This is a genomic window from Vibrio sp. R11-SG3-ISO3-SZ (genome assembly GCF_059834345.1).
Map to the genome: position 1 here is coordinate 1 of NZ_JCBDGX010000170.1, position 41,647 is coordinate 41,647.

Here is a 41,647-nt window from a genome sequence, read left to right on the forward strand (position 1 = left end):
TGAAGCGCATTTTGGCCTATTCAACCGTGATGGCACTGGGAACCTTGACCATGCTGGTTGGTATCGGCACGGAAGCGGCGCTGGTGGCGGCGGTGGTGTTCTTACTTGGCCACGCCCTCTACAAAGGTGCACTCTTCATGGCGGCAGGCACCATAGATCATGAAACGGGCACCAAAGATGTGCGCGAGTTAGGTGGGCTACGTAAAGCGATGCCGTACACTGCGGCGTTCATGTCTCTCGCTGCACTGGCTTTAGCAGGCGTTCCGCCTCTTTTTGGGTTCATCGGTAAAGAGATGATGCTCGAAGGCGTGTTATCCAGCCCTTGGGCAGCGTTGCTTGCGCTTATGGCGCTGTTGACCTCCATCTTTATTGTCGCTTGTGCAGGGCTATTGGTGATCAAACCCTTCTGGGGTGAGAAGAAAGCCACGCCAAAGGAGGCGCACGAAGCGCCGCTTGGAATGCGTCTTGGCTTTACGGTGCTTTCGGTGTTAGGTCTGGTTCTTGGCTTGATTCCTTCATTGGCTTCGCCGCTTGTTGTATCTGCATCGACGGCGATTCTCGGTAATCCTGCGAGTAAGGTGGATCTCGCGCTGTGGCATGGTCTCAATCTTCCGCTGATGCTGAGTATTACGGCTATGGTGGTCGGTTACCTCCTATTTAAGCAGTGGGATAAACTCGGCAAACGTGCAATTAAAGCCAAACCATTACTGAACTACGGACCGGAAGCGGGTTACTTTGTCTTTATGGACAACATGGTGAAATTCGCCAAATGGAGTACCGCCAAACTGCAAAATGGTTATATGTCGAACTACATTTTGACCATTTTCCTCACGACGATCGGTTTGGTGGCGTACGCCATGGTTACCCGCGTTGGTTTCCACTGGGATTTGGATTTCTCTGACGTGACGCTCAAAGAGATCGGCCTATCGATTCTGATCATTGCGGTGATTACGTTTGCTTGTTTGACCAAAGTACGTTTGAGCTCGGTGGCGGCCCTTGGCGCACTCGGTTTTGCCATGGCGCTGATTTACGTCTTCTTTAGCGCGCCTGATTTGGCCATCACTCAGGTGCTGATTGAAACTCTGACGGTCATCATGTTGGTGTTGGTTTTGTTCAAACTGCCTAAGTTCCAAACGCTCTCAAGCGCGGATGTGCGTTGGCGTGACACCATCGTCGCCCTGTTGTTTGGTGCAATGATGGCGACGCTATTGATGACAGTAGTGCATTTCTCGATGCCAGGCGGTATTAGCGGGTACTTGATTGAAAACAGTGTACCAATCGCGAAAGGGCGCAATATCGTCAACGTGATTTTGGTCGACTACCGTGCACTGGATACGCTAGGTGAGATTTTCGTCTTGTCGTTGGCGGCGATTGGTGTGACTGCGATGCTGCGTTCGAAGAGGGACTAATGATGAACAAAACCAGTACTTCTATGATTTTGCAGGTCATCGCACGCTTTCTGCTGCCGATGTTGCTGCTGTTTTCTGTGTTTTTATTGGTGCGTGGCCATGATGAACCGGGCGGCGGTTTTATCGCGGGCCTGGTGGCGTCAGCGGCCTTTGCATTGCACTTGTTCGCGTTTGATGCCAAAGAGACACGCAAGTTGATTGGCATCGACAGCACTTACCTGATGGGTGGAGGATTGATTATCTCGACGCTCAGCGGTTTTGTCGGTGTGATTAAATCTGGCAGCACGTTTTTGACCGCGCAGTGGTGGTACGTCAATGTGCCGGGATTGGGTGAGCTCAAATTGAGCACGCCGCTGATGTTTGATGTGGGCGTCTACTTTGTTGTGATCGGCATGGTGACGACACTGCTTTTCTCACTGGCACAGTTGGAGGATTAAATGACCACATTATTTGCTTTGGTGATCGGTGCGCTCTACGCCGCTGCTCTGTACATGATGTTGCGCCGCAGTGTGGTGAAGTTGGTCATTGGCCTCATCATTCTGTCGAATGCGACCAACTTGCTGATCTTTACCGGTGGCGGTCTGGTTCGTGGTGCGCCACCACTGATTGCTGAGGGTATGACGGCTCCGGTGGGGGCGATTGCTGACCCTCTGCCCCAAGCCCTTATTCTGACTGCTATCGTCATCAGCTTTGGCGTATTAGCCTTTGCCGTGGTGCTGATTAAGCGCGCTTACAGCGTGATCGGTCAAGATGACATGAACGAAATGAAGAGTACAGATTCACAATTATGATACTTCTATTGCCCGTACTGATCCCTATGTTTGCCGCGGCGTTGTCGATGACGCTGTGGAAACATCAAACGCTGCAACGCTGGATCAGTGTGTTCTCTAATTTTGCGTTGCTGATTGCCGCGGTCACCTTGTTCTACACCGTTTATAACGATGGGATCCAAGTGGTCACCTTGGGAGACTGGCAGCCACCTTATGGTATTTCAATGGTGGCGGATCTGTTGGCGGTGATTATGGTCACCGTGTCAGCGGTCGTGGCGTTTTGTATCTCCATTTATGCCTTGGCCACCATGAGTGAGGAGCACGAAAAGTTCGGCTTCTACCCGCTACTGCATCTGATGTTGGCAGGTGTCATTGGCTCTTTCCTAACCGGTGATATTTTCAACCTCTACGTTTGGTTTGAAATCATGCTGGTGGCATCGTTTGGCTTGCTGATTTTAGGTGGCGAACGCAGTCAAATGGAGGGCGCGCTCAAGTATGTGACGCTTAACTTGCTCTCTTCTGCATTGTTCCTCAGTGCGATTGGTTTGCTTTACGCCTACGCAGGTACGCTGAATATGGCGGATCTGGGGCAAAAATTGGCGACCACCGACAGCCCACAAGTGGTGACGGTGATTTCACTGCTTTTCTTGGTGGCATTTGGCATCAAAGCGGCGGCATTTCCGATGTTTTTCTGGCTGCCAGCCTCCTACCATACACCGCCTGTCGCTATTTCAGCGGTGTTTGCTGGCTTGTTGACGAAAGTGGGCGTTTACGCACTGTATCGCGTGTTTAGCCTAATCTTTGTCGGTGATATCGCCTTTACTCACGGCACTTTGTTGATGTGGATGGGTATTTTCACCATGGTGACGGGCGTGCTGGGTGCGGCGGCGCAGTTTGAAGTACGTCGTATCTTGTCTTTTCATATCGTGAGTCAGATTGGCTACATGATTTTAGGTTTGGCGCTCTTTACGCCATTGGCGATTTTGGGCGGGGTATTTTATCTCTTCCACCACATCGTGGTGAAAACTAACCTGTTCCTTATCGGTGGTGTGATGCATCGTATGCACGGCAGTTACGATCTGGGTCGGTTAGGTGGTTTGTATAAATCCGCGCCGTTCCTTGCGATTTTGTTTGCTATCCCAGCCATGTCTCTGGCGGGTATTCCACCGTTGTCAGGCTTCTTCGCTAAGTTTGTCGTGATCAAGGCAGGTATTGATGCGCAAGCATGGATAGGGGTGATTGCTTCGCTCGCCGTGGGGCTACTGACGCTCTATTCGATGGTGAAAATTTGGGCGGAAGCGTTCTGGAAGAAGCTGCCAGAGGATGCAGAAGTGTTGCCAGCGATGTCAGATTCAGAGCGATTCTTCCTTTACCTACCGATCATCTTGATGGCAATCATCACCGTTACGATTGGTATTAACGCAGAATGGTTTGTCAATCTCGCAAGCATGACCGCGGATCAGCTACTGGATCCTGCGCAATACATCGATGCTGTGTTAGGAGGTCAATAAGATGAAAGCCTTTGGTTGGAATATGTTATTGGCGTTGGCGTGGGTGATCTTATCGGGCACCTACACCATCTCAAATCTCTTTGGGGGCATGTTGCTGAGCTATGTGGTGTTGGCTTACGTGCTTCGCGATCAGCCAGCGTTCAAACGTTATTTCGGTAAGTTTCCTAAGTTTGTTAAGTTCGCGCTGTTCTTCATCTGGGATTTGGTTAAATCGAACGCTCGCGTGGCATACGATGTACTGACGCCGACGCATTTGATGAAGCCTGCGGTGATTGCCGTCCCACTCGACATTAAAAGCGATGCCGGCATCACGCTATTTTCGAACTTAATTACCGTTACACCAGGTTCACTAGCACTGGATGTGTCCACCGACAAAAAAGTCCTGTTTGTCCACCTGATGTATTTTGAAGATGAACAACAGCATGTGGCAGAGCTGAAAAAGCTTGAAGCCATGGTGCTGGAAATTATGGAGTAAGGCGACGATGGATACTGTATATACCCTCTGTTTTGCCATGCTAATTCTTGCGCTGCTGATCTCTTCGGTTCGTTTGCTGAAAGGACCGTCGCTACCCGACCGAGTGGTTGCGCTTGAGCTAATGGCCTCACTTACCGTCGGTTTGGTCGTGCTATATGGACTGGCATACCAAGAGCCAGCGTTCATTGATGTGGCTATTGTACTGGCGTTGACGTCGTTTCTGGCGGCTGTCGGGTTCTCGAGCTTTTTGGAGAAAAGAGGAATTCAAGATGATGACTGAGTTTTTTGTTGCGCTATTTGCACTGCTGGGCTCTTTCTTGATGCTCCTTGCCAGCATTGGCTTAAACCGCATGCCTGACTTGCTGACCCGTATGCATGCGACCACTAAAGCAGGTGCGTTAGGTGTGGGTCTACTGGTGATCGCCTTTGCGATTGTTTTTTGGAGCGATGCCGCCATCGTCGTTCGCGCAGCGGCGGTTGTCGTGTTCATCATGGTGACGGCACCGATTGCGGCGCATGTGGTGGCGCGGACCAGTTACTTCGTCGGTGTCCCTGTTTGGGAAGGCACGGTAAAAGATGCCATCAAAGAGCAGTACGATATGGATACGCACCAACTGTCTAGTCAAAACTGTACCGAGGCGACACCCAGCGCTGCAGAGATGCCCGCTGCGGTCGAAACGCCGGGAGTTAAAGACGAATCATCGTCATCGTGATTTTTTCGACGTCGAGTTGTAAAGAAAACCGCCCCCATTGCTCGCAGTGGGGGCGGTTGTTTTATTAGAGAGCCTTATCGATTTAATCCTTAAAGAGTCACTTATCGCAGTGTTACTTAGGAATAGTGGTAAATATCGTCCACTCTTTGACCACTTCTCGGCTCATGCCGACCACGGTGGCGGACACCTTGCGATCTAAGGCTTCAGTAGTCGCGTCACCCGCGCTTTCTTCGGCTGCGCTGTCTCCAAAACCAACAATGGCGATCCGCTCAGGCTCCACACCATAGTAGAGTAACTCTTGCTCAACGGCATTTGCTCGTAGCTTTGACAGCTCTAGATTGCGTTCCGCGCTGCCAGTTTTACTGGCGTAGCCTTGCAGTTGTATAGACGTCTCTGGGTATTGGGCAAGAAACTCTGCCATCGCTTCAATTTGGGTTGAATATTGCCAATCGACTTCGGCCGAATTGTTTGCAAATAAGATAAACAGCTGCGACTCTTCGCGTTTCGCGAGGGCTTGGCCGCAGCCATCGTTGTCAATAAGGGCTCCCAACGGTGTACCGGGGCAGAAGTCACGTGCGTTCACTACGCCATCACTGTCGTCATCGGTGAGATCAAACGGTTGTTCTGCTGTGGGAGTGTCAATATAGTCATACTGATCGTCTTCGGCTTGTGCGGTAAAGGCAAGCGCTACACTGAGCAGAGAAAACGGGAATAGCATCAATTTGTTCATCTTAATACTCCATCTTCTCTTGCCATTCTTTTGGCGTATCCACTAATAGTGCGTCGAGCAAGTTGCCGGTTGCATTCATCACTCGATACTTGGCGTACTGCTCAGCGTAGTGGGCGTCGAGGTAATCTTTACGCGCCTCAAACAGTTCGTTTTCGGTGTTGAGTAAGTCAAGTAGGGTACGTTGGCCGATACGATACTGTTTCTCGTAGGCAATCACTGTTTCTGAGGCAGAATCGACATGGTCGGAGAGGAACTGCTTTTGTTGCAAGGTCAAATCAAGCGCACTCCAAGAGAGGCGTAAACCTTCCTCTACTTGACGATACGCGTTGTCGCGTAAATCTTTGGCCTTGTTAAGTTGATAAGCCGCTCGTTCTGAGAGATCGCTGTCGCTGCCACCATTATAGAGGTTGTAGCGCATGCGAAGCATGGCAAGGGTTTCGTCACTACGCCCTTCATCGCCGCCAGCGTCATCTCGCCAAGTTTGACTCGCTTCAATAGAGAACGTGGGGTAGAAGTTACCTTTAGACTGCTTGTATTGAAAACGTGCAGCATCAACATCCGCGTGTGAGGTTTGAATCACAGGGTGAGAGGCAATCGCCTGATCAAGTGCCTCCTCGAGAGTAAGAGGAATACGTGATTCGTCAGCACGCGGGTAGATGAGCCCAAGCGGTGCTTGACCTACCACTCGCTGAAACTGAGTATGGGTATCAAAGAGGTTATTTTGCGCTGCCAGCAAGTTACCATGCGCTTTGGCGATACGCGCTTCAACCTGCGTAACATCAGCGGTTGAACCAACGCCAGAGTCGGCGCGACGTTTGATGTCTTTGTAGATGTCTTTATGGACCTTGAGGTTGCTCTCTGAAAGCTGCAATACCTCGTAGGCTTTAACGGCATCTAGGTAAATCTCGGTGACTTGAAGTGCAAGGTCTGAAGCCTGCGACAAAAGTTGTAGCCTCAAAGACTCCGCATCCGCCGCGGTGCGGTCGATATCGTTTAATGTTGCGTTACCGTCCCACAGCAACTGCGTTAAGCTTACGGTCGCTTCCTTTCGGGTGAGGTCGCTACTCCCTCCACCTACGCTTTCAGCATCGTTAATTCCTTCATAACCGATACCCGCATCTAAATCGATACTCGGCAAGTACGCACCGACGGCAGCATCGCTAGATTTCACGGCACTGCGGAACTCATTGTAGCTCGATTTTAGATCCGGATTAGTGGCAATGGTATAAGCCACCGCTTGTTCTAACGTTTGTGACTGTGCTGCGAGGCTCAACATCAGTGTGCTCGCGGCGACGCATGATAACTTCCAGTTCAAGGTGATCTCCCTATACATCTCGTTACAGATAAGACGCTGTCACATAAGGTGTTTGTATTTCGTTATAGTTGTTACTAGCTTAGCCTTTCTAATGACAAAGTGAGAGGGGCAAATTCAAAAAATGACCGAATGTAGTACTCATTTACAGGTGTTGTCTCATTTTTGAGATGTTGGAGGTGGTTTTTACTCATTGAGTTTGGGGTAGGACGCAATTTTATACCGAGTTTTTGTCGTTCATTTTCTTATTACTTGCGTAGATGCCGCTACACGCAATGGCTCTTATGACCTCCCGGTTTTTTTGATTCAGCTTATTAACTGAAATCATTTCGATTGACGTGGTCTATTAACACTTTTGTTTTGATAGATTAATTAATAATTTGATTCGATATTGCGAAAATGAGTTGCCAATTTCCGGCAAATTATGATACTTTCGCGCGCAATCTCGGAGAGCAGTCGTAATGACGCTCTGGGGGACACGCGTGAGGTCATTCGGGCTGAGTGAACAACACGTAGGGTAGGTATCGATAAGTCCTTTTATCGATAGACGGGATACTGTTGTCGTATAGCGACATATGAATGGGAAACCCAACATTGAATCCACTAAATAAACACACATTGATCAGCTTAGTTCTTCCTGAGTGCCCTGTTTTACAAGACAGTTGCATCACTGAACCTTGATTTTCTACTAAACGTCGAATCCATCCCATGTGATGGTCTGTTTATGCTTGGTTGCGATTTGCTATCGACACCGAGCCGTTTGCTGTTCCTTTTCCTCTCCCATTTTATCTCGGAAAAGGCCGAAAATTGTTTCAATGGAACTTATCATGAGCACAGCTTTTGAAGTCGATACCAACGCTATCGCAACCCCTTTTTCAACTCAGATTCCTGTTGTGGATGGTCTGTATGATCTCACGCCTGATCAAATTTTGCTTGATCAGCAACAGCACGAATCTGAAGTTCGCTCTTACCCTCGACGTCTACCGATTGCGATTAAACAAGCGTACGGTGCTTTAGTTGAAGATACTCGCGGTCAGTTATTCCTCGACTGTCTGGCCGGTGCGGGCACATTGGCTTTGGGTTACAACCACCCAGAGATCAACCAAGCACTGAAAGATCAGCTCGACAGCGGATTGCCATATCAAACATTGGACATCGCCACCCAAGCGAAGACCCACTTTATCAAGACGGTGAAGGAATTCTTGCCTGAGCAATTAGGCGACAATTGTGTGATTCAATTTTGCGGCCCTTCAGGTGCGGACGCTGTAGAAGCTGCGATCAAATTGGCGAAGCAGACCACCGGTCGTAACACCATGTTTGCTTTCCGTGGTGCGTACCACGGTATGACAAACGGCACTATGGGCATGATGGGCAACCTAGGTACTAAAGCGCGTCGTACTGGCCTGATGTCTGATGTGCACTTTATGCCATTCCCTTACAGCCTGCGCTGCCCATTTGGGTTGGGTGGCGATGAAGGCGCCAAAGCCAGCATTCGTTACATTGAGCGTCTCTTGAATGATGACGAAGCGGGCATCATGAAGCCGGCAGCGATTATTGTTGAGCCGGTTCAAGGTGAAGGCGGTGTCATCCCTGCACCTGCATTCTGGCTGCAAGGCCTGCGTCGTATCTGTGATGAGCACGGCATCCTGCTGATTTTTGATGAAATTCAATGTGGTGTAGCGAAAACAGGTTACAACTTTGCGTTTGAAGAGGCGGGTATTGTGCCAGACGTGCTCTGCCTATCGAAAGCGATTGGTGGCGGTATGCCGATGTCGCTGTTAGTGATCAACAAGCAGCACGACACTTGGAAACCGGGCGAGCACACGGGCACCTTCCGTGGCAACCAGTTGGCAATGGTCTCTGGTGCCAAAGCACTTGAAATCATTCAGCGTGACAACTTAGTGGAGCACGCTAACATCGCCGGTCAATACCTGCGCCTTGGTTTAGAAAATATCCAAAAGCGTGTCAACTGTGTAGCAGAAGTTCGTGGTAAAGGCTTGATGCTAGGCGTTGAAATCAAGAAAACCAACGACGAGAAGAACAAGTTTGGCGAGCCAGCCTCCGATGGTGCGATGACGTTGCGCATTCAACGCGCGGCACTGGAACGTGGTTTGATGGTTGAAAAAGGCGGCCGTGACGGTTCGGTTATCCGTTTCCTACCACCGCTGATTATTTCGTTTGAACAAATTGATTTTGCGCTACGCACACTTGAAGCGGCGATGATTGCTGCTGGCGCGGATTACGTTGAAGCACCTGCGGACAACCAAAAGTGGAACAAGCATTTTATTCACACCGGTGAGCAGGGTGCGGATGAGTTCGCGGCGGTGATGTCTCACACTACGCGTGTGATGAAAGCGATGTTTGAGCAAGTGGAAAAACCATACTCAGGTATGGACCCTAAATTGCTTGAAGCGCAAATCAATGCGGTCAACCTTGATGCCTCTGAAACCAGTTTGAAAGAGGTGATTGCCAGCACGACCGACTTGGTGGCGAAAAATGCCATTTTTACTCAGCACCCAAGCTGTATTGCTCACCTGCATACACCCCCTTTGATGCCATCTGTGGCGGCAGAGGCGATGATTGGTGCACTCAACCAGTCAATGGATTCATGGGACCAAGCGTCTTCTGCAACTTACGTTGAGCAAAAAGTGATTAACTGGCTGTGCGACAAATACGACATGAGCCAAGACGCCGACGGCATCATGACCAGCGGCGGCACGCAGAGCAACCAAATGGGTCTTATGCTGGCGCGTGATTGGATCGCCAACAAACTTTCTGGCCACTCTATCCAAAAATTGGGCTTGCCTGATTACGCCGACAAATTGCGAATCGTCTGTTCGGCTAATGCGCACTTCACCGTGCAAAAATCTGCCTCTTGGATGGGCTTAGGTGAGAAAGCAGTGTTACCCGTTCCAGCAAATATCGACGGCACCATGAAAGCAGAGCTGCTTGAGCAAGTGGTTGCGGATGCAAAAGCGCAAGGCTTGATTCCATTTGCGATTGTCGGTACGGCAGGGACCACGGATCATGGCGCGATCGATGATCTTGAGCGTATCGCCGAGGTTGCCGAGCAGCACGAACTCTGGATGCATGTCGATGGTGCATACGGCGGCGCACTGATTCTCAGTGGCTCAAAAGGTCGCCTCAAAGGTGTTGAGCGCGCAAGCTCCATCAGCGTGGACTTCCACAAGCTGTTTTTCCAAACCATTAGCTGCGGCGCTTTGCTAGTGAACGACAAAGCAAACTTTGCGTTCTTGCTTCACCACGCGGACTATTTGAACCGTGAGCACGATGAGTTGCCAAACTTGGTCGACAAGTCTATCGCGACCACCAAGCGTTTCGATGCACTGAAAGTCTTCATGACAATGCAAAGTGTAGGACCAAAGGCGCTCGGTGAGATGTACGATCACCTGTTAGAGCAAACTCAGCAAGTGGCGGATATGGTTGTGGCGGCACCTGGTTTTGAACTGTTAGCCAGACCTGCACTATCGACGGTGCTATTCCGCAGCACGCTGGGTGACGAAGCGAACTTGGATAAACTCAACCAGAAAGTGCGTATTGAAGCGCTGGTACGCGGTATCGCGGTATTGGGCGAAACCGTCATTGCGGGTAAATCAGCACTCAAGTTTACGATTTTGAACCCAACGCTTTCATTGAAAGATTTTGAGAAACTATTAAACGACATCAACCAGCTTGCGGTTGAACTAGTAAAATAAGGTAACAAAGACCATGGCAATTCTACAGATTGGTGCCGGCGGTGTTGGCTGGGTAGTCGCGCACAAAGCGGCTCAGAACAACGACGTCCTCGGTGATATCACTATCGCATCACGTACTTTAGGTAAGTGCGAGAAGATCATCGAATCGATTCAGAAGAAAAATAATCTGAAAGATTCAACTAAGAAACTAGAAGCGCGCGCAGTGAATGCGGACGACGTGGAGGCACTGGTTGCCTTAATCAAAGAGGTTCAGCCTGATCTTGTGATCAACGCGGGTCCTCCTTGGGTCAACATGGCGATCATGGAAGCGTGTTACCAAGCAAAAGTGTCATACCTAGATACCTCGGTAGCGGTTGATTTGTGCTCAGAAGGTCAGCAAGTGCCTGAAGCGTACGATTGGCAGTGGGGTTACCGTGAGAAGTTTGAAGAAGCAGGCATCACAGGCATTCTTGGCGCTGGTTTCGATCCAGGCGTGGTATCGGTATTTGCCGCGTATGCGGTGAAACACTTGTTCGATGAAATCGACACGATTGACGTGATGGATGTCAACGCGGGTGATCATGGTAAGAAGTTTGCGACTAACTTTGATCCAGAAACCAACATGCTTGAAATCCAAGGCGATTCTTTCTACTGGGAAGACGGTGAGTGGAAGCAAGTACCTTGTCACTCTCGTATGCTTGAGTTTGATTTCCCTAATTGTGGTGCTCACAAGGTGTACTCTATGGCGCACGATGAAGTGCGCTCAATGAAAGAGTTCATCCCTGCAAAACGCATCGAATTCTGGATGGGCTTTGGTGATCGTTACCTTAACTACTTCAACGTGATGCGTGATATTGGCCTACTGAGCCCAGATCCGCTGACGTTGCATGACGGCACTGTGGTTCAGCCACTGCACGTATTGAAAGCGTTACTTCCTGACCCGACCTCATTGGCGCCAGGCTACACAGGTTTAACCTGTATCGGTACTTGGGTGCAAGGTAAGAAAGATGGCGCAGAGCGTAGCGTGTTCATCTACAACAATGCGGACCACGAAGTCGCCTATCAAGATGTGGAGCATCAAGCGATCTCTTACACGACAGGTGTGCCAGCTATTACGGCTGCGCTTCAGTTCTTCCGTGGTAAATGGGCGGATAAAGGCGTGTTCAACATGGAACAGCTCGACCCAGATCCGTTCCTAGAGACCATGCCTGAGATTGGTCTAGATTGGCATGTTCAGGAACTCGAGCCTGGCCAACCCGTGATTCATAAACTCAAATAATCGAGTATCGGGTGTGAGTTCACACCCAGCGATGCTCATCAAAGCAGCCATTGGTCGTGTTCAATGGCTGTTTTTGTCATTTAGGGTTCTGTGGCGGTACAGCACAGTAGAACTCTTAAGCAGGAACTCGTGATGCACAACGAATTGAAAACTCCGTACTTTATGATCAACGAAGACAAGTTGATTGAAAACCTAGAGAAAGCCAAGCAGCTCAAAGAGATTTCGGGTGTTAAGCTGGTGTTGGCGCTGAAATGTTTTTCAACCTGGGGTGTGTTTGACATCATCAAGCCCTATCTTGATGGCACCACCAGCTCTGGCCCATTTGAAGTGAAACTCGGCTACGAAACGTTTGGCGGCGAGACGCACGCCTACAGCGTGGGTTACAGTGAAGAGGATGTGCGTGAAGTCGCGGACATCTGCGACAAGATGATTTTCAACTCGCAATCACAACTTGCTGCGTACCGTCATATCGTTGAGGGCAAGGCGTCGATTGGTTTGCGTCTCAACCCAGGTGTCAGCTACGCAGGTCAAGATCTGGCTAACCCAGCGCGTCAGTTCTCTCGTTTGGGCGTGCAAGCGGACCACGTTAATGCAGAGGTGTTTGATGGCATCGATGGCGTGATGTTCCACATGAACTGTGAAAACAAGGACGTCGATGCGTTTATTGGCTTGCTCGATTCTATCTCTCATCAGTTTGGTGACTACCTAGATAAACTCGACTGGGTGAGCATGGGCGGTGGCGTCTTCTTCACTTGGCCAGGTTATGATATTGAAAAGCTGGGTCTAGCACTCAAAGCCTTTGCCGACAAGCATGGCGTGCAAATGTATCTTGAGCCGGGGGAAGCCATCATCACTAAGACCACAGATTTAGTGGTTACCGTCGTGGATATCGTTGAGAACGGCAAAAAAACAGCGATTGTTGATTCGGCGACCGAAGCGCACCGCTTAGATACGCTTATTTACAACGAGCCTGCCTCGATTCTAGAAGCGTCTGATGGTGGTGAGCATGAATATGTGATCGGATCATGTTCGTGTCTTGCTGGGGATCAATTCTGTGTTGCAAACTTTGACCAGCCGCTTGAGATTGGTCAGCGCCTTCATATTCTTGACAGCGCGGGCTACACCATGGTGAAACTGAACTGGTTCAACGGCCTGCGCATGCCATCTGTGTACTGCGAGCGCTCGTCTGGTGAGGTACAGAAGCTGAACGAGTTTGATTACTCGGATTTCAAACGTTCTCTCTCGCAATGGAGTGTCCGTTAAACATCAATATAATGTGATAAATAGACGGTTCTACAAGCCATTTCTCCAAAACCCTGTCTTCGGATAGGGTTTTTTATTGTCGTCAGAATTGTCTGAAAATTCGACGCTTTAGCTGCATCTGGTATCAGGTTCGCTACAATTAACCATGATCTAGGTTAAATTCTTGACTATTAGGCGTTAACTGTGTGTACTGAGTGTGCACATTATTAAATATACCTATAAAAAATTTGTTGCTGGGTTGTTTTTGATTCGGTTGTCAGGTGAGTTAAAGGCTAGGAGAGCAGATGCGCCCTATTATGTATATTGAAGTTGGCGGCGTCCTTTGGCAGATCATGCCAGATGGTAGCTGGCAACAAATCCCTTTCGACGCCAGCAAAGAGCCAGATGTGCTGGTGATTACTCAAGATGTCGAGGGTGACAATCTTGTCCTGACGCCAGAGCAAGAAGAGGCCATTGAAGCGCAGCTAGACCAAGTGGTAGAAGAGCTGACTCAATACACGCTTAACAACCGAAGCGGAGAGGCGTACTCAGGCGCGAATTCGCAAGAGAGTCAAAGCGCTTCTTTGATTAACTTTGTTCAAGCAACCCTTCAAGAAACCATCGCTAAAGCGGGCTTTGACACCCGTCCTAACGACCCTTTCGCCAACGATGATGCCCAGCCTGAGCAAGAAGTGCTCGATCTCCTTAATCAAAACGCCCAACTGAGCGTGGATATCCTCGATGGCGGAGACGGCTACGAAAACCGATTTGAATCGCCAGGTGTGGTGATCCAAGGAACGGCGCCGAATATTCGTGACGGTCGCACCGTCAACATCACCATTACCGATATCAATGGTAAGAGTGTATCAACCACTGCAGTGACGAATGATGAAATTTACTCGGTAAGCGGAGTGGATTTGACCTCTCTCGCCGAGGGACCCCTGTTGGTTAACGCCGTGGTCGCAGACAACTTTGGCAATAGCGTCAGCGCCCAAGACAACACCATCAAAGATACCCTTGCCACCATTGATGTCGACTTTGATGGCGAGGGTGACGAATACTACAACCAGTTCGAAGTGAGTAACGGCGCCTTAGTCGGGCGTGTCGAGTTCGTCCAAGATGGTCAGCCCATCACAGTGCGAATCATTGACAGTGTGGGAACAACGTTAACACTGAGCTCTGTCGTTTCCGGCGGAACTTGGGCGATGGATAACCTCGACCTCAGCGCACTCGCCGAGGGCACCTTAACCGTTATCGCACAAACCATCGATGTGGCGGGTAACCCTGCAATCGCGCAAGATACCATCACTAAAGATACGTTGGCGTCAATTACGGCGGATGTCGAAGATGGTGGTGACAACGTCATCAATATTAATGAAAAAGAGAGCGTGACGTTCTCCGGCGCCGTGGCCAATGTCGAAAATGGTCAGCCTGTTCATGTCGTGATCACCGATGGCAGTACAACCCTTGAATTTGACACTGTGGTGGTGAACGGTCAGTGGCAGGTCGAGGATGTCGATATTGGTGATTTTGTCGACGGCACTTTAGAGGTCACGGCCAGTACGCAAGATATTGCAGGAAACCCTGCTACCACGACCGATACGAGTACCATTGTCGATACCACTGTCCCTACCATTGATATCGACACCCTGTCGGGCTTTAGCATTTTAGATTTTCGCCAAGGCAATTTGACTACGATGCAAGGCACAACCACGGGGGTTGACGATGGATTGTTGGTCACCATTACCGTTTCAGACGGTACGCAGACGTTAACCTTTCAGGGCGCTGTAACGGGCGATACATGGAGCGTTGAAGATATCGATATCTCGTCGCTTGACCTCAGCCAAACGTGGACCATTGATGCGTCTGTTTATAACGCCATTGGCAACCAAGCTGTCGACGATATGCCGACGATCGTGCTGCCTGACTCGCTCTCATTTTCTGAAACCGTGGTGGGCATATTTGGCAGCGAAGCAAAAGATGCCAGTATTAATGTTGATTTCGCCGATTTTCGTTTTTATTCCGATCAAAGCTTTCTGACCGATAGTGTCACCTCTCAAAACAGCAGTATCACGGTGACAGTCGCTGGCGATGGGCAAAGTCTTGAAGGGCTGAATAACACTGATGAAGTGGTGTTCAGAGCACAAATCGTCGGCGATGAAGTTCGTGTCACCTTTTACAAAGCGATAGATCAAGGCGAAGGGTTAGATTCACTGCAAACGGCTCTGTTGCTTGAAGGGATACAAACCGACGCCGATGGGACAACCGAAACCGTGATTGCCCATTTACCCATTACGATCAAGGACTCCGATCCGCTAGTGTTTGGCGAAAGCTACACCATGACAGAAGGGACAACGTCATCAGGTAACTTGCTCAACAATGATATTGATTTGGATACGCAACTTCTGATCCGAGAAGTAGAAGTCGGTGCTGAAACTAAAGCCATCACCGGCAATCAGCCAGTCAGTTTTACCACCAGTGATGGCGTATTGACGGTATTTGCCAATGGTCACTGGACGTTCACCGCATCGCGAAACTTAGATCACAACGCAGAGCACTTGGTTTCTATTAACTACAAGGCGGGGGATGAAAGCAATGACTTTGGCACCGCAACCGCCACGATCACCATCAACGATGGCGGCGCGGGTGATATTCAAAACGGTGTGGCAAGTAGCACAGAATCCAACCTAAGCGATGTTTCTGCTCCTCTTAACGCAACGTTTGAGGTATTAGCCGGCTCGGATAATCCCGATCCGTCCTCCCTTGTGTTTGCCAATGGCACGCTCGCTTTGCTCGACGCTTTGGGTTTGCAGTCAACCTTAGATTTAGCCGATATCACCTATACCTTAAGTGGCGATGGTACCCTCATTACTGCCAGTTCGGCTGGCGAAACCATTTTTACTTTAACACTGAGCGCAGTCGCCAATGGCGATGATGTGACGGCAACGGTCACCCTTAATCAGTCGCAGCCCATCAGTCACACCTTAAAAAGTGATGCTGTCACTATTCCTCTTTTGATTGCCGGTAGCGATTTAGATGGCACACCATTGTCATCCGGTGCATTTGAGTGGGTGATTCACGACGGTGCGGATCCTGAGTTGGCCAATGCCACCAGCGTGACGCTCAGTGAAAGCGATCTTGGCTCAGCACCGTTAAGTGCAAATGGTAGTTTTTCTCTCACGATCGGCAGTGATTACCTCGATAGTCTGTTTTTTGATTTGGCCGACCAACCAATGTTAAGCAGTGGCGGGCGCGATATTGTCTTTGTCTTGAATGACGACGGCTCGCTCTCTGGCTATACAGAAGATCTGCACACTCGTCTGTTGCCCGATGAACTGGTGTTTACCGTCACCTTTGCTCAGCCTGACAATGACGCGGATGCAACCGTTCCCTATACCGTCACACTCTATCAAGCACTCGACCAACTGGATGGTGATAGCACGTTGCCGATCGTGGTCACCGCCAAAGATAACGATGGCGATGAGTCGAAATTGACCTTGGATATTACCGTCAGCGATGGTGGCGTGCCGAGCATTGGTTCTGGGAACGTCGATTTGTCTGAAACGCCAAGAGCAACAGGCGTGACAGCGAAAGCGACCGCCGACGTTTCGTTTGATGTCAGTGCAGCGTTTGACCCATTGGTTTATTTGGGCTTGGGCGTTGAAACGGGTGATGCCGTGTTGGACTCGAATGGCGATCCCATCACCCAAAACGGTCAAGCGATCACATGGCGAGACAATGGCGATGGGAGTTACGATGCCATTCTCTCCAATGGTCAAACCGTTTTAAGCGTTTTTCTGCCTAGCGATTTTGTACTGGCGGCAGGCGACACGACAACGATTGATGTACGTCTTGAGCTGTATCAGCAAATTGATCACAACCTTGCAGGCAATGATTTAAGCTTAACCATCCCCGTACCGGTCTACACAGTGGATTCAGATGGGACGGAAAATACCGTTGAATCGAGCATCACCATTTTTGATGGCGCGGATCCTCAAATTGAAGTGACTGGGTCGATGGATGTCGATGAAGAGGGGTTGACCTCAGGTCAGCAAGACAGCGGTATTGAAACGTCGACGCCTTCGATCAACTTGATTGAAGGTTCGGATGATATCGTTTCCTTGAGTTTAGATCGCACCGCCTTTGATGCACAAGGTTATACCAGTGGCGGCGTCGCACTGATATTGGCTGAGGTCGACATCAATGGTTGGTACTATGCGATGGCTGATGGCGACGAAGCGTTTCGTATCCGTTTCAACCTAGATGGCAGCGTTGAATTTGAATTGTACCGCCCATTGGATCACGAATCGGGGTTAGGTGAGAACAACCTCGAACTCAACTTTTCTTTGACGGCGACCGATGCGGATGGCGATATTTCAACTGCCGTAGACTACACCGTCAATGTCAAAGACGATGTGCCGATCTCGGTAGATTCGACGCTCAATTTGGTCGAAGGGGACAGTCAATCAGGCAACATGATCACCGCATTTGGCCGTGTTGGCGCCGATGGTGGTCAGTTGGTCAGCATCGGTTATGATGTCGATGGCAATGGTAGCTATGATCAGTATGTTTTTAGTGATGCCAATCCGTCATATACCATCAATCTCTATAACGACAACACCCCATCAGTCAGCTACGGCACGCTAACGGTCAATCGAGACGGCAGTTACACCTTGGTGACCAACGATAGCGTAGATGCAGACCCAGTATTGAATGACTTCCTGCAAATGGTAGTGCGGGACTTTGATGGCGATGAAGCCACCAGTGAGATTAGCTTTGTACTGGGGGACAACGAAGGCTTTATTCGTGTTGCTGATACGCAAACGACCGAAGACAATCTCGCTACGCTGGCGATTGAAGTCTCAACAGGGGATGTCGACCAAGAAGAGCAGGTGACGCAAATCGCCATCAGCGAAAGTTCGCTTCAAGGTGGTTCACTCTATCTCAATGGTGTGCTTCTTGTTGCCGTTGACGGATTGATTACCCTCTCTGGCAGCCAACTCGATAGCTCGAATCCTAGTTTAGTGGTACCCAATGGTACGTTGACGTATCTTCCTGCGGAAAATCAGTCAGATACTACACAGTCGATTTCTCTTGATGCCTCTGCGGTGATCAGCACGGATACGGGTCCTCGAGATCTAACGGAAACGCTAGAGGTCTCGGTGTTACCGATTGCTGATACCCCTGAATGGGGCCAGTCCCAGTTTACTTACAGTACCGTTGAAGATGCCGACGAGGCGCTGTCACTGGATATCACGGCCAACCTTGTCGACCTTGACGGCTCTGAATCGCTTAAATATGAGATCTCAAATATCCCCGACGGGATCACCGTTACCCTTAATGGCTCGCCCATCAGTGAAGGTAAACAGTACACTCAACCTCAACTCGATCAGATGAAAATCGAAGCGGACCCGAATGTCGCGGGGAGTTTCACGTTCGATATCAAGGCGATTGCGATTGAAGCGGGGAATAGCTTTGCTAGCAGCGATGATAAAACCGCTGAAACCACCTCACAGGTGGTGGTCAACGTGAGACCGGATGCCGATACGCCGACCCTTGAAGTCAAAGACATCAAAGGACTGGAAGATGAGGGGATCAATCTTCAAGATTACATCTTCGCTGACCTCACCGATACCGACGGCTCAGAAAGCTTGCGCATCAACATTCAAGTACAAGACGGCTGGACTATTGAAGGCGGCAGCTATATCGGTAACAACCAGTACACGGTGTTTGCGGCGGATCTTGCGGCTGGTTTAGTGACGTTGGTGCCTAAAGAAGACATCAGTTCCTACACGGAATCACTCTTTATCAATGTGACCGCTGTGGCGACAGAATCTACCCAAGATGGCTTGATTCCAGAGAACTCTGAAGCGTCAAGCAACACTGAAACGATTCAAATTTACCTCAAAGGCGTGGTGGATGAGCCGACGGTCATCGATGGCGGCCAAGGGCATTGGCAGTATGATGCTGAGAACAAGGTGATCAGCAATCAAGCGGACATGTTGGAAGATGCGCTAATCGCACTCGATTTTGTTGTCCAAACCAGTGACGATGATGTCTCAGAAGCGATCAATATTCTACTCACCGATATTCCAGAAGGTACCCAGTTAGTTGATGCTTCTGGAAACCCTGTTGCGTTAACCATCGCGTATATCGATGACACCACAGGTCCTGTATATCAGGTCAGTAATGACGACTTAGCGTCGCTCTATCTCAAACCAGTTAAAGATTTCAGTGGCCAGCTCACCTTGTCGGTGATCGCGGTGTCGACCGAGCCTGACGGTGATGCCGGCGAGTTCCCAATGACCGTCGAGATTGAGGTGTTGCCTCAGGTGGATCAAGCCGATGGCCAAGTGATTTCGACCCAAGGGGTCGAAGACCGATTGATTTCACTATCGCTTCAGCCGTCCATCAATGCCGATCAGGATGGCAGTGAGACCTTAACCGGTTACGTTATTACGTCACTAGATAACGACCTTACCCTCTACTTTGATGGGGCGCACATTGAGATTGGAAGCGGCCTCGATTTGAGTACCTTATTGGATGGCGACACGCCCACCCTCGACAGTTTATTAGCCAGTGGCCGTTTGAGCGTGCTGGCCAGCGAAGACTTAAGTGGCGTGTTCAGTGTGGGCATTCAATACCAAGTGACAGATACCTCTAGCGAAGGCGCGACCGATGTTCGCTGGCTTGACGGTTCGCTGAGTGTCAATGTGAGTGCAAAAGTCGAGCTGGATACGCGTCTTGAAAGCTCCGGCAAATTGTACAGCAGTGATGATGGCTCCGCGGTGGATATATCGGATGCGGTCATTTTCATTGACGAAGATCTCGATGGCTCAGAATACCTCGATTACATTTTGCTCGTCGTTCCGGATGGGTACACCTTGATTGTGACGCATCCTAATGGTGCTAGCCAAGACGGTGATGGTAATTGGCTGATTCCAGCAGCGGGTTTGACCAGTGACAGCTTCCAGGAGAGCGTGACACAAATTCTAAATGGTGCGACTATCTCCAGCGCACAAAACACCCCAGTGTTGGATATCGTGGTTCGCGCGCGCGTGCTTGACGGCAGCGATGACCGCTTTATCGATACCAGTTTTGAACTGCAGATCACCGGTCATGATGGCAGCGGAACATGCGATCCAGTCGGAACGCCCGGTGATATTCAGTCAGGCGATATTACGCAACCGGAAGGCGACAACATCGACCTCTCGGGGCTACTCAATAGTGATGTTGCTAGCGATCCAGACAACGTCATCTCGTTCTTTGTGCCGGCCGATTCACTGCCCGAAGGTGTTGAGATTCAGGGCAGTGGTGTCACTGTAGAGTATGATCGTTTGGGGAACGTGATTGGCTATTCCATTACTGCTTCGGCGCTGGACAGTTTGGTCTTGACTGGTATTGATGAAGATTATGCGGGTATCCTAACCTTTACCGTTCAAACCATAGAAACCTCAGCCTGTAATGGCACCTCGGTGACCACAGACCAAACCATTAGTATCAAGATTACGCCCGTGGTCGATGACATTGCGGTCACAGCGGATACTTACACGATTCAAGAGGATGCGGTCAGTGACCTCAATCTATCGCTCATTCTTGGCGATAGTATAGAAGACAGCCAGATGATCACTGGCGAGGGTACTGAAGCAACGGGTAAAGAGACGGTCAATAGCTTGACCGTGACTCTGACTGCCGGTGCGACGCTGTCTGGCCCTGAGGATGTGTTGCAAGACAACGGCGATGGAACGTGGACTATTTTGCAGCCTGCTCGATTAAATAAAGTCGAGTTGGTGCCGCCAGCGCATTACAGTGGAGACGTCGTGATGACCTTCACTGCCAATATCACCGATGAAGCGAGTGACATCGCTGAAACTGACACACAAGATAAATCCACCACAGTCACCGTCAATGTTGAACCTGTCGCTGATGAAGCGAATCTTGTGACAGAGAACGTGACTGGCGACGAAGACAGCTATATTTCTCTCGGCTCCATGAGTGCGGCGCTGATCGATCAAGACGGATCAGAAAGCCTCTCTTTGAGTTTAAAAGGTGTCCCTGATGGTGCTGTTGTGGTTTACAAAGTGGGAGACAGTTACGAGCTTGCACCAAACAATGGTCCTGATGGCGGCACTTTTGACGGCAGCAACACCTATGAGTGGCAGTTAGACAGTGCTCGCTTGAGCGATGTGTACATTCTTCCGCCACGTGACTTCAGTGGTGATATGCCTCTCTCCTTGGAAGCGATCACCCAAGAACTTGAAAACAGTGATGTCAATTTCACCAGCTCTGAATTCATTGTCGGTGTATTGCCGGTAGGTGACCGTGTAGAGTTGGTCGACCTGGCTGATAGCTTGACGAGTGAGGAAAACACCGGTGTGGAGATTACACTCAATGCCTCGAGTTTTGAGACCAACAGTGACGAGTACCTACTACTCAGTTTTATTGTTGAACCGACTTCTGACGCTAGTGCGTTTACGGGCTTAGATCGGATAAAAGTGGGATTGCAAACCTCGGTGTTTTTGTCGACAGGCGATGGCCGAGCGATCGCGACTGTACAGGTTAAAGCGAGCGAAATTAACAACGTCACTTTCTTCCCGGGTGATGCTTTTGGAGAGTTCGACGTGACGATTTCTGTGTCGAGCTATGATCAAGCGATCGTGTTGGGTGAGCTTGCCGATGATCTGGGCGAGGCGACCGAAGAGAGTTTAACATTAACCATTACGCCGGAGCCTGATGCGCCCACTCTGACTGTGGATTATGACACCATTGTCGCCGATGCCGATGGCACCATACCATTGGGGCTGAGTCTTGAACTTATCAATCCAGCCGACAATGAAACGGGCAGCGTGATCATCTCTGGCTTACCGAGTGGCCTAGTGTTAAGCGCGGGTACTAGTCAAAACGGTAAGTACACCGTTGCGATGGAGGACATCGCTGATTTATCGATTGTTGGCGGCTACGATGGAGCCAGCGATTTTCAGTTGTCGATTGAGCCGGTGGCCAGCATAGGTTCCGATTCAGCAAGCGGTGTCGCGCAAGTTATTGACATCAGTTTGCAAGACCCTAGCGTTGTCTCAACCACGTTGACGGGTACTGATGGCGTTAATGACCGATTTGTGATTGGTCAAAGTAGCGGCACCGATACGATTACGGATTTTGAATACAGCGCCGATAGCGATGCCATCGACTTAAGTGCGATTTTAACTGGCGTGAGCGACGGCGATAGTGCGGCGCAAAAACTCGATATTCGAGATGACGGCGGGGATGTCTTGATTGAGGTGACACCAGATGGCAGCACAGTTCAGCAATCCGTGCGTATTGCGGGTGTGAGCCTTAATGACTTCGCGCCGAGTGTGAGCGGGGAAGCCGAGATTCTGCAAAAAATGATTGATGATCAAAACCTCATCGTGCAGTAAAAGATGGGAAAGAAGGCTATGGAACAAAACGGGGCGTTAGACCCTTGGTATGCAGCCCTTGAGTGGTGGGTAAACCACTTTGATAAACGTTGCCACAAGGATTTGTTGCTGACGGGGTTGCCGTTGTCTGAACAGGGTAGGTTGGATCATCAGCTCTTTTTCCGTGCGTTGGAACGGGCACAGCTATACGCGACGCCGTTGCCACTGTCAGAGATCACTCCACAATCCTTACCCCTCTTATTGGTGGACAAACACAGCAATCAACCTCATATCGTCACCAAGCACGATGAGCAAGGCTATCAGCTGTGGTCGGAAGATCGCGAGAAGACCATGAGCGCCGAAGAGATCAAGCGGTGCTCAGAGCCCAAGCTGTGGCGCATTGACGTTCAAGCACACTATGACGAGAGAATCGAAAGCTCGCAGCCTCGTTCCCAAGGGCATTGGCTATGGAACGTGGTCAAAGAGGTGAAGCCCTGGTATCGAGATCTGCTCGTAGCGTCTTTACTTATCAATGTGCTGGCTCTGGTTGTCCCGCTGTTCACGATGAACGTGTATGATCGAGTGGTGCCCAATCAAGCCTTTAGTACCTTGTGGGTGCTGGTGGTTGGGGTCTGTGTCGTGATTGTTTTCGACTGGTTGCTGCGCGAGGCGCGAAGCTCAGTGACGGATGTCGCTGGGCGTTATCTGGATAATAAGCTGTCTGCCATCTTGCTTGGTAAAGTATTGGGGATGAAGCTAGAAAACCGTCCGCAATCGATCGGGGCGTTTTCTCGCCAACTTCAGGATTTTGATAGTGTCCGTGATTTCTTCACATCCATTTCTCTGGTGACCTTGATTGATCTGCCTTTTACCCTGCTGTTTTTGCTTCTTATCGGCTGGCTAGGTGGCGCGATGATGTTGATTCCTGTCACTGTGATGCTGGTGCTGATCGGATTGTCGGTCGCGATGAAAGGCAAGATAGAACAAACCCAACAGGAGACGGCAGCGCTGTCGAGCCAGCGTCAAGCCCAACTGTTTGATTGCCTAAGTTCGTTGCCTGAAATCAAACAAAATAATGCACAAGGGACGATACAAAAACGCTGGGAGCAGACGGTCGCGTCCTTGTCCGACTGGCAAAATCGTTCTCGTCATTATTCCAACTTAGTGGCGCACTCAATTCAATCGAGTCAGCAAATCGTCACCATTTGCCTTATCGTGTTTGGTGTCTATCAGATTTCTGAGGGCTTGCTCAGTATGGGCGGGTTGATTGCAATTGTGATGCTCAGCGGCCGAGCGGCGGGCAGCATCAATCAACTCTCTCTTCTCATGCTGCGTTATCAGCAAACTAAGACCGCTATCGAAGGGCTTAACGCTATCATCGATTTGCCTCAAGAAGATCAAGAAAGCAGTAAATTGTCCCAAGGCCAGTTCCAAGGTGGCGTGCGTTTAGACAAGGTGAGTTACCAATACCCTCAAACTCCCACACCTTGTTTAGAGAGCGTAAGTATTGCTATTCCCGCCGGTGAGCGTGTTGGGATTATTGGCGCTGCGGGCGCGGGAAAGTCTACGTTACTTGCCATTATCGCCAAGCAGGCCAATCCAACCCAAGGACGCGTCTTTTACGATGAGATTGATAGCCAACTTTGGCCGAGTGCCTCCATTCGTCATCACACCGGCTGGGTGGGACAAAACCCACAACTGCTCTATGGCACAGTGATAGACAATATCACCTTGGGCGCGAACGAGGTCGATCAGAAAAAGTTAGCGCAGGCGATACAGCTTTCGGGACTGGGTGCCTATCTCGATCGTATGAGTAACGGGTTGGAGACCCAAGTGGGTGAAGGCGGACGTTTTTTATCCGGCGGTCAACGTCAAGCGGTGGCGTTGGCGCGTGCGTTTTATCGCAACTCAAGTTTATTGATTCTAGATGAACCGACCGCTTCCTTAGATAGCGATGCAGAGGCGCGTTTATTCCATAGTTTGCAGTCGTTGCCGCGTGACAAAACGATGTTCATTAGCTCGCACAAACACTCCTTCCTCTCCTTGTGCGACCGTATTTTGGTGGTTCATCAGGGGCAGATCGTTGCAGATGGTTCACCCGCAGAGATCTTGCATGCGCGTAAAGAGACCAACAAAAAGCGTGTTCGCTCTGTCTCAGTGGTCAAAGGAGGCAAGCATGAGTAGCACCGCGTGGAACAACGCGCATCTAGCCTATCGCTCACGTCGCTTGATTTGGTTAAGTGGTGCGCTCATTGTTGCCATCATCGTGTGGGCAACGTGGGCCAAACTGGAAGAGGTGGTGGTGGGCGAAGGAAAAGTGGTACCGAGCCTTTCTGTCCAAACGATACAAAGCCTGGAAGGGGGCTTGGTAAAACAAGTGCTCGTCACTCAAGGTGAGCGCGTTGAGCTTGGTCAGCCCATAGCGATTTTAGACGACACGCGTTTTAAAGCGAGCTTTCAAGAGTCGGCTCAACAAGCGCAATCTTTGCTGGCACAAAAGCAGCGTCTGGAAGCCGAATTGATCAGTGTTCAAGTACAAAGCTCGCAAGTTGACTGGCGTGAGCAGGTCAACGTGGTCACCGCGCCCTTTGTGTTAGAAGAGGGCAGCCATAATGCACTATTTAATGAGCGTGCGAATTACTTAGAGCGCATTGGCCAGCTCAATGCAGAGCTTGAAGAGTCGACGTTGCGCATTGAGCAGCAAGCGCAGGCCTACAACGATACCTTGAATGCCATCAAAACATTGCAAAGCAGTCTGGCCATTGTCACTCAAGAGCGCGACATGTTACGTGACGTCGTTGCTAGTGGCGCGGTCGCGGAAGTCGAACTGCTCAAGCTCAATCGTGATTTCGTCAAGCTACAAGGTGACATCGCCAGTTCACAAGTGATGGCGCAAAAGCAAAAAGCCGCTTACGCCGAAGCGATTGCCGATAGGCGAAGCACGGCGCTCGATTTTCGCGCTAAAGCGCAAGGACAACTGAATGAAGTCGCCACTAAACTGGCTCAACTGCAAGAGAGTCAACAGGCGATAGCGGATCAACTTAATCGCACGCAGCTTGTCTCGCCAGTTGATGGACGAGTCAAAGAAGTCTTTGTTCGCACTATTGGTGGTGTGGTGAGACCCGGCGAGCCGATCATGGAGTTGATACCTGAAAATAGCACCTTGATAGTTGAAGCGAGGATCTCACCGCAAGACATTGCTTTTGTGCGCAGCGGCCTTGCTGCGACCGTGAAATTCAGTGCCTACGATTTTGTCATTTATGGTGGATTAGCAGGCAAAGTCACCTATGTCAGTGCTGACGCCCTGCAAACGGAAGAGGGCAATGCCTACTACCGTGCTCACATCACGTTGGATGACAACGAAAAGGTGTCGCAATTTACCATTATTCCGGGCATGCAGGTGGCCGTGGATATCTTGACGGGGGAGAAAACCGTCCTGAGTTATTGGCTAAAACCTATTTTGAGAGCAAAAGAGAATGCTCTTCGAGAACGATAATAAACATAAGGATAGATAATGCGTTCCAAATCGTTACTGTTAGGCGTGTTGCTGTCAAGTTCAGCGCACGCCATTTCTCTGGAAGAGTCGGTGGCGTTTGCCATCGATTACAGCCCAGAGTTGTTGGCTCAGTATTCCCGCTATCAGTCTGTAGTGCGTGATGGTGATGCCGCAAGTGGATTTCAGCTTCCACAGGCCAACCTTTATGCTGCGGCCGGTTATGAGGAGACGCGCTACAACAGTGGCTCATACATTGACCCAGATGATAGAGGCTTAACGCGCACCGAAATTGGCCTAAAAATCTCTCAATTGCTGTTTGATGGTTTTAGCACCAGTTCAAATGTGGCTCGTTTGGGGTATGAGGCAGAAGCAGAGCGCCTAACGTTAATCTCAAGGGCAGAAAACGTGTCACTCGACATTGTGCGTATTTACTTGGAACTGCTGAAAGCGCAAACCCTACTTGAGCTTGCAGAGCGCAATGTCCGAGAGCACCAAGAGATCTACCAAAATGTATTGGACAAAACGCAAAAAGGGTTGAGCAGCAATTCCGATTTAGCGCAGATTTCAGCGCGTGTCGCCACGTCTCAATCCTCTCTTATCGCTTCGCAAAACAATCTCGTCGATCTTCAGACTCAGTATTTGCGCCTAGTGGGCAAAATGCCTACGGACTTGGTCGATCCTGTGTTTGATGACGCGCTGCTGCCGAGCAGTGCGGAGGTGGCGAAAACGCAGGCCATCGACAATCACCCCGAAATTAAGGCGGCGGTATTGGATTTGGATGCCGCTCGTAAAGAGGTCCGCCGAGAAAAAGGCGGTTATTACCCAGAGATCAAGCTTGAGTTACATGCCAACAAGAATGATAACGTCAGCAACGCTGAAGGGCCAGATGAAGATGCGCGCATCATGCTGACGATGGATTACGATATTTTCAATGGCTTTGCCACCGATGCGAGTGTTGAGTCTTCCGCTTGGCGCGTAGAAGAGGCTCGCGCTATTCGCTTGCGCACTGAACGTGAAGTCGAAGAGGGCACGCAACTGGCTTGGAACGCCTACGACATGTTAGAGAAACAGATGATGTTACTGCAACAAAACGTGGATGCAGTGAAAATCGCAGAGCTTGGTTATATCCAGCAGTTTAACGTGGGTCGCCGTAGTTTGTTGGATGTGTTGGATGCCAAAGTGGAAGTGTTCTTGGCGAGAAAAAATTATGTTTCAGCTAAATACGATCATACCTTAGCCGCATACCGACTGTTTAATGCGATGGGTATTCTCACTTATGCGCTTCGAGTCGAACATCCAGAAGAGTGGCAAGGGGAGGAGAAACAATGATGAAGTGGTTACCCCTTTCGCTTGTGCTGCTGACCGCTTGTGCGCAAGAGCCAAATATTGAGACGACGCGTCACCAAATTGATGATCTGACCGATGACGATCGCGATGGCGTGATCAATCAGCGTGATTTGTGTGCATTGACGCCGGAAAATGTGGCTGTCGACAGACAAGGTTGTACGCAGTGGCAAATTGAAGAAAAAGCCAACGTGATCAGTTTCTTCTTCGACATGGACAAGCACCAAGAAACACCGGAGCATCAGGCGCCTCTTGAGCAGCTTACGCAACTGCTCGATGCGCACCCCGACGCATCGGTAATATTGCTCGGTGATACCAGTCCTGAAGCGAGCTTGGCGTACAACCAGGCTCTGGCTAAGCGTCGCACCTACACCATACGTTTGATGCTTGAGCGACAAGGCATCGACCCCAACCGTATTTCAGAGCAGGAGTTCACCCAAGTGACGGCATTGACTCAGTATCTGCATGCGCGTAAACGTCGTGCCATTGCCGTCGTCATGACCGACGTCATGAGCGTAAAGCCAACGTGGACGATTTTCAGCTCCGAGCAACAATTAACACCAAAAAGCAATGCAGAGGTGAAAAATGAACAGTAAACTTTTGCCACTGATGTCGACTGCGTTGTTTATTATGCCTTGGAGTATGGTCTCTAACGCATCGGCGCAAGACTCGATCACCGCAGTGGCGGTGGACAGTCATATGGTCTCTCTCATCGGTGCATTAACGGATGGCAAGTTTGAGCAGTTGGACATTCTTAGCCGAGAAAATATTCCTGCCGCTATGCTTAGCCGAGAAGTTAGGGTCGGTGTGAGCGCTCGTCGTTGGACGGACTTAGAAGTGGCCAAATTTGAAAAGCTCACCGGGTATCGTCCGACCGAGCTTTACTTTACCGCTGATGTGGTGGCCGTATTAGCCAACGAAGAGAACCCAAACCAAGAGGTGACATTGCAACAGCTCCGTGACGTTTTTGGTTGTAACGACGATGTCCTGCCTACGCGCTGGTCAACGTGGGGCAAAGAAGCAGAAACGCCGCTGATGCTGCCTTTTGCGGTGGATGAAGGTTTAAAACTCCATCATACCTTCCACGAGTGGGTCACGTGCAAGGAAGGCACCTATGCGGCGACGCAGTTTGTCGCGGATGAAGAGGGGCTGGAAGAGGCGCTGGATGATAACGAGCAAGCGCTAGCGTATGTGACCTATTCCAAACGTTGGCAAGAGGCGAATATCTTGTCGGTCGTCGATGACCGAGGTGATCGTTACGATGTGAATAAAGAAACCATCTTGTCGGGCCGTTATCCGCTGTCGAGTGTTTATTACTTGTATCTCGATTTGCCACCGCATCGAAATTACTTTTCACCGTCAGAAAAGCAGTTTATCGAGTTGGCACTGAGCCAAGAGCATCAATCGGTGCTCAATCGCTATGGTTTTATCAGTTTACCTGAACAGGCGATTTGGCGAAATTATGTCAAGCTAGGCTTAGAGCTACCTATCGTTGAGGGTGGTTATAAGTAACCATTTCACTGACACTAACTCATGCGATCTAAAAAGCCCCAAACGGGGCTTTTCTATTAATTGAGGCGGTGACAGTCCAATTAGGACTCGACCATGACGCGCGTATCTTCACTCAGCGATTCGAGTTCGTTGGCCACATCGTCAATGCTGATCTCCTGTGGCAATCGAATTGCCATGTTGGCGGTGAACAAACTCGAGCTCACTCCGCCACCGCCCGCAATAAAGACGCGTTGGCAATCCATGTCGAGAATATTAATACCTTGACCATCCAGTACGTGAGTGATCTCATTAACGATGCCGTTGCGATCGTTAGCGTCTAAACGGATTTGATAAATCGCATCCGAGGCATGAGCCGCAGTGTCTGAGTCGACAATTTGTACCAACAACTCATCATAAGATTGGAATGCGGCTTTGACGGTGTCTACGTTCTCCACCGGGACATCGACTTTGATCACGGCTGCGACTTGATCCTCAATAAAGTTCACTTTGCTAATCAGCCATTTACCGCCGTTCTCATGGGTAATGGCCGCAAGGTTTTTGATTGTGGTTGGCGTCGCTTTACCAACAAAATTGACAATAAATGTATGAGTCATAAGTGCCTCCTGCGTTCTTGGACGAAAACATATCGTCTCATTTCAGTGTAGGATCGCGGTAAAGTTGAGGTTTGACTTAGGTCAATTTTTCAAGCTAATACATTGTTGAAATTGAGAATATTGGTACTTCTGACACAAAAAAGCGACGCATGGCGTCGCTCGATGAAGAAGTGTGAACACGAGATGTTGGGTTTAAAACGTCACTTTAAGCTCAAAGCCGTAAAAGACGGGGTCATAGGTTGCGCCTGAATTGAGGGCAAACGTCGCGGCCTCTTGGTTACCAAACCACGGATTGCTCACGTACTGCCACTCTGCGCTGCCGCCCCAGGCGTCAGTCACCCAGCCATGAATATGGCCAACGGGGTTCAAGAAAAACAGTGTTACGTCACCCATGCCTTGGGACCCGAATACTTCACCGCCATCGGAGACGATACTTTGTTCTGCTTCAAACATCATCTCACCAACCACGGCGCCAAAGAATGGGGTGATGAACAGATCTTGCCAAGAGGGCACTTCCGCAAACGCTTCCACCCCGTACTCCCAGAAAAACGCTGACATCGTAGCGGAATAGAGGAAGGACTCAAACTCATTGAATCCAGCGTGACGCGCCGCAGTGTAGTAGACACCCCCAAAATAGGGGTGCATGACGTAATTGAGAAAATGCTCGTCACGATCCCAAACTGGACCATCAGAGACGTTGTCTTTCCACTTCTTACCCAAATTACTCAGGTCACGACTCTCTTCATCCCACTTAGTGATGGACTCAGGCAGTAGAGTCATCAGACCGACAGTGGCGACGCTGAGGCCTAAAATGGTGTAGGTTTGGCCCATCAAGTAATCCCAGTTTTTCTCACTTTGCACCGTAAGATAGCGTGGGCGAGGAGGCTCAGAGAGCTCAAGCTCATTTGCGCTCAGACTTAAGGTAAAAGGATCACCGCTTTGGTATTGGTATGAGTGCGCGTAGAAGGTATGGGGCTTTGCAGGGATATAACTCAACTCTATCGGCTGAATATCATGTTGGCTTCCTGCTGCGGCATAAGACGACGCCGTTAATAATAGTGCACCCACGCTTTTTCTAAACACATGAACTCCAAAGGGTTGTTATATTGATCGCGCTCACAATTATCCCTTATAGAGGGGAGAATGCAAACCAGTAAATGTCATAAATAAGAAACTAGGTGATATTAGTAATGTCTGTCACTATAGAGCGATAACAAAAAGATAAGTTTCACGCGCTGACGCTACCAAATAAAGGAATTCATATGTTAAAAATTGCCATGTTAAGTACTGGGGAAGAAGTGCTCCACGGAGACATCGTCGACACCAATGCCGCTTGGCTGTCTGAGCAGTTCTTTACACACGGATTTTCACTAGCTAAACGTTCTACCGTTGGTGATGAAGAAAGTGCCCTAGTGGAAGAGCTGTTGATGTTGAGCTTTAACTATGACGTGGTGGTGGTTAATGGCGGCCTCGGACCAACCAGCGATGATTTAAGCGCGCACGCAGCTTCGTTGGCTGCAGATGTGGAGCTTGTGCTGTATCCCGAGTGGCTTGATAAGTTGACGGCCTTTTTTGCTGCCCGCAACATGGCAATGCCCGAAAGTAACCGCAAGCAAGCGATGTTACCTAAAGGCAGTGTCTTACTCGACAATCCTATCGGCACGGCGTGTGGGTTTAAGGTCGTGATCAATGACTGCGTGTTTTATTTTACACCGGGTGTGCCGAGTGAATTTAAGCGCATGGTCAAAGAGCAAATCTTGCCTGATTTAAAACAGCAGCACCCTCAAGTGCAGGGGTACGAATGCAGTCGACTCTATACGTTTGGCACGTCCGAATCGGCGTTGTCTGACACGCTCGATAAAGTGTCATTACCTGAGGGGTACACTCTGGGCTATCGGTCTTACCTGCCTTTTATTGAGGTCAAACTCTTTGGCCCGAAAGGAGAGCTAGAGACACGGGTTAAGCTACTGCAACTGATCTTTAATCTCATTGAACCTAGTGTGGTGTCGGTAGATGAAACCATGCAAAAGCATGTCGCGTTTTTAATCGAAGAGCGTAAATCATCGATTGCGACCGCCGAGCAATCGACGTTTGGCGCGCTATCTCAGTGGTTGCACGCTGAGCCCGAGGCAGCGCAATACTGTGGTCATGGCTGGGTGATTGGTCATGCGGTCTCGGTGGGCGAGCAAAAAGAGGATTCATTAGCGGCGGCGTTCGCCTTGGCGGGGGCGACTCGCGAGAAATGCGCGACGGATGTCGCTATTGTGACGGGCAAGGTCATAGAGGGGGTGTTCTCCCTCGCACTATCGACTCCAGAAGGTGAATGGGGGCAGACGATGAAGTTCAATCGCCAATATGGCCGTCAGGATCAAATTACGATCATTACGACCACGGCTGCAGATATGCTCAGACGCTATTTGTCAGCGAAGCCCCTGTTTGCGAAATACAGCTCGTTATCTCGTGAAAAAGAGCTGTTCGTGCCACGAAATGCGCTCGAGAGTTAGTCAATAACAGTGAGTCTGTCAAATGACTCACTGTGTCACTTCTCCTTATCTTTATGAAAAGTAAGTTTATTTTTTACTCCCTCAGAATTAAACCTTTTAGAAGAAATCGTTCTAATGGTTAAACGGATGATTTTCAATAGAAGCGCTGTTTGTCTTACTTTTGCAACGTGCATTTAACAAAATTGATCGTAAACTGGAAATTCGGCAGGGTGTTGCAAAGGAGAGTGACATGTTTAATCAATCGAAGATCCTTATCTGGTATCAAGTGGCGAGCCAGAAAGTATTTCTTGGTGAAGCGCTCAGTGATGAGCATCACGATGTGATTTCTATGTGGCTCAACGCCCCAGAAGAGCTCACACCTAGAGAGAGTTTGGGCTATCGACTTTCACTGTTTGATGATGACGGAAGACAGATTGGTGACAAACCCGTCTCCATGATGACCGCCGATGAGTTTTTGTCCGGTATTCGTCTTCAGATGTAACCTCAATCTCGATAGCTCTCTGGGTTGCTCTGGTCTTTTCAGTGATTCAGTTTCGGCTGTTGAAGATTGGATATGAAGTGTCAAAATTGATAACAGCAGTAAAGAGTAAGGCCAGCATGACGCTGGCCTTAATGTTGTTGGGAATAGGATGGTGCTTGATGTCAATCGGTATGCGCTCACCAATCGCTGTTAAGCGCGTTTTTCCTTAAGGCGATAATTGACGTCAGCCACTTCCACATCCGACTTTGCTCTGCATATACAAGGCAAAATTTCATCACCCTGTGTATAAGCCATCGCAAAACCAACGTATTCCACCTCGCCTGAGACCAAGGTACAGCGGCACGCTCCACAGTGTCCATCTCGACAGTTATATTCAGGTTCCAGTCCGGCCTGTTCCATCGTCTCCAATATCGTGTTGGACGAATTGGATTGGATGGTGGTAATCGCGTTGATTTTGATACTGGGCATTACAGTTCGAAGTCCTTGAAGTCATCAGCACGTACGTCGCTGTCAATCTGACCGACAAGGTACGATGAGATCTCCGCTTCTTGCGGTGCGACTTGGACATTATCTGATGATAACCAAGCGTTGATCCAAGGGATCGGGTTCGATGTCGCATTTGGATAAGCGGCGCTCAGTCCGACAGCTTGCATACGAATGTTAGTAATGTACTCAACGTATTGGCAGAGGATGTCTTTGTTCAAGCCGATCATAGAACCGTCTTTAAACAGGTACTCAGCCCACTCTTTCTCTTGTTCCGCCGCGGCTTTAAACAGGTCGAAGCACTCTTGCTTACACTCTTCTGCGATCTGCATAAATGAGAAGTCATCTTGACCATTGCGAAGCAAGTTGATCATATGTTGGGTGCCAGTCAAATGGAGCGCTTCATCACGAGCAATCAACTTAATGATTTTCGCGTTACCTTCCATCAGTTCACGTTCTGCAAATGCAAAAGAACAAGCAAAGCTCACGTAGAAGCGAATGGCTTCCAATGCGTTTACAGACATCAAGCAGAGGTAAAGTTGCTTCTTCAAATTGTGTAGAGAAACCGTGACTTCTTCGCCTTTGATCTGATAAGTGCCTTCACCAAAACGGTGATAGTCGTTGGTCATCTGAATCAAATCATCGTAGTAGCGTGAGATGTCGTCCGCACGCTTCAAGATGTGCTCGTTTTCAACGATGTCATCAAACACGAGGCCTGGATCATTCACAATGTTACGAATGATGTGCGTGTAAGAGCGTGAGTGAATCGTTTCAGAGAACGACCAAGTCTCGATCCACGTTTCGACTTCTGGCAAAGAGACCAAAGGCAACAGCGCGACGTTAGGGCTGCGACCTTGGATCGAGTCAAGTAGCGTTTGGTATTTCAGGTTGGAGATGAAAATGTGTTTTTCATGTTCTGGCAGTTTGTTGTAGTCGATGCGGTCACTCGACACGTCGACTTCTTCTGGACGCCAAAAGAAAGAAAGCTGTTTTTCGATCAGTTTTTCAAATATCTCAAATTTCTGTTGGTCGTAGCGAGCGACGTTGACAGATTGGCCCAAGAACATAGGCTCTTTGAGTTGATCATTTTTAGTTCGGTTAAAAGTACTGTAAGCCATGATGCCTCAATTCCTTTTATGCCCCGAGACTCGGGGCATTAATTTGGTTAAACGTTGCAAATCCTAGTAAGCGTTAGATCTTACAACCGCCGCCTGCACAATCGTCGTCTTGCGGCTGAACGGCGTCTTTTTGGTCGTCGCTCGCGCCATCACGCGTGTTGTGGTAGTACAGGGTTTTAACGCCGTATTTGTACGCAGTCAGAAGGTCTTGCAGCAGTTTCTTCATTGGCACTTTGCCACTTTCAAAACGGCTTGGGTCATAGTTAGTGTTCGCGGAAATCGCTTGGTCAACGAATTTCTGCATGATGCCCACTAGGTGCAAGTAACCGTCGTTTGAACCAATATTCCAAAGCAGTTCGTAGTTGTTCTTAAGCGCAGTAAAGTCAGGCACCACTTGTTTCAAGATGCCGTCTTTTGAGGCTTTAACAGAGACATAACCACGCGGTGGCTCAATACCGTTGGTGGCGTTAGAGATCTGAGATGAGGTCTCAGAAGGCATCAACGCGGTTAATGTTGAGTTGCGCAGACCGTGTGTCATGATCTCTTCACGTAGGCCATCCCAGTCGTAGTGCAGAGGTTCATCACACACTAAGTCCACGTCTTTCTTGTACGTATCGATAGGCATGAGGCCTTTCGCGTAGTTGGTCTCGTGGAACGATGGGCATTTGCCTTGTTCTTTCGCCAGTGCAACGGACGCCTTAAGTAGATAGTACTGCATCGCTTCAAAAGTGCGGTGCGTCAGTCCGTTGGCGCTGCCATCCGAGTATTTCACGCCATTTTTCGCGAGGTAGTAAGCGTAGTTAATGACGCCCACACCGAGTGTACGGCGGTTCATGGTGGACTTATACGCCGCTGGTAATGGGTAGTCTTGGTAATCAAGCAGTGCATCAAGTGCACGTACGACCAAGTCAGACAACTCTTCGAAGTCATCCAGTGACTGGATAGCACCCAAGTTGAAAGCAGAAAGCGTGCAGAGCGCGATTTCGCCAGAATCATCTTCAACATTGCTCAGTGGCTTGGTCGGCAAGGCGATTTCAAGACACAGATTCGATTGGCGAACCGGCGCAACGCTGGCGTCAAAAGGACTGTGCGTATTACAGTGGTCGACGTTCTGAATGTAAATACGTCCTGTGGATGCGCGCTCTTGCATCAAGATAGAGAACATATCGATGGCTTTCACCGTTTCCTTCTTAATCGATGGATCGTTTTCGTACTTAACGTACAAACGTTCGAACTCATCCTGATCTTCGAAGAATGCATCGTACAACCCAGGGACATCAGAAGGAGAAAATAGGGTGATGTTGCCACCTTGAACCAAGCGTTGGTACATCAAGCGGTTAAGCTGAACGCCATAGTCCATGTGACGAACACGGTTCTCTTCGACACCGCGGTTGTTCTTTAGCACCATCAATGTCTGAGATTCGCGGTGCCAAATAGGGTAGAAGACGGTTGCTGCGCCGCCACGAACGCCACCCTGAGAACAGCATTTGACGGCGGTTTGGAAGTATTTGTAGAACGGGATACAGCCAGTGTGGAACGCTTCACCGCCGCGGATCTCTGAACCCAGAGCACGGATTCGACCTGCATTGATACCAATACCGGCGCGTTGTGATACGTAACGCACGATGGAGCTTGCGGTCGCGTTGATCGAATCAAGGCTGTCGCCACACTCAATCAGTACGCATGAACTAAATTGACGCGTTGGGGTACGTACACCCGACATGATTGGCGTAGGCAGAGAAATCTTAAATGTCGACGTCGCATCGTAGAATCGCTTGATGTAGTCAAGGCGCGTCTCTTTCGGGTAGTTTGCGAACAAACACGCTGCCACAAGGATGTACAAGAATTGAGCGCTCTCGTAAATTTCCCCTGTCACACGGTTTTGAACGAAATACTTACCTTCCAGCTGTTTCACAGCGGCATAAGAGAAGTCGAGATCGCGGCGGTGGTCGATGTAAGCATCAAGCTCATCTAGCTCAGACTTAGTGTAGTCCTCTAGGATGTGCTGGTCGTATTTACCCATATCGACAAGACGCGCAACGTGGCTGTACAGCGTTGGTGGCTCATATTGACCGTACGCTTTCTTACGCAGATGGAAGACGGCTAAGCGAGCGGCGAGGTATTGATAATCTGGCGTCTCTTCTGAGATAAGATCAGCGGCTGACTTGATGATGGTCTCATGGATATCAGAAGTGGTGATGCCATCGTAGAACTGGATGTGAGCGCGAAGTTCTACCTGCGACACAGAGACATTATCAAGGCCTTCTGCTGCCCAGGTAATCACTCTGTGGATCTTGTCCAGATCAATGTTTTCTTTGCTGCCATTACGTTTAGTAACGGTGAGTTGTTGGTTCATTCTGCTTCATTTCCCTAACAAAACTGATTAAAGCCGTGTTTATATGTAATTCTTGTAAAATTGATTCCAGCTTTGTGATCAAAATCATTCTATACATTGTAGTACAAACACAATATATAGGGGTGCATCGATGTGCGGGTTACAAGATAGAGCTATCGAAGACGGTTTTCAAGTTACAGTTTTGGGATGACTTGTGGATAACTGACAAAAATAGAAAAAACAGTAAGTGACTACTAACCGATGAGGAAAGGGCAAACAAGATTGTACAAAATTACCGTTTTGGAATCGGTTTAGAAGTAACCATAAACAAAAAAAAATTCCTTGATCTTTGCTAATTTTTTTTCTGCGTTTTTTGATGTGTTTAAAATGGAATCACGTGCACAAAAATCGACCTAAAAAGGCGGTGGACTTGTGTTACCGCCTAGGAGATGACCACTAGATGTTGTGCGCTGACGGGGTTCATCGATCAACGTTTTTGGGTGTGGACGATGTAGTTCACGTCGACATTAGTGCCTAATCGATAGCGATCAGTGAGCGGATTGTAGTGCAGCCCGGTAATGCCGAGTTCAGTAAGATCCGTTTGATCAATCATCTTGATAAGCTCAGATGGGCGAATAAATTTCTCATGCTCGTGGGTGCCTTCCGGCACGATTTTGAGGAGCTTCTCCGCACCGACAATCGCAAAAAGATAAGACTTGATATTGCGGTTAAGTGTCGAGAAGAAGACGTGACCACCTGGCTTGACAAGGCGAGCACAAGATTGCACAACGGAAAGCGGATCAGGAACGTGCTCAAGCATTTCCATACACGTCACAACGTCGTAACTTTGGGCATGGGTTTGCGCATGGTCTTCAATGGTACTCTGAATGTAGGTTAACTGAGTGCCGGTTTCCAAGGCGTGCAAGCGAGCGACTTCAAGGGGCTCTTTGCCCATATCGAGACCGGTTACTTCCGCGCCTTCTTTCGCCATGCTCTCAGCTAAGATGCCGCCGCCACAACCGACATCCAACACACGCTTGCCAAACAGCCCACTGGCCATGTCGAGCACATATTGTAGGCGTAGGGGATTGATTTGATGAAGGGGCTTAAACTCGCCTTCTAAATCCCACCAACGTGATGCCATATCTTCGAATTTCTTTATCTCTTTTGGATCGACGTTTTGTGATTGGCTCATAGTCATCTCTGTATCCATACCTAGGTTATTGGGCGACATTATACTCAATCATCTCCTTGGCACCATGAAAGGGCGCACTTTTCTGTATGGCTGGCTAAAAAGTAGTCATTAATCAGCAAGATAATTCATGAGTGTGCAATTTCTCAGCGTTTGATTCACAACCAAGCTCACAACCTGATAAAACGAGAGGGAAAGTAATGCCGAACTATTGATTTGTGTGTTATATTTTTGCACCTTAAACGTATTGTACATACGATCTATAAATAGAGGGATAATGGCTCTATGAGCGATCTAGCTAAAGAGATCACGCCCGTAAACATTGAAGATGAGCTGCGAGGTTCCTACCTAGACTATGCGATGTCAGTCATCGTTGGTCGTGCTCTTCCAGATGTGCGTGATGGCCTAAAGCCTGTACACCGCCGCGTGTTATTCGCGATGAACGTACTAGGTAATGATTGGAATAAACCATACAAAAAATCTGCCCGTGTTGTTGGCGACGTTATCGGTAAATATCACCCTCATGGTGACAGTGCTGTGTACGATACTATCGTACGTATGGCTCAGCCGTTTTCATTGCGCTACATGCTTGTTGATGGCCAAGGTAACTTTGGTTCTATCGATGGTGACTCCGCAGCAGCAATGCGTTACACCGAAGTGCGTATGGCAAAAATTGCCCACGAACTTCTCGCTGACCTAGACAAAGAAACCGTAGATTACGTGCCAAACTACGATGGCACAGAGCAAATCCCTGCGGTACTGCCGACAAAAATTCCTAACCTACTGGTGAACGGTGCCTCTGGTATCGCGGTAGGTATGGCCACCAATATTCCGCCTCACAACCTAGGTGAAGTGATTGATGGCTGTCTGGCTTACATCAATAATGAAGAAATCACGATTGATGAGCTTATGGACTACATACCGGGTCCTGATTTCCCGACTGCGGCGCTCATCAGTGGCCGCAAAGGCATTGTAGACGCGTACAAAACCGGTCGCGGTAAGATCTACATGCGTTCTAAAGCGGAAATCGAAGTAGAGAAGAATGGCAAAGAGACCATTATTGTCACTGAAATTCCTTATCAAGTGAACAAAGCTCGTCTGATCGAAAAGATTGCTGAGCTGGTTAAAGATAAGAAAGTGGAAGGCATCAGTGCACTGCGTGACGAGTCTGATAAAGACGGCATGCGCATTGTGATTGAATGTAAGCGCGATGCAGTAGGCGAAGTGGTGCTCAACAACCTCTACGCACAGACTCAGCTGCAAACGACTTTCGGTATCAACATGGTGGCTCTAAATAACGGCCAGCCACAGCTATTCAACCTAAAAGACATGTTGAAGTGCTTCGTTGACCACCGTCGTGAAGTGGTCACTCGTCGTACTATCTTCGAACTACGCAAAGCACGTGAACGTGCGCATATCCTTGAAGCGCTATCCCTTGCGCTTGCAAACATCGATGAAGTTATTGAGCTGATCAAAAACGCACCAACACCAGCAGAAGCGAAAGTGGGCTTGGTATCGCGTGGTTGGGATTTGGGTAACGTTGCATCAATGCTTGAGCGTGCTGGTACTGATGCCGCACGTCCAGAATGGCTAGAAGATCAATACGGTATCCGTGATGGTCTGTACTACCTAACAGAAACTCAAGCGCAAGCCATTCTAGAACTTCGTTTACACCGTCTAACCGGTCTAGAGCACGAGAAGATTCTTGATGAGTACAAAGCACTTCTAGATGAAATCGCGGAGCTTATGCACATCCTGGCTAGCACTGAGCGCTTGATGGAAGTCATCCGTGAAGAGTTAGAAGCGGTACGTGATGGTTACGGCGATCCTCGTCGTACAGAAATCACAGCGGCTACCCATGACATCGACATGGAAGAGCTGATTGCTCGTGAAGACGTAGTGGTAACCCTGTCTCACGAAGGCTATGTGAAGTATCAGCTACTGAGTGATTACGAATCTCAGCGTCGTGGTGGTAAAGGTAAGAGCGCCACCAAGATGAAGGAAGAAGACTTTATTGAGCGTCTGCTTGTCGCCAATACGCATGACAATATTCTCTGCTTCTCGACTCGCGGTAAGACCTACCGTTTGAAGGTGTACCAATTGCCTCAAGCGACACGCACAGCACGTGGTAAGCCAATCGTTAATATTCTGCCTCTTGAAGAGGGAGAGCGTATTACCGCTATTTTGCCAGTTGATGAGTTCTCGGCAGACAAATACATCTTCATGGCGACAGGCGATGGTACAGTGAAGAAAACGTCACTGGATCAATTTGCCAATGTTCGTTCAAATGGTCTGATTGCAGTGAACTTGCGTGATGACGATTCACTGATTGGTGTGGATATCACTACCGGCGAAAGCGACATTATGCTGTTCTCTAAAGCGGGCAAAGTGGTGCGCTTTAGTGAAGATAAAGTCCGTGCGATGGGCCGGACCGCAGCAGGTGTGCGCGGTATGAAGCTAGCGGATGATGACCAAGTGGTGTCACTGATCGTTCCTGCGAACGAAGGCGATATCCTCACTGTGACGCAAAACGGCTACGGTAAGCGTACTGAATTGGCGGAATACCCAATTAAAGGTCGCGCGACCCAAGGTGTTGTCTCTATCAAAGTCTCTGAACGTAACGGCCCAGTCGTTGGCGCTGTTCAAGTAGAAGAAGGCGATGAGATGATGATGATCACCGATGCCGGTACACTGGTACGTACTCGTGTGGCGGAAGTGAGCCAAGTCGGTCGTAACACACAAGGTGTGACTCTGATCCGCACCGCTGAAGATGAATCGGTCGTTGGATTACAACGTATCGATGAAATCGAACAAGCAGACATCATCGATGGCGAAGATGCTGAGCAAGATGAGTCAGCACAAGTGAGCGCGCCAACTGACGCACCGGATGTGAATGACGGTGATGACGAGCAAGTGTAATCTTACTCTGTTACGTTGATAGAGAAAGCCGAGGTTAACCCCTCGGCTTTTTTGATCGATTAAAAAATGACGTCAAAAATATATCGTTATAACAATAGTTTAGCTAATTGATGAGCGAAATTTAATTCACGTGCATAGGTGCTATTTTGCCTATAGAATGCGCGCGATGTTTATTTACTCACTCAATGCGAACCATGAAGTTATCACTCAAACAAAAACTCATTATTGCTAGTTTGTCGGCCGTTGTTTTGATGGCCAGCGTCTTGACTTGGCTGTCTGCCCAGCAACTTGCCAATCAAACTCATCAAGGTGTACAAGACCGTGCAGAAAGTATCGCCAATGCGGCGACCTCCGGTATTGCCGACTGGATAGCGATCCGTAAGGATATTGCGTCTGCCTTCAATCAATACGTGGGCGAAGAGAATGTTGTGCCTTATCTGCAACAAGCACGCAATGCTGGTGGCTTCGACGACATTTTCTACGGCACACCGAAGGGAGAGATGTTCCGCTCTCACCCTGACCGCAATCGTGCCGACTACGATCCGCGAGTCAGACCTTGGTATATTGATGCCAAGAATGCAGGACGCCAGATGATCACCACGGCTTACCAAGATGCAATCACTAATGCGTTGCTCGTGACGATCGCTCAACCGATTACGCAGGGTACGCAGCTACGTGGTGTGGTTGGGGCCGATGTGCTGATTGATCAGCTGATTAACGACGTCATCAACCTCAATGTAGGCAAAAATGCGCACGCGATGTTGATTGATACACAAGATGGTAACTTCCTCGCTCATCCTGATAAAAACTTGCTGCTCAAACCGGTCAGTCAGTTGTTCGACCGATTATCTTTGCGAGACATCAAACAAGCAGCAGACAACGGATCGATACATCGTTTACATCAAGGCAATCAAGAGAAGCTGTACTATTTCAAATCCGTTGCCCACACCCCTTGGATTTTTGCCATTGAGATGGATGTGACGACTGAAGAAGCGGCGCTCAATCAGTTGATGATCAAGCTGGTGGTGACGTCACTGGTGATCACGGCAGTGGTCATCGCACTGGTCTCTTGGTTGGTGAGCTTCTTATTTCGCGACTTAGTGCGCGTGTCGACCGCCTTGGAAGCCATTGCGTCAGGC

Annotated in this window: 28 protein-coding genes; 20 read left to right on the plus strand and 8 right to left on the minus strand. The window is 49.3% G+C overall.

Translation table 11 applies throughout. The features are described from left to right. The 7 genes from mbhE to mnhG all read left to right on the plus strand — a co-directional run. Positions 1-1,409: hydrogen gas-evolving membrane-bound hydrogenase subunit E (gene mbhE, locus AC6R1O_RS18175; RefSeq protein ID WP_500657578.1), on the plus strand; the 1,409-nt coding region annotated here is incomplete at its 5' end. Beyond that, complete coding sequence (locus tag AC6R1O_RS18180; RefSeq protein ID WP_334552317.1) at positions 1,409-1,846, plus strand: Na+/H+ antiporter subunit B; 438 nt, start codon at positions 1,409-1,411, stop codon at positions 1,844-1,846. The genes mbhE and AC6R1O_RS18180, both read left to right, overlap by 1 nt. Then, positions 1,847-2,200, plus strand: coding sequence for a Na+/H+ antiporter subunit C (locus AC6R1O_RS18185; RefSeq protein ID WP_334552316.1), 354 nt, complete (start codon positions 1,847-1,849; stop codon positions 2,198-2,200). It abuts the gene before it with no gap. Then, a complete protein-coding gene (locus tag AC6R1O_RS18190; RefSeq protein WP_500638259.1) occupies positions 2,197-3,690 on the plus strand; it encodes a Na+/H+ antiporter subunit D in 1,494 nt (497 codons plus the stop codon). Before AC6R1O_RS18185 ends, AC6R1O_RS18190 begins: the two co-directional genes overlap by 4 nt. 1 nt (position 3,691) lies before the next feature. Beyond that, positions 3,692-4,165, plus strand: coding sequence for a Na+/H+ antiporter subunit E (locus tag AC6R1O_RS18195; RefSeq protein ID WP_500631160.1), 474 nt, complete (start codon positions 3,692-3,694; stop codon positions 4,163-4,165). A gap of 7 nt (positions 4,166-4,172) precedes the next feature. Next, positions 4,173-4,445 (plus strand): MrpF/PhaF family protein, encoded by a 273-nt coding sequence (locus tag AC6R1O_RS18200; protein ID WP_334552313.1) that lies wholly within the window; start codon positions 4,173-4,175, stop codon positions 4,443-4,445. After that, entirely contained in the window at positions 4,435-4,878 is a 444-nt protein-coding gene (mnhG, locus tag AC6R1O_RS18205; protein ID WP_500627650.1) for a monovalent cation/H(+) antiporter subunit G, read from the plus strand. The genes AC6R1O_RS18200 and mnhG overlap by 11 nt, the downstream gene beginning before the upstream one ends. A gap of 112 nt (positions 4,879-4,990) precedes the next feature. Here the strand turns inward: mnhG and AC6R1O_RS18210 are convergent, their stop codons facing one another. Together AC6R1O_RS18210 and AC6R1O_RS18215 are read right to left on the minus strand one after the other, a co-directional pair. Continuing rightward, complete coding sequence (locus AC6R1O_RS18210; RefSeq protein ID WP_487903721.1) at positions 4,991-5,608, minus strand: OmpA family protein; 618 nt, start codon at positions 5,606-5,608, stop codon at positions 4,991-4,993. Between the two features lies 1 nt (position 5,609). Further along, positions 5,610-6,884, minus strand: coding sequence for a TolC family outer membrane protein (locus AC6R1O_RS18215; RefSeq protein WP_487903725.1), 1,275 nt, complete (start codon positions 6,882-6,884; stop codon positions 5,610-5,612). Positions 6,885-7,747: 863 nt separating this feature from the next. Between AC6R1O_RS18215 and AC6R1O_RS18220 the strand changes: the two genes are divergently transcribed. The 9 genes from AC6R1O_RS18220 (at position 7,748) to AC6R1O_RS18260 (ending at position 28,883) form a co-directional block, all read left to right on the plus strand. Further along, the gene (locus AC6R1O_RS18220) at positions 7,748-10,636 is read left to right on the plus strand and encodes a pyridoxal phosphate-dependent class III aminotransferase (protein ID WP_500638258.1); all 2,889 of its coding nucleotides are present in this window, start codon (positions 7,748-7,750) and stop codon (positions 10,634-10,636) included. A gap of 13 nt (positions 10,637-10,649) precedes the next feature. Further along, the gene (locus AC6R1O_RS18225) at positions 10,650-11,894 is read left to right on the plus strand and encodes a carboxynorspermidine synthase (protein WP_500627653.1); all 1,245 of its coding nucleotides are present in this window, start codon (positions 10,650-10,652) and stop codon (positions 11,892-11,894) included. Between the two features lie 129 nt (positions 11,895-12,023). Then, entirely contained in the window at positions 12,024-13,157 is a 1,134-nt protein-coding gene (gene nspC, locus AC6R1O_RS18230; protein ID WP_500638257.1) for a carboxynorspermidine decarboxylase, read from the plus strand. 284 nt (positions 13,158-13,441) lie between these two features. Then, positions 13,442-22,552: a T1SS-143 repeat domain-containing protein gene (locus tag AC6R1O_RS18235; protein WP_500657579.1), complete on the plus strand. Its 9,111-nt coding sequence runs from the start codon at positions 13,442-13,444 to the stop codon at positions 22,550-22,552. Between the two features lie 18 nt (positions 22,553-22,570). Next, positions 22,571-24,715, plus strand: coding sequence for a type I secretion system permease/ATPase (locus AC6R1O_RS18240; RefSeq protein ID WP_500657580.1), 2,145 nt, complete (start codon positions 22,571-22,573; stop codon positions 24,713-24,715). Beyond that, entirely contained in the window at positions 24,708-26,027 is a 1,320-nt protein-coding gene (locus AC6R1O_RS18245; protein WP_500657581.1) for an HlyD family type I secretion periplasmic adaptor subunit, read from the plus strand. Before AC6R1O_RS18240 ends, AC6R1O_RS18245 begins: the two co-directional genes overlap by 8 nt. 18 nt (positions 26,028-26,045) lie before the next feature. Beyond that, positions 26,046-27,356 (plus strand): TolC family outer membrane protein, encoded by a 1,311-nt coding sequence (locus tag AC6R1O_RS18250; protein WP_500631154.1) that lies wholly within the window; start codon positions 26,046-26,048, stop codon positions 27,354-27,356. Beyond that, a complete protein-coding gene (locus AC6R1O_RS18255; protein ID WP_500657582.1) occupies positions 27,353-27,967 on the plus strand; it encodes an OmpA family protein in 615 nt (204 codons plus the stop codon). Before AC6R1O_RS18250 ends, AC6R1O_RS18255 begins: the two co-directional genes overlap by 4 nt. Then, positions 27,957-28,883, plus strand: coding sequence for a PstS family phosphate ABC transporter substrate-binding protein (locus AC6R1O_RS18260; protein WP_500633329.1), 927 nt, complete (start codon positions 27,957-27,959; stop codon positions 28,881-28,883). The genes AC6R1O_RS18255 and AC6R1O_RS18260 overlap by 11 nt, the downstream gene beginning before the upstream one ends. Before the next feature lie 80 nt (positions 28,884-28,963). Here the strand turns inward: AC6R1O_RS18260 and AC6R1O_RS18265 are convergent, their stop codons facing one another. Together AC6R1O_RS18265 and AC6R1O_RS18270 are read right to left on the minus strand one after the other, a co-directional pair. After that, on the minus strand, positions 28,964-29,476 hold the full coding sequence (locus AC6R1O_RS18265; protein ID WP_500631151.1) for a glycine cleavage system transcriptional repressor: 513 nt from the start codon (positions 29,474-29,476) through the stop codon (positions 28,964-28,966). Between the two features lie 192 nt (positions 29,477-29,668). Beyond that, positions 29,669-30,559, minus strand: a complete 891-nt coding sequence (locus AC6R1O_RS18270) for a DUF3943 domain-containing protein (protein WP_500633330.1) — start codon at positions 30,557-30,559, stop codon at positions 29,669-29,671. 179 nt (positions 30,560-30,738) lie between these two features. Between AC6R1O_RS18270 and AC6R1O_RS18275 the strand changes: the two genes are divergently transcribed. Together AC6R1O_RS18275 and AC6R1O_RS18280 are read left to right on the plus strand one after the other, a co-directional pair. Further along, complete coding sequence (locus AC6R1O_RS18275; protein ID WP_500633331.1) at positions 30,739-31,980, plus strand: CinA family nicotinamide mononucleotide deamidase-related protein; 1,242 nt, start codon at positions 30,739-30,741, stop codon at positions 31,978-31,980. Between the two features lie 229 nt (positions 31,981-32,209). Continuing rightward, positions 32,210-32,461 carry a hypothetical protein gene (locus tag AC6R1O_RS18280; protein ID WP_487903140.1) on the plus strand — a complete coding sequence of 84 codons (252 nt, stop codon included), beginning with the start codon at positions 32,210-32,212 and terminating at the stop codon, positions 32,459-32,461. A gap of 189 nt (positions 32,462-32,650) precedes the next feature. On the opposite strand, the gene yfaE is transcribed toward AC6R1O_RS18280, so the two are convergent. From yfaE to ubiG, 4 genes are all read right to left on the minus strand, one after another. Then, complete coding sequence (yfaE, locus tag AC6R1O_RS18285) at positions 32,651-32,929, minus strand: class I ribonucleotide reductase maintenance protein YfaE (protein WP_487903141.1); 279 nt, start codon at positions 32,927-32,929, stop codon at positions 32,651-32,653. After that, the gene (gene nrdB / locus AC6R1O_RS18290) at positions 32,929-34,062 is read right to left on the minus strand and encodes a class Ia ribonucleoside-diphosphate reductase subunit beta (protein WP_500631148.1); all 1,134 of its coding nucleotides are present in this window, start codon (positions 34,060-34,062) and stop codon (positions 32,929-32,931) included. Before nrdB ends, yfaE begins: the two co-directional genes overlap by 1 nt. Before the next feature lie 73 nt (positions 34,063-34,135). Beyond that, positions 34,136-36,418, minus strand: a complete 2,283-nt coding sequence (nrdA, locus tag AC6R1O_RS18295) for a class 1a ribonucleoside-diphosphate reductase subunit alpha (RefSeq protein WP_500633332.1) — start codon at positions 36,416-36,418, stop codon at positions 34,136-34,138. Between the two features lie 466 nt (positions 36,419-36,884). Further along, positions 36,885-37,592: a bifunctional 2-polyprenyl-6-hydroxyphenol methylase/3-demethylubiquinol 3-O-methyltransferase UbiG gene (ubiG, locus tag AC6R1O_RS18300; RefSeq protein ID WP_500633333.1), complete on the minus strand. Its 708-nt coding sequence runs from the start codon at positions 37,590-37,592 to the stop codon at positions 36,885-36,887. A 282-nt stretch (positions 37,593-37,874) separates the two neighbouring features. Between ubiG and gyrA the strand changes: the two genes are divergently transcribed. Together gyrA and AC6R1O_RS18310 are read left to right on the plus strand one after the other, a co-directional pair. After that, positions 37,875-40,508: a DNA topoisomerase (ATP-hydrolyzing) subunit A gene (gene gyrA, locus AC6R1O_RS18305; protein ID WP_487903143.1), complete on the plus strand. Its 2,634-nt coding sequence runs from the start codon at positions 37,875-37,877 to the stop codon at positions 40,506-40,508. 194 nt (positions 40,509-40,702) lie between these two features. Continuing rightward, a partial coding sequence (locus AC6R1O_RS18310; protein WP_500657583.1) for a cache domain-containing protein occupies positions 40,703-41,647 on the plus strand: 945 nt, incomplete at its 3' end.

What these genes read in the sequence shown, in the direction of transcription:
- AC6R1O_RS18180 (WP_334552317.1), top strand. Translation starts at nt 1,409, where the DNA reads ATGATGAACAAAACCAGTACTTCTATGATTTTGCAGGTCATCGCACGC.
- AC6R1O_RS18185 (WP_334552316.1), top strand. Translation starts at nt 1,847, where the DNA reads ATGACCACATTATTTGCTTTGGTGATCGGTGCGCTCTACGCCGCTGCT.
- AC6R1O_RS18190 (WP_500638259.1), top strand. Translation starts at nt 2,197, where the DNA reads ATGATACTTCTATTGCCCGTACTGATCCCTATGTTTGCCGCGGCGTTG.
- AC6R1O_RS18195 (WP_500631160.1), top strand. Translation starts at nt 3,692, where the DNA reads ATGAAAGCCTTTGGTTGGAATATGTTATTGGCGTTGGCGTGGGTGATC.
- AC6R1O_RS18200 (WP_334552313.1), top strand. Translation starts at nt 4,173, where the DNA reads ATGGATACTGTATATACCCTCTGTTTTGCCATGCTAATTCTTGCGCTG.
- mnhG (WP_500627650.1), top strand. Translation starts at nt 4,435, where the DNA reads ATGATGACTGAGTTTTTTGTTGCGCTATTTGCACTGCTGGGCTCTTTC.
- AC6R1O_RS18210 (WP_487903721.1), bottom strand. Translation starts at nt 5,608, where the DNA reads ATGAACAAATTGATGCTATTCCCGTTTTCTCTGCTCAGTGTAGCGCTT.
- AC6R1O_RS18215 (WP_487903725.1), bottom strand. Translation starts at nt 6,884, where the DNA reads ATGTTGAGCCTCGCAGCACAGTCACAAACGTTAGAACAAGCGGTGGCT.
- AC6R1O_RS18220 (WP_500638258.1), top strand. Translation starts at nt 7,748, where the DNA reads ATGAGCACAGCTTTTGAAGTCGATACCAACGCTATCGCAACCCCTTTT.
- AC6R1O_RS18225 (WP_500627653.1), top strand. Translation starts at nt 10,650, where the DNA reads ATGGCAATTCTACAGATTGGTGCCGGCGGTGTTGGCTGGGTAGTCGCG.
- AC6R1O_RS18235 (WP_500657579.1), top strand. Translation starts at nt 13,442, where the DNA reads ATGCGCCCTATTATGTATATTGAAGTTGGCGGCGTCCTTTGGCAGATC.
- AC6R1O_RS18240 (WP_500657580.1), top strand. Translation starts at nt 22,571, where the DNA reads ATGGAACAAAACGGGGCGTTAGACCCTTGGTATGCAGCCCTTGAGTGG.
- AC6R1O_RS18245 (WP_500657581.1), top strand. Translation starts at nt 24,708, where the DNA reads ATGAGTAGCACCGCGTGGAACAACGCGCATCTAGCCTATCGCTCACGT.
- AC6R1O_RS18250 (WP_500631154.1), top strand. Translation starts at nt 26,046, where the DNA reads ATGCGTTCCAAATCGTTACTGTTAGGCGTGTTGCTGTCAAGTTCAGCG.
- AC6R1O_RS18255 (WP_500657582.1), top strand. Translation starts at nt 27,353, where the DNA reads ATGATGAAGTGGTTACCCCTTTCGCTTGTGCTGCTGACCGCTTGTGCG.
- AC6R1O_RS18260 (WP_500633329.1), top strand. Translation starts at nt 27,957, where the DNA reads ATGAACAGTAAACTTTTGCCACTGATGTCGACTGCGTTGTTTATTATG.
- AC6R1O_RS18265 (WP_500631151.1), bottom strand. Translation starts at nt 29,476, where the DNA reads ATGACTCATACATTTATTGTCAATTTTGTTGGTAAAGCGACGCCAACC.
- AC6R1O_RS18275 (WP_500633331.1), top strand. Translation starts at nt 30,739, where the DNA reads ATGTTAAAAATTGCCATGTTAAGTACTGGGGAAGAAGTGCTCCACGGA.
- AC6R1O_RS18280 (WP_487903140.1), top strand. Translation starts at nt 32,210, where the DNA reads ATGTTTAATCAATCGAAGATCCTTATCTGGTATCAAGTGGCGAGCCAG.
- yfaE (WP_487903141.1), bottom strand. Translation starts at nt 32,929, where the DNA reads ATGCCCAGTATCAAAATCAACGCGATTACCACCATCCAATCCAATTCG.
- nrdB (WP_500631148.1), bottom strand. Translation starts at nt 34,062, where the DNA reads ATGGCTTACAGTACTTTTAACCGAACTAAAAATGATCAACTCAAAGAG.
- nrdA (WP_500633332.1), bottom strand. Translation starts at nt 36,418, where the DNA reads ATGAACCAACAACTCACCGTTACTAAACGTAATGGCAGCAAAGAAAAC.
- ubiG (WP_500633333.1), bottom strand. Translation starts at nt 37,592, where the DNA reads ATGAGCCAATCACAAAACGTCGATCCAAAAGAGATAAAGAAATTCGAA.
- gyrA (WP_487903143.1), top strand. Translation starts at nt 37,875, where the DNA reads ATGAGCGATCTAGCTAAAGAGATCACGCCCGTAAACATTGAAGATGAG.